Below are 57178 nucleotides of genomic sequence, written 5' to 3' on the forward strand. Positions count from 1 at the left end.
ACGCTGCCTAAAACCGGTTCAACGGTTGGGATTGACTTAGGCATCAAGCAGTTTGCGGTGCTGTCAGATGGCACGGTGTACGACAATCCCCGTTTTTTCCGGACACTCGAAGCGAAGCTAGCGAAAGAACAAAAAAAGTTAGCGGATCGTCGGCGTCTCGCTGTCGAACGCAATTGCCCTTTACACGAGGCGAAAAATTACCAAAAGCAAAAACAAAAAGTGGCGCGCATCCACGAAAAAATCACGAATGCGCGCATGGATTACTTGCACAACATCACGACTCATCTCATCAAAAACCACGATGTCATTGGGTTGGAGGATTTGCGCGTAGCCAATCTGTTAAAAAATCACCACCTAGCCAAAGCGATTGCCGAAGTCAGTTGGGCAACGTTTCGAACACTACTCGAATACAAAGCGAATTGGTACGGCAAACAAGTCATTGTCGTGGGGAAAACCTTTGCGAGTAGCCAGCTGTGTTCCAACTGTGGCTATCAGCACAAAGAAGTGAAACAACTGGCATTACGTGCGTGGACATGTCCAAATTGTCACGCACAGCACGACCGCGACTTGAACGCAAGTATCAATATTCAAAAGGAAGCAGCACGTCTAAGTGCTTCCTAAACCGTTGGGACAACGGGGTTAGCCTACTAAAGTAACTGGCGGATACGCTGGTGGTCGTAGGAATCCCCCACCTCTAAGCGCATGCGTAGGTGGGGGTAGTTCAATTATCAAATAAATGGCTTATATCAAGTTAAGGTCCTTTTGCATTACGGAACAACAGTCGCAACGGTCATACTTATATCAATTTGGCTTGATATTATTCCCCTTACGTGGTCACAACTTATAGAGTATGGTGTCACTGTATCGATTATTTTTGTAGTCGTTTGGTTTATTAACTACATGAATTTAAAAAAAGAAGCGGATGAATTAAACGCTTTACTTAAGCAACGTGGTGATTAACAGTTAAATTATGGTATAATTTAAAGAGACTGAAATTTTCAAATGTTTGGAGGGATTTAATGTTTAAAAAATATTCACCGCGCTTAGTGTTTGCGCTTGTGGCAATTACGTTTATTGTCATTTCACCGATATTTGCCATTTTTATGCCGATGACGGTTCCTGATTTATTTTTAACGGATCGCGGTTGGTTTTATATTTATTCATTTACCGGAAATGTGAAAGTAATTTTAATTGGCTTTGCGATTCTTGCGGCGGGTTTTGCGTTGCTGTCTTGGAAGCAGCATGTGGTAACGTATATTGGTTGTGTCGTACTTGTAGTGATTGGCGCGGCTACTGTCTATAGTTCAATTGAAAATTATACGGCCATTAACGAAACAGAAGTGCATAAAAATCAACTTATTGGTTCACAAACCCTACAGTGGTCTGAAATCGAAGTAGTTGAATTAGCGTTTGTGCCTGATTCGGTAGGGGAGTATATTTTCAAGGGCAAAAATGGCGAGGAAATAATTGTGGAAGAAGATAAAGTAACGGCAACGAGTTATATTTATCTGATGGCACAAAAGCTAGAAGTGCCGTATAACGAGTACGAGAAGAAATAATATGTATGCGTGTGGAAAAATAATTCCATACGTATTTTTTAATTTATTAAATTCTGAAAATTGTAATATTTAACTGAATTTCCTATACTTAAAGTGTAGTCCATTTTACGAGAAGGGTAGGAGAGTTCATGTTAGACAATGATTTTTACTCGCGCGAAAATATCGGACCTTATGAGTTTTTTGATGTTGGAGAATTTCAATTAGAAGAAGGTGGCGTTATTCCGTATTTGCAGCTTGCGTATGTAACGCATGGTGAATTAAATGCGGACAAATCGAATGCTATTTTGATTCCAACATGGTTTTCAGGGACAAGCCGTGATTGGGACAATTACATTGGACCAGGACGTGCACTAGATCCAGAAAAGTATTTTATTGTCGTTATTAATCAAATTGGTAATGGGGTTTCGACGTCTCCGCATAACAGCCCTGAACCAATTGCAATGGCGAATTTTCCACATGTGAGAATTGGTGATGATGTACGTGCGCAACATCAACTCATTACTGAAATGTTTGGCATTAAAGAGCTTGCGCTAGTTGTGGGCGGTTCAATGGGGGCACAGCAAACATATGAATGGGCTGTTCGTTATCCAGATATGGTGAAACGAGCTGCACCGATTGCAGGGACAGCAAAAAATACAGTACATGACTTCATTTTTACACAAACATTACTAGACGCCATTACATCAGACCCAGGTTGGAATGGGGGGAATTATTCTTCGCATACAGAAGTGGCAGATGGATTAAAACGCCATGCAGATATTTGGGCTGTGATGGGACTTAGTACAGAATTTTATCAACAAGAAAAGTGGAAGATGTTCGGGGTAGAAACAGCGGAACAATTTACTAATGGATTTTTACAGCCATTATTCCAATCGCTTGATCCAAATTCATTATTAACGATGGGATGGAAATGGCAACGGGGTGATGTGAGCCGTCATACTAATGGTGATTTGGCTGCCGCACTTGGGCGTATTACAGCCAAAGTAATTGTCATGCCAATTGATGAGGATATGTTCTTCCCAGTACGTGATTGTGCAGCAGAGCAAGCGTTAATTCCAAATAGCGAATTGAAAATTATATCAAGCATTTGTGGACATTTCGGGTTGTTTGGCGCAGATGGAGCAGAGTACTTCAATCAAATAGATCAGCATTTAAGTGAACTACTTGCTTCAGAAGTAACGGTATAATAAAAAGGCTAAAGGAAACGTACTAAATTCCTTTAGCCTTTCGCTTTAATCAAACGCCTCTTTCAAAGCACGTCCATCGGTTTCTCCAAGGGGTAAATCAAGCAAATAGGCGATCGTCGGGCCAATATCAACGACGCTCACTTCACCTAACGCAACACCCTGTTTAACAGTTGGCCCAGCCATTATGAGATTACTTGTATAACCAGGCTTACTAGGAAGATAGCCGTGCGTTGCATAGACGTCACCTTGTGCATGTAAATCCACAATGACCTCGCTTTTATAATCGTCGTCAAAACAAAAGCCAACACGTGCTTCAAGCATGACGTCAAAGCGCGGATCAACATGCAATGCCTCAAGAGCATGTTTGTCAAAAATCGCTTCAATCCCGTAGCGCTCCTCGCGTGCGGCATCGTGTAAAATCTGTATCGCTAATTCAAACGCTTCTGTATCACCAGGTCGGACATGTAAATACGCTGAACCACCTGCAGCCTGCACATAAGCACGCCAATGCGGCATACCATCGAGTTCAAATATTAACCCCTGATCGGCAAATAAACGATTCAAATACACCTTATAGCGCACATCTAATTGACTATGATCTCCAACGACGATGAAAGTTGTATCCTTATATGTGCCAGCCTCTTTTGTTGCGTGAATGATGTCGCCAATCCGACGATCCATCCGTGCAAGTACCTCATCAATATGCGCACCACGTGTACCTTTTAAATGTTTGCTGTCATCTAAATCAATTAAATGCAGTAGTAACAGTTCTGGCTTTTTGTTTTTAATCGTATCGACTGCACAAAGGGTTGTGAAATCATCTAAATACGGTTGCTCGATACCTTGCCGCACCTTGCCATATCTCAGCTCGAGTGCCAGTGTATAGAGCTTACTGCCGCTTTTTAAAATTTTCAGTGCCTGGTTTTCACCACGCACCGCACGAATTTCAGGGATGTTATACGTAATCGGTGCTTTGCCTGATACCGGCCACAAAAGCGCGGCGGTTTTTAATCCTTTTTTTCGAGCTGCCTCGAAAATGGTCGGGCTTTTGATATCGCGTAAAAACCAGTGCCAGTCCTGATCGTTTTCAGGGACAAATGGTTGGAATGGGTTGTTGTGAAAAACGTGGTGCTTATCCGGATAGTTGCCGGTTACGTACGATGAATGAATCACATACGTTAAGGTCGGATACACACTTTTCACCTGTGTTGTAGTCGTACCGCGCGTAATTAAGCTATTTAAATGGGGCAGCTTGCTTGCGGCTGCCCAGTTGTCCTGTGAAAAGGCATCGTAGGATATTACGATACAGTGTTTTTTTCCCATAACATTACCTCGCTGTCTGTTGGCGCGTCGTAGCGTCCTTTGGTAGCATTAAAAAGACGATTAACCCTAAAATGAATAATGGAATAATCGATAAAATACTGTATTTCGCAACGCCTGTTAATGTTGTTGTCAGCGCCATTAAAAATGGTCCGATAATGGCTGCAAACTTCCCAAATATATTATAAAAGCCAAAAAATTCATTGGAACGTTCTTTCGGAATAATTTTTCCGTAATACGAACGACTCAGCGCTTGAATTCCGCCTTGTGCTGAACCAATCATCACACCAAGCACGAAAATATGCCACATTTCTGAAATGAAAAACGCGGCAATACACGCGATGATATACGTACTTATGCCGACTATAATCATCGTGCGAGTTGAATATTTTTTCGCGAGTGAGCCGTACAGAAGCGCACACGGGAACGCGACAATTTGAATGACGAGTAAAATTCCTAGAAGCATAAACATATCAAGTGAATCCGCACCGAGCACACTTGTCGCATACGGCACGACCATTTTAATAATCGTATCAACACCGTCAATGTATAAGAAGTAAGCAATTAAAAATAGGAAGACGATTTTATAATCTTTAATTTGCATAAATGTACTGCCGAGACGTTTAAAGCTATTGCCAATTGGATTAGGCTCCGGCTCGATATAATGACGCTGCTTTACATCCTTAATCATCGGAATTGTCAGTAACCCCCACCAAAGCGCTGTAATGAAAAAGCCGATTTGATAGCCGATTGCTTTGTCCATACCCATTACGAAAATGACGACTAAGCTGATAGCGAATGGAATACAGCTGGCAATATAGCCAAATGCAAAGCCAGAAGTTGATACTTTATCCATCTTTTCATCGGTTGTAACGTCCACTAAAAACGAGTCATAGAAAATATTTGCCCCAGCGAAACCAACACACGATAAAATGTACATGACAATGAGGAGCTGCCACTGTCCGCTTTCTGGTGCGATAAACGCGAATGAAAGCGTAGATATAATGCCGACTAGCGCGAAAAACGTAAAGAACCGCTTTTTCTTGTCCTTGTAGTCTGCAAAGGCGCCAAGCATCGGACTAAGCACGGCAACTAAGATGCTGGCAAGTGAATTAAAATAGCCCAAGTCCATGTTGTTGACCCCGTTAAACATGCCGAAGACAATTGGAAACAGCGCGGTTGTAATCGCCATTGAATAGGCAGAGTTCCCACAATCGTAAAGGATCCATGATTTTTCCTCTTTTGTAAGCTTCAAACGTATCAACCTCCCATCATAATAATAGTTGCCGCATGCGCGACGCAAAAAATAATGAGTTCTTTGAAATAGTATACCATTTCGATGGAAAGTTATTGGAATTATAGTGGTTTATTTACAGAAAATAAATATAGGAGAAACAGACGTGACTTACTTGAAAGAAGGGGTAAGATGCAGCGTTTATTATTGGAAGTGAATGGATTATCTTGAGCGGTCACTTGATCAGATAGTAGCTTTTTGTAATTGCTATCCCCTAAAATATCTAGCGACCATATACAAAAGTGAAATTTTTTACTATTCTTAACTTATTAAGGGTATGGGGTGAGTAAATTGAAAGCGATCGAAATGAAAAACTTTGGACCATCAGAAAATTTACAGCTAGCAGATGTGACGTTACGACCGATTGAACCGACCGAAGTGAAAGTAAGAGTATATGCAGCAGGTGTCAATCCGAGTGATGTCTATACGTCAACAGGTACATATGCCATCAAACCAGCTTTACCATATACGCCGGGATTAGACGGTGCAGGCGTAGTAGAGGAAATTGGTGCGCTTGTGAAGGATGTACAAGTGGGCGACCGTGTATTTGTCGCAAGCCTTCCGGGTAAAACGACAGGAACGTTTGCACAGATGGTCATTTGTGATGCGCATTTTGTGATGCAGCTGCCAGAGCATATTAGCTTTGAACAAGGCGCGGCACTTGGTATCCCGGCATTAACGGCGTTTCGTGCCGTTGTGCAAAAGGGACATGTCGAGGCGTATCATACCGTGCTCATACACGGGGCAAGTGGCGCGGTTGGCTTACAGGCCGTGCAAATTGCGAAATCGATTGGTGCGCTTGTCATTGGAACAGCTAGTCGTGAGGAAGGGAAAGCTCTAGTGAAAGCGGCTGGTGCGGATTATGTCGTGGATCATTTAACCCCTGACAATGTGGAAGCGGTACTTGAATTAACGAATGGCAATAGACCTGACATCATCATTGAATTTTTAGCGAATGAAAATTTAGCAACGGATTTACAGCTCATTGCAGAGTTTGGCAAAATTATTATAGTTGGTAACCGCGGGGAAGTGACGATTAATCCGCGTGTCATTATGCAAAAGGAATGTGACGTGACGGGTATGGTGCTGTTTAATTTAACAGATGATATGCACCATGTGTTGATGACGAGCGTGACGATGCTACTGAATGCAAATAAACTAACACCAATTGTTGGCCACAGATACGCACTAGCTGATGTAGGGCAAGCATTTGATGCAGTCATGGCTGGCGAGCATAATGGGAAAGTAATACTAACAATCGAATAAAAAGTAGAGCCGTCCATTTGAATTGTAATCAAATAGGCGGTTTTTTTTGTTTAACACCATAACATAGGTTGCTTTTTCTAATAGAATTTTACTTGATTGATTTGCGGGCTACGGCATGAAAGCATTAGAGCCACGCCCCCAGAAAAGCCTGCCCCGGAACGCAGTACAACGGACTTGGGGCTAAAACCATCTCGAATCGTAAAGGAGCAGAACGAATTCAATTAGAAAAGTTTATTTTTTATCTTGTCATCCCCAACTGTCCAACTAAGGTGAAGAACAAAATAATTAACAATAACGGTAGCTTAGGAGTAATTTCCATTCGATTTCCTAGTAATATGACATTGCATCCGAAAGACTGGTATGATGGAAGAGTATTTGTTAAAAAGGGAGCGAATGGATTGGGATTAAAAGAAGAACTAAAACGCGAAATGCGTAACGCAACAAATGATGTAGCAAAGGAAGTTGAAAAACACATTGTGCTTGATTTTGACGGGCACAAAATTGAATTTATAAATAAAATGCTCGAAGAAACGATACTTGTTGACGGCGAAGTCATTGCACAAAATGTTCGTCAGTCAATTTGGTCACATATTATTCCGTATTCAAAATTAAAAGGAACGTTTACAGGGCGAGATGGCAAGGCACATAAAGTGTATGTTAAGGTTGGTGGCTTTATTAAGTTTCATGTTGTCATTAAGGTGGATGGCAAGAAGCTACTGGCCGAAACTCAAACGCTCCAGCTGAATCCAGTACCGTGGAACAATAAAGAAGCGATTGTGCCGTATTTAGAGAAGCAATTTGCGGAGCACGGGAAAATTATAAATAAAGAGCTACCGGATGATGGATTATTATTCGACGAAAACCATCCACGTTTAGCACCAGGTTTTGGCGATCAACTAACGGATGAGCTCGTACTTGCCTCGTACCCGAAAAAACTCGTAAAGCTATTTACTGAGCAAATGAAAAATCCAACAGAGGCAACGCGAAAAGCAACATATGAAAAAATTCTAGAAGAAAAAGTGATTAGCTATTTCCAAGAATTTTTAGGTCATTTTACGGAAGTTGAAAAGGATGACAAGCAGGTACAGCAAGAAGCGCTATGGCTACTTGACCATGCCGCGCACCGTGAAGTCGTGAAGTTTGCGTTGATGGTACTGGCGACTACGGATTGCGAGCCATTCAAAGAGCGCTTAAAGCTGATTGCCCTACATGAAGAATTCACGGGCGTGGCATTATTTGCTCTCTTTAATGCGACAGAGCGTGCAAATGCCACGATTTGGGACATCGCAAAACAGGTGACTGATTGGGGTAAGCTGGAGGCACTGAACTTTTTAGAGCCGGACCGTGAAGAAATCCGTCTTTGGTTTTTAACAGATGGCATTGACGAAACCGTACCAGGGAGCCAAGCCGCACTGCAATGCGCGGATAAAGGCAAGCTGGATATTGAACTACATGAAGATACCATTTCTGCTGAAGTATTCGAAGGCACGGGCAAGCTTATTTTAGCGTTGTTATATGAAGGTCAGTACCGTCAAATGGACGAATATGAGTATGCGGGCCAAGTGTTAATGCGCTTTACAAAGCACGCAAAAAGACATGGCTTAACGATGCTGCATTTTTATACGCTCACGCAAATTGCAGCTTATGTAAATGAACCGGAAGATATTTGGGAAGGGCGCTTTGATTACAACTGGAAGCCGCATGAAAAGCTAGCGGTAGAAACGGTGATTGAGGAAATTAGCCGTGATCCAAAGTGGTTAGAAGAAGCACAAGCCTATTTACAAGACAACCCGGATAATGTAAGTGCGCTGGCAATCGTGAATTATTATAAAAAGTAAATGTTCGAATTTTTTTGAAACAAAAAGCGTTGATGAGGAAGAGTAAATAGTTGAGCGTTTCATAGAGAGCTTTTGATAGTGGAAATAAAGCAAACAACGATTACTGAACAAGGCCTTTGAGCTAAAGTACCGAAAACTAGTAGGCTACTTACGAGAGATGTACTCGTTACAACAGCAGCAGTATGAACCTGTAATGACCGAGGCAAATCGTGTGAGCGATTTGTAAATTTAGGTGGTAACACGAATTTTTCGTCCTAATCGCATTTTGCGGTTAGGGCGTTTTTTGTTTTTTTGTATGTTTTGAGGGTACGTTGGGAAAACGGATGCATACAGCGGGGCGCTTTTGAAAGGGAGAATTTCACCAATTTGTAGGGAAAAAGATGTGAGGGTATGTCTTTTAAAATCTTCTAATTTCTGAAAGGAGACGATACATGCAAGTAACAAGATAAGTGAGGATGGGTGAGCACTGGTGATTGAATCACTAACAAGCATAAGAAAATAATATTGTAAATAAGAAACCATATGATAACATTACGAGTGTACATACTAAAAAATGGATTTTTTAATTTACGTAATTACATAATCACCCATATCGTTTAGTATTTACAGATAGACTCTATCGGAGGAATTCACATTATGAGCTATAACTTTATACTTTCATCCATTTTATTTCTTTTTATTTTTTGCTTCATGATATTGCTATATTATGCTTGGCAAAATAGAGAAAGCCCTATTTCTATTAGTTATGGCTTAGGTGTGATAGCTGCTTTCTTTTATACATTTGGATATGCTTTTCAACTTTTAAGTACGACAATTGATCAGATGATGTTTTGGATACATATTCAATATATAGGTATTCCTTTTGCACCGATTATTTGGGTAATCATGATATTACAATTCACAGGTAATGAAAGATTTTTGACGAAAAAAACGATAGCTTTATTATCAATCGGTCCACTCTATACGTTAAGTGCCCATTTTACAAATGAATGGCATCATTTATTTTATAAGAGCGCTGCTTTAGATTTTTCTCAAGGATTTCCACTTATTATTTTAGATAGAGGTCCATTATTTTATATACATATTGGCTATGTATATAGCTACCATTTAGTTGGTATAGCAATATTAGTCTACTTTTATTTTAAGTCAAATAAAGAAAGAAAAAAGCAAGCAGCCCTTATGTTGATCGGCTCTTTGTTTGTATTTGGTTTTCCATTCATCCATTCAATGGGTGCTATAAAAGTACCAATCGATATATCTCCTTTTGGACTTGTATTTTCTTCTTTATTTTACTTATGGGGAATTTACCAATTTAATCTGCTGAAATTATCCCCTCTAGCTATGAAAAAAGTTTTTGAATCCATAAATGATGCTGTAATTATTTTTGATATAGATAATAATTTAAAAATCTATAATAAATCTGCTAATAGATTGTTTGAACAATTACCTAATAAAAAGTTGATTGGTAACTCGGCAGCAAAAGTACTATCTCATTTCCCCCCTCTAGTACAATTTATTGAGCGTAAATCAGAAATAGATAGCTTAACAACACAATCAATGCAACTGAGAGAAAAGTATTATAATGTTCATTTTTCATTTGTAAATGGAAATAATAATAAGCCAATTGGCAAAATGTTTATATTGCATGACATTACAGAATCTATAAAATACGAGGAAAGTTTACGTGAGCAATCCAAACAATATGAATATTTAGCCCATCACGACATACTAACAGGACTATATAATCGTACTTATTTTGAAGAAGAAGTAAAACGAAAGTTGGCACAGTCCAGAAAAAAAGATGCTGCATTAATGCTATGTGATTTAAACTTTTTTAAAGAAATCAATGATGTATACGGCCATCTAACAGGAGATAATGTGTTAGTTTTCACAGCAAAGTGCTGGCGTGAAAATTTACCAAATCCCCATATATTAGCACGTTTAGGTGGCGATGAATTTATTATGTTTTTTGAGCAAATTGAATCAAAGGAAAAGTTTATAAAGCAAATAAATGAGGTACGTTATGTATTCCAGGAGAACTTGTATAAGCAAGACGACATCGAAATTGAAGTTGTGCCAAGTATTGGAGTTGCTTTTATTGAAGAAGATGGTATGGATTATGAGTTTCTTTATCATACTTGCGATACGCGTATGTATGAGGATAAAAAGAATATAAAAGAACAGTATTTAATGAAAAAAGTGTAGAGAACCCCATTAAAAAAATCAACATATAGAGCTGGTCGTAAAAGAAGTAGAGACATCCTTAGATTTGTATATATGTATAATATAGAAACCGCACATAGATATATTACGGTGAACCGTACCATAAGAAAGTACGGTTTTTGAATTGGCCACTTAGGATGCTGTTATGACAGTGTCCTGGGTGGTTTTATCTTTAAAATTGAGTTAAGATGTTAAGAGTAAATTTATATATAATCGTTTTATTATAATAACTTCGTTCTCACAGAGTAGAATAAACATTATAATGAAATGATTTTTAAGATCAAGGAAAGAGGCATATTTATGAATAAACCATCCATTTATGGATTAACATTAGAACAATTGAAGGAGTGGCTTTTAGCACATGGCCACAAACCGTCTAGAGCAATGCAAGTGTGGGATTTACTTTATAGAAAACGGGTAACGGATTTTTCTAACATGAAAGATGTGCATCCGGAGTGTGTTCAATTATTGGCAGATAACTTTGTAATTCAAACATTAACCCAACATATTAAGCAAGAAGCAGCAGATGGAACGGTTAAATTTTTGTTTAAATTACAGGATGGCAGCTTGATTGAAACGGTTATGATGCGACATAAATACGGGTTATCTGTTTGTGTTACGACGCAAGTAGGCTGTAATATTGGGTGTAGTTTCTGTGCGAGTGGATTATTAGCAAAAAGTCGCGACTTATCAGCTGGAGAAATCGTCGAACAGATTATGAATGTTCAACTTCATCTCGATCAACTAGAAAAAGATGAACTAGTAAGCCATATTGTCGTAATGGGCATTGGTGAGCCATTTGATAACTTCGATAATTTATTAGATTTCTTAAATGTAGTGATGGATCATAAAGGACTTGCGATTGCAGGTAGAAGAATTACTGTTTCGACAAGTGGCATCGTTAATAAAATTTATGAATTTACAGATGCAGCGATTCCAGTAAACTTAGCGATTTCATTACATGCACCGAATAATGATCTACGAACGCGTATTATGAAAATCAATCGTGCAATGCCAATTGAAAAGTTAATGGCATCACTAGAATATTATTTAAGTAAACAAAATCGTCGCATTACGATCGAATATATTTTATTAAAAGATGTCAATGATCATAAAAAAGAAGCAGAAGAGCTTGCGCAGCTTTTCACGGATATTAAAGACAAATTATATGTCAATTTGATTCCCTACAACCCAGTAGATGAGCATAGCCAATACCAACGAAGCGAGCAAGCATCTGTGTTAGCTTTCTATGATGTATTGAAAAAGAACGGCGTCAATTGTAAAATCCGACAAGAGCACGGGACCGATATCGATGCAGCTTGCGGACAGTTACGAAGCAAACAACTTAAAAAAGACGCACTGTAGTAATAATAAATTGAACCATCTATCAAGGAGCATTTTGACTGGTATGAGGGTAAAATTGTATTTAGCTACATTACGGAGAACCGGTAAGTGCGGTATTTAATAAACCATCAAGTCCAGTAGTTTTACTGGACTTGATGGTTATTTTTGTTGCACCAGTAACGCGAGATGCCGATTTTATGGCGCGAGTTTATTTATAGTCATAATAGTGAATTGCTCGGGGCTTTTGCGAACTTGTTCATCGGACGTTGAAGTTTATTGAAAAGTCGTTTGACAGTAAAATCCCCCAAACAGCAATAGATGGAGGAATGCATGCACAAATCGTCGAATTATATAAAGAAGTTGGTCATAAAATTGAGGAGGGTTCGAGTAAAGCGGCACTCGATGCAATTTTTGAATTTGTACGCACGGCCAATCGAGCTAGAAAAATTAGCGGCTAATGAAATGTAGGGGGATTTATGACAATCATTTATTTTGTTCGCCACGCACATTCTGTTTATACACCAGATGAATACAAACGTCCGATTTCACAATCAGGGCGACAAGAAGCGTTAAAATTAGTTTCGATTTTTGAAAATATTGATATACAGGCGATGTATGCAAGTAGCTACCTTCGTGCAGTGCAAACGATTGAGCCAATTGCAAGACTGAAAAAATTAAAAATCACGCAAATCGAAGCATTAAATGAACGTCTACTAAGTAATCCACCTGTTGAAAATTTTGAGGAAGCGATGTTGACAGTTTGGCAAAATCCCATGTTTTCATATCCTGGTGGGGAATCAAATATTATGGCACAAATGCGTGCAGTTCCTGTATTAAAAGAGCTACTGCAAAAACATGAGCATGAAACGATAGTCATCGGTACTCATGGCAATATTTTAACGTTGATGTTACAGGCATTTGATGAAAGTTATGGGTTAGCCTTTTGGAAGGACTTAACAATGCCGGATATTGTGAAGGTTGATTTTTTGCATGATCAACTTGTATCGTTAGAAAAAGTGTCGAGTGATCCTTTGTTATTATAAAGGGGGATGAGGATGTTTAAACAACAGGAAATAGAAAACATACAGCGGCATAAAAAGAAAGTTCTCTTATTGTATACACTAGGTATGTTATTTTTTAGTGGCATTCATTTTACGTTTGTCATTCCGGGATTAAAGGGTTTTGATTTCATATCGCTTGTGATGACATGCGTTGTTTACTTTACAATGGGAGGGTTCTTGTCAGCGCTATACACTAATAAAGCGAGGCTTGTATTTTTTGCGACACTCGTATTAAGTACGGCTGGAATGGGCTGGCGCATTTGGTTAGAGTGGGGCGAATTTAGTTTAGTGGAGCATATGCAAGTAGCGGTTTTAATTGGGTATCCCATTGTGACAACTTTGTTTATCGTTCTGAGCTATTGGTCCTGTGAAAAGATGAAGCAGCGTTCAAAGACAAGTGATCAACAAATTCATTGAATTTTCCCTTAGCACATGAAACGTAAATAATCGATTGAAATCATATCACATTGAACAACATGCCCGCTACCGTACAATCATAAAAAGGGGCTGATCTCATGAGAAAAAAACGGAAGCTTATCCCTGTAGAAATGTGGCAGCTTGAGAAAGTGGAAAGCTGGCTGACCGAACAAGGGCAAAATGGCTTGCAGTTGGAAAAATTCAATGGTTTATTTGCAACGTTTTTGCAAAGCGAACCACAGCAAGTCGAATATCGGATGATTGTCATGCCGAAAAAGGATACGCAGCCAACGAATACAGAGGAACTTGCGCTTGAAGGCTGGGAGTTTGTGGCAAGCCGTGAGTTTTATCATATATTTCGCTCGCAAAAAGCGGATGCTACCAGTGAAATTGAGCCGGATTTAACGAAGCAAGCACAGGCTTTAACAGGGATACTGAAACAAGCGCGCAATCAATTTTTCATTAATCTCGGCATGGTTGTTTTGGGCATTATCGTCAGTGCCCTATTGATGTTTAAGGCAGTGAATCCAATTGAACATTTCGTTGAGGGGCAGTCCATGGGGATTTTTGTGATGATTTTTTCATCAAGCTGCTTAACGGTAAATTATTTACGGGATTATTTAGGCATTACACGAATGAAAAGGCAGCTCTCGCAAGGCATCGCGCTGGATTACCGCGCGTATTGGCAGGTTGCCAGTTTGAAAAAACTGATGTGGCATGTCGGTTACGTTGCTGTTATTTTTATCGGTTTTGCTGTATTAGTTAAGCAAGTGTATGCTTACAACTTTTTGGACCTACCGCTTGATACGACTGATATACCTGTGCTGCGTTTACATATGATTGAGCCGCAAGAAAGGCTGGCTGAACTTGCCCAGAGTGAAGAAGAGGATTGGTATAATTGGCTCATTACGAACAGGACACTCGTTGCGCCGGTGCAATACGAAACACGAGAACAAGTGTCAATTCTTCAGGAAAATGAAGCCGCTTATACGCCAACGCTTACATTTAAAGTGACCGAGTGCATTGTACCGAGTTTAGCAAGCGCACTGTATGACGAATTAGCAGGCTCTTATTATGTAGAGGGCGAGGCGCGCTCAGTAGCAGCATTTGATCAAGTATTTGTTGAGCAATTGCACGACGATCACGTACGCCTGTTAACATTACAGGGTAAACAGGTGCAGTATGTTGATTACGAGGGTGAAGCCGATCTTGAAACGATTTTACAAGCATTAGAAAATTTATAACATGGGGGTACGTTAACAGTCATAGGGCTGATAACGTACCTTTTCTAGTGAGTGATTAGTCGCTAGCAAATTAAGTAAAGAGGTTTAATAAAATGCAAAAGTGAAGCGTTTTCTATTTTTATCCCTAAATGAAAGTCTTGTAATGTTTGAAAAAATAAATATTGGGAATATTTACTAATATTGTTTAATGAGTTATATTAATAGGTAATAGTATAGAATGAATACATTTATTCTTAATTTAACTTAAAAGGGGTTTTCTCCATGTTCTTTCATAAAAAAAATGAAGACTTTAAAATCGATAATTATTCAGTAAATGTATATTATTCGCCACCAAAACGATATGAAAAGCAACTAGCGATACTCGAGTTAACTGTCGAAGATTTGAAATATTTAACATTATTTAGAAGCGATGTGGACCAGCAAATTGATGTCATTACTGAAACATTTTATAAGGGCATTATGCAGGAGCAATCGCTCATTGATATGATTAGTCAAAACAGCTCTGTTAACCGCTTAAAGGAAACCCTAAAGGTGCATATTACCGAAATGTTTTCGGGACAGCTAGACGAAAATTATTTTGAAAAGCGTAAAAAAATTGCAAAAGTGCACGTCAAAATCGGTTTAAAAACAAAATGGTATATTGCTGCATTTCAACAGCTACTGCTGCATTTAATTCGTATGGTTAATAGCGAGCTCGTATATCGTGAGCAGCGCCATAAAACAATTGAGGCGATTACGAAGATTTTTAATTTGGAGCAGCAGGTGGTCTTGGAAGAATATGAGGCATTTATGGATGCGTTGAAGGCTGAAATTGAAGAAGGAAAGATGAAGGTAGGAAGCACTGTGATTCAGTCTTCAACGGATTTAGCATCGATATCAGAGCGAACAAATGCGTCGTATCATGAATTAATGTTGCAATCGGATGAAGTAAAAACGTACACAATTAAGGCGATGGATATTTCATTTAATGCGACGGACGAAGCGCAAATTGGCAAGGAAAAGATTTCGTTCCAGCTGAATAATATGAATACTATCCATCAGTCCGTAGAATTAATAACTGATGAAATTTGCAAGCTAGAGGAATTAACACAGCAAATGGAAAGTATCATGGGCATTGTCACAAATATCGCAAACAAAACGAACATGCTTGCACTCAATGCATCCATTGAAGCGAGTCGTGCCGGTGCTGCGGGCAATGGCTTTAGCGTTGTCGCCAATGAGGTTCGAAAACTCGCGGAGCAAACTAAAGACTCTACGATTACGGTGGAAGGCTTGCTAGTCAATACCAGGCAGCGTATGCAATATTTAATCGAGGCGTCAGGGGAAATTAAAGAAGCGGTTGAGCTGGGGACAACACGTATGAAGGAAACAACGCAGCAATTTGATGTCGTTGTGAATGCACTGCTTGAATGTAAGGATCAAAATGATTTGGTGAAGGAAAAAATGGATTGCATGACCGACGTCATTGCGCTACTTGGTAAATCATTTGAAGAGGTGACACACGCCGCGGATAGCTTAGTGTCGATTTCACATCATTTGAAACCGAGTTAATTTAGTAACCAAGGATGTAAATAAAACTCCGTGAAAAAGGATAATTTATCAAGACATCTCGCATACAGAAAAGCGCCATCTGTTCCATTACTGAATAAGATCATCCATAGTTACCTGGTCCCAATTTCAGAGGGCGGCAACACTATTCGGCATTGCTTGCGAAAGTTCAAGTACGTGAGCATATAAACGTTCAGGATATTGTGGTTCTGGATGCTCGTAAGCGCGGGGGCGGGTAAAACCGCCTCTTTTTATGCCAAAAAAAATGCACTCCGTAAATGAACAGAATGCAAGGGGCAAGAAAAATAGGCGTGTGTGCAATATGTGAACCCATCATGAGATGTTCATTAATTCACTCACTGAATTGGGCGAGCATTTAAAGACTAGGAAACAGTTCTTAAAATTTGTTTGGCAATGTAATTATAATTTCAAATTGAAAGTCTTCATGAGCAATTTGTAGCGTGCCATTTAACTTTTTCGTTAACAACGCAACAATGGATAAACCAAGACCTACGCTGTCTTTGCGGGATTGATCGCCTGTTTGAAAGCGCTCAAGTAGTCGCTCTGGAGGTGAGCAGCATGATTAATTTAATTCAATCGGACTTTTACCGCGCGCTTCATTCGAATACCATTAAGATTTTATTTGCCGTAACATCGATTTTTGCCACAGTGCTGATTGTATGCACACACCTCTGTATGTGCTTTTACGATGTCATCTTCAGCAAAAAAGGGCGTTTCCCAAACCGTTTCATAAAGTGTTGCTTTCGTAAAAAGCTGCATTGGCTGTTGGATGAGGCACAGCAACAACCCGTATTCGGTTGCGGTTAAGCTGAGTGGCTCACTATTTACTGTCACAGTTTTCGTGACGGCATCGAGGCGGATTTGCTCATACGCAAAAGTCGGGTTGGTCGTCATTTTTTTATAGCGTCGCAATAACGTTTCCACGCGGGCTGCAAGTTCACCAAGATCAAATGGCTTCGTTAAGTAATCGTCAGCACCAAGCTTGAGAAAATCAATTTTCGTACGCACTTCGTCTTTTGCGGACAACATTAGGATTGGGATGTCCTCTGTTTTAGCGCGCATTTCCTTTAAAATTTGGTCGCCTGTTATGTACGGCAGCATAATGTCTAGAATAACAAGATCTATTGGAAGCTCCTTGAACGCTTTTAAGCCGTCCATGCCGTTTAAGTAAGCATGCACGGTGTAGCCTTGCTGCTTGAAGAAGTGGCAGAGCATGTCGTTTACGTCCTCGATGTCTTCAATGATAAGTAGATGTGGCATTCGGATCACGTCATCACGTCCTTTTTTGTGATGAGCATAGCAAAGTTGAAAGATACGTGCAAGGTCATAAAGGGCGTTTACAATATTCATTTTTGATTTTACTAAATAATTCAGTGCAAAAATCATAATAAGGATTAAAATATCCTGTGAAATCTATTTGTGTTCAGGGGGTATATTGTCTACTGCAATACACAAGAATTATCTAGAAGGATTACAGTTAGATTTGTCGAATCTTATCTCTATAAAAGAAGGTTATAATTCAATTAACGCAGCAAGTTATTACATTAAGAAAACTAAATATTTATGAATGGGGTGTGAAAATGAGTAACGACACAAATAAATCTAATGTTGGGTATACGATTTTTAAATCAACGGGAGTGCATCATAAATATCCCCTTATCGATTTAGTAAAAAAACAAGTAACGTGTGTTGTTGTCTACAAAGAGAACACATATATGACAGTAATTGTAGATGTGAAAAATGATAGTGTAAGCGTTCAAGGTAACGTCGATGAATTAGGGGACTTAGAGATGAAGAAAGACGATTATATAGATAAGTTCAAGGAGATTGCAAAGTTTTTTATTGATAATAATATTTCTGATTTAGATAACTATAGAAGGGATCAAACTTCAAACTAGTGAATTTTTTAGTGAAAAGTGTTTCAAGTTCAACACCGCTTTGGGAATGTTATCAAATTAAGAAATACTTAATGAAATTACAGTAAGGAGATTACATAGATGATTTTAAAAAATGGCATAACAGGCTTTACTGGAGCCGATTTATCCCTAGAACGTGATTGGGTAACACTTCGGGCTGAATTTAAAAAAAATTGTGCTTTGTATGTTCAGCAGTTAAATGGCAAATTTCTAACGTGGTATGAGCCAGATTTTGACTCTCATTATGGCCATGCACATGTGGAAATTGAGGGGATAGAGTTTTATATTTTTTATAACACGATGTATGACTATATTGCCTTTTCAACGAATCGTGCTATCGGGGATTTAAAATTTATTGATCATCCTTTGATGAAAGCTCAATTTGAAAATCGCTATCAAGTACTAGCTGCTTCTGATTTAGACGAGCCTTTAGTACGTCAGGCGAAAGATAGCGGGCAGATTATATTACCTGAAGAGGCGTTTAAAAATGATGAATGTAGAGCAATTGATTACATCCTTTTGAATGAAAATGAACTGAATGAAAATGAAATTGGTTTTATGAATCATTTTTGGTCACGTACAGTAGGAGATTTAGTGTTTAATTATTGGGATTAATAACGTATACATAAATGAACTTAATAACGTCCCCAATGACACTTTGGGAAGGCTATAATTCAACTATCAGTGCAGGTTAGTTGAAGCGTGTTGTTTAACGTGTGTTCAACTATCGTGCCAGATTGTTAGAGGATAAAAAATTATAGTTACACGAATGGGAGAAACATTAGGAATGAAAAATAAAGGACTAATAAATAGTTTAATACCACTAGGGCTGATTTTTGGTTCTGCTGTTGGTGTAATTCTTGGCATATTTTTTGAACCAATTTCTCAAGGATTTTCAATTGCTATGGGAGCTGGAATTGGGTTATTACTTGGATCTATCGCATCTGGATTTTATAGTCATAAAGGGTAGATCTACACAGCAAGAAGCATTTGAACAGGACCCAAGCTTAAAGGCGCGCTGGCACCCAGAGTTTGGTGATAAGCAAAGTGAAATTGTGTGGATTGGCATTGATTTGGAGAAAGATGAAATCATCGAGAGCCTTGATGCGTGCTTATTAACGGATGAGGAAATGCATTTGGACTGGACAACATTCGTTGATCCATTGCCGAAGTTTGTTGTGAAGCAATAATAAAAGCGTGTTCTGAGTTTGAAGCTCGGAACACGCTTTATCTATTTTTTATGATGACGCCCAATTGGTAAAATAAGCGGCGTATGCGACACGGGGTCAGTAATAACGGCGCATTCTAACTGGAACGTTTCTTTAATGAGTTCACTCGTCACAATGTCCTGCGGTGTACCTTCTGCGATTAGCTGACCTTCTTTCATCGTAAACAAGTAGTCTGCATAACGGGCAGAAAGGTTAATATCATGTAGGACCATGACAATCGTTGTGCCGTATTTTTTATTCAGATCGGTTAGTAAATCTAAAATTTCAACCTGATACGTAATGTCTAAATACGTCGTCGGCTCATCTAAAAATAAAATGTCCGTTTGTTGCGCAAGCGCCATCGCAATCCATACACGCTGACGTTGGCCACCAGATAATTCATCGATATTACGGTCCGCAAACTCGGTAATATTCATCATCTCTAATGCTTCAGCAACCGCTTCATAGTCCTTTTTCGACCAGCTTCCAAACAAGGTTTGATGTGGGAAACGGCCACGCCCAACTAAATCCGCAACCGTAATGCCTTCAGGAACGACAGGGGATTGAGGTAAGAGCCCAAGCGTTTTGGCCAGCTGCTTTGGTGGCATTTGATGAATCGATTTGCCGTCTAATACAACCTCACCACTAGCAGGCTTAATGAGGCGGGCCATCGTTTTTAGGAGCGTCGATTTGCCACAACCATTTGCGCCGATAATAATGCTAATTTTATTTTGCGGAATCGATATATTCACGTCGTTTAAAATGAGTTTTTGCTCATAACCGGCATGTAAATTATTTGTTTGTAACGTATGCTGCGTCATTTAAATGTCTCCTTTACGATTGATGCGAATAAGTAAGTAAATCAAGTACGGTGCACCGATAATGCCGGTAACCACACCTACTGGATATCTTGCCGTAAAGGCAAATTGTCCAATTAAATCAGCGGCCAATACTAAGATGACACCGATTAACCCAGCTGGAATAAGCGCAGAAAAGTTACTGCCAACAAGGCGTTTTGCAATCGGACCAGCTAAGAAGGCGACGAATGCAATCGGGCCAGTTACTGCCGTTGCAAGTGCAATGAGTAACACCGCGCAAATAATTAACACAAGGCGCGTTTTATTTGTATCGACACCAAGTGAAGAAGACATTTCTTCACCAAGCTCCAACATCTCTAAGCGCTTTGAGAACATCATGAGCAGTGGGGTAAAGATTACGACGGCAATTATCAACGGATACATTGTTTCCATCTTTACCCCGTTCAAACTACCACTTAACCAACGAAGCGCTGTTGGGAGGTCGTGCGTTTTTCCGATTAGCATTAAATACGAAATAACTGCATTGAGCATCGCTTGAATTCCAATGCCGATTAAAATTAAACGACCAATGGAAAAGCTTGCCCCTTTTGCTAAAAAGTAAATACATAACGTTGTAACTAAACCACCAACAACCGAGGCGATCGAAACAACGGTATTACTCGCATGGAGGACGATAATACAAAATACCGCCGCCGCGCTCGAACCAGCTGTAACCCCAATCACATTTGGGTTGGCAAGCGGGTTACGTAACATTGTTTGGAATACATAGCCACCAACACCAAATGCAAAGCCAGTTAATAGCCCTGCAAGCATGCGTGGCAGACGAATCGTACCTACTGCAAAGGTCGCTCCCTTTACGTCGTTACCAAGTAAAACCGATAGCACATCTTTTACCGGGTAAATTGTATTGCCGAGCATGAGCATCGCTACACAAAGCGCGATCGTCATTACGATTAAAATCGAAGTCGTCAGTACAAAGCGTCGTTTGCGTACTTGTCTTGCTTTCATAATAGAAGTCATTGTTTCACTGTTCATAGGCTACGCACTTTCGCTTTCATTGTTATGTAAATTAAAATCGGCGCACCGACAAAGGCTGTTAAAATCCCCACCTGTAGCTCGCTCGGACTTCCTAGTAGGCGACCACATACATCAGAAATCAGCAGCACAATGCCTCCCGTTAGTGCGGATAATGGAATTATGGCGCGGACATCAGGACCTACAGTTAGTCGTACAAGATGCGTGGCTAAAAGGCCGATAAAGCCAATTGGACCAGCAAGCGCCGTCGCAGCACCACAAAGTAGTACACCCCCAAGTGAAGCAAAGAGACGAACCGTACCTGTACGCACACCAAGACCCGTTGCAACTTCATCACCTAAAGCTAGGGCATTTAGCGCAGGAGCAGTAAATAGGGCAACAAGTAAACCAATGGTTAAAAATGGAATAAATAACGAAATCGAGTCCCAATTTCCTGAGCCCACACTTCCGACCTGCCAAAATCGAAACTGATCCATCACATTTGTGCGCGGAATCATCACGGCGGTTACAAGGGAAGAAAGAATGGCACTTGTGGCGGCACCCGCAAGAACAAGCTTTAAGGGTGTAGCACCACTAGCTCCCATTGAGCCAATGCCAAATACAAAAATAGCAGTGAGGATGGCACCTGCTATTGCTAAAAAGATATATTCATTTGCCGAGCTAATATTGAAAAAAGCAATCCCACAAACAACAAATAGCGAAGCCCCGGTATTAACCCCTAAAATACTCGGATCGGCTATCGGATTGCGGGTAACCGATTGCATAAGCGCACCGGATACACCAAGTGCCGCACCTACTAGAAAGCAAAAAATCGTTCGTACAATTCGTTGTCGCACAACATTGGCCTCGTGTGACTGCACATCAGGATGGAATAAACCATCCTGTAGTCCAGCCAAGCCAATTGTACGAGAACCGAATACGAGCGATGCTATGATGCTTAGCGCAAGTAATAGGATAAGAACAAGGACTACTTTCATCAAGTTTTTTGGCAGTAGCTGTTGCTTATGTTCGGAAACTTGTAATTTGTTCATCATTACTGAATGTTTTTAGCAACATCCGAAACTAATGTTAAGTACTCATCGATTGTGTACTTAATTGACAGTGGGTTAGGGTTCCCAGCTGCTGCAAGTGGTGTGTTGTCTTCAATAATCACAACATTGCCTTTTTCGATAGCAGGCACTTTGCCTAAAATCGGATCAGCTTGTAATGCAGCAAGCGTATCTTTGTTGCCATAAGCGATAAAGATTTCAACGTCTGCTAATGCATCCGCATGCTCTGCAGATAACTCAATGTAGAAGCTGCCATCTGTGTTTAATGCTTTTAAGCTTTCTGGATAGACCATGCCTAAGTCTGTTAAGAACTCACCGCGTGGGTCACCAGGTGTATAGACATAAAATTTCGAAAGGTCTGTTACAGTGAACATACCGAATGCGGCTTTTTTACCTTTGATTGCTGCATATTCATCTGCTTTGTCGGCAATTAGTTGTTCAGTATCCGCGATTAATTGTGCGCCTTCAGCTTCCATGCCCATACCAGCTGCGTTTAATGTTACTTGATCACGCCATGAAGTTACCCACGGAACATCCTTGTACGCGATAACTGGTGCGATTTGACTTAATGTGTCGTACTCTTCTTGTGTAATGCCTGAGTAAGCCGCTAAAATGACATCTGGTGTTGAATCCGCGATTGCTTCAAAGTCTAAACCGTCTGTATCTTGATAGATGTTCGGGTTTTCTTCACCTAATTGTTTTAACGCTTCAGCTGTCCAAGGAAGCATGCCGCTATCATCTTGCATGCCGTAATTGGCTGCAGAAAAACCTACAGGTACAGTACCTAGAGCAATTGCTACGTCATGGTTTGCCCAGGCAATTGTTGCCACGCGTTCTGGTTTTTCAGTGATCACTGTTTCACCGAAAGCGTGCTTGATTGTAATTGGATATTGTTGATCAGATGATTCAGTTGATACTGTGTCATCTTTTTTTGTGTTGTCTGTTGCTTTGTCATCAGATGAATCTGAGCAAGCTGCTAATGCGATTGCCATAAAGCAAGCGACTACTAGCATGAATAATGATTTTTTCATATTGTTTTACCTCGCATAGTTTTATTAAGTGATAAAGATTCTCATTATCACCGCTAAACAAATAATACTCCTATTTTTTCCAAAGTCAATACTATTTTTATGTGTCAACGTAAAAATATGCAGGTGATTATTGACAACTTCTAGCAATAACGCTATCTTAATGATAAAGATTATCACTATCAACTAATGGTGGAGTTACATTGATAAAGTAATTTGTACGTAAAAAAATCGACTGTAATGGAGTGTTATTAATGAATTTATATGATGTAACGATTGTCGGCGGGGGTCCTGCCGGTTTATATAGTGCATTTTATGCGGGGATGCGTGATATGAAAACAAAAATACTTGAATTCCATCCGTATTTAGGTGGCAAGGTGAATATTTTCTTAGAGAAGATGCTCTGGGATGTTGGCGGCCAGCCACCAATTGTTGCTGAAAAATTTATCGGTCAATTAATCGAGCAGGCGATGACATTTGAGCCAACCGTTTGTTTGAATTCAAAAGTGCAGCACATTGAAAAGCAAGACGGTGTATTTGTGATCACGACTGACAACGGCGACAAGCATTACTCGAAATCGGTCATTATCGCTATTGGTGGCGGTATTTTTGAACCAATCAAGCTTGAAATTGAGGGCGCGGAAAAGTATGAAATGACGAATTTACATTACACGATTAATGGGATTGATCGATTTAAAGGCAAGGACGTACTCATTTCAGGTGGTGGGAATGGTGCGATTGACTGGGCAGTAGAGCTACTTCCAATTGCGAACAAGGTGACGGTTATTTATCGCAGTGAGGAATTAAAGGCCCATGAAGCGCAGGTGAAAAAGCTAAAAGAGTATAACGTTGATATTATGCTAAACACAGAAATTCAGTCGCTTATTTCAAACGATAGCAAAACAGCCATTGAACATGTAATTATTCGGGAAGGTGCGGTTGCAAAGAAGTTAGAGGTCGATGAGATTATTATTTGCCACGGCTACAACCGTGAAGTGTCACTGGATTTTGCAGAGGGGATTGTACCAAAGCGCAATGAGCATAAGCAGTTTGAAAGTGAAGGACAATGTAAAACGACAACACCCGGTGTATATGCGGTAGGAGATATTGTTGCTTATGCAGATAAGGTGTATTTACTTGTTGGGACGTTTAACGATGCTGTACTTGCGGTAAACAGTGCGAAAAAATATATTGAGCCGGATGCGAATAGTTATGCGATGGTATCGTCTCATAATGAGAAATTTACAGAACGTAATCAGCAACTAGTAATAGAAGGTAACTAAAAAAATAAGCTCCGCGCGGCATTTACTTGTGCTGCTCGGAGCTTTTGTTATTGTCTAGGCATTCGCGCCAGCTCCTCGGACATTTCGATCGATCCTGCAGAAGTGGTGAAGCGTTTACTTTTGCGTCGGGCTCTCCAATGTTTTTCGGGGCTTAAATGGCGCAAATACGCTTTTGTTATTCAATGATAGAAGTAATAATATAGCCACTTTCATTCTCCCCAGATACGTTGAAGTTCGTGGTATTTGGGATGTTTACCTTAGTACGACTATCCGTATATTGTACAAAATAAGTTGTACCATTAACTTTTGTTGTATAAGATGGGTCTTTTTTTAGAAAAGTAATATATTCCTCAAGTACAAGGTCCTTTTCGTGCATGATCACACTGTGTGGTAGCCCAACATAGCGGAAATGCCACGGCTCATAGTTGATGTCGGTAACCTCAACTTTGTTTTTCGGGTAGCGCAATATAAAGCCAAAATGGTGTGCGTTTTGCTCGAGCCATTTGCCCTCATCTACGTTTTCCATTTTTCCAGCCGTTGACCCGATATCGAGTGAAAGCCCGGTTTGGTGCTCGCTATAACCAGAAGGCAGGGCGTAGGCAGCGCCGTTTTCCTCGTATAACTGTTGCTGTAATTTTCCGCTGCGATATGCGCTGTTGATGATAAAATGCTCCATCCCATCATTTGCGGCTGCTTCAAATAGTGCTTTTAGTGGCTGGATAGCTTGCTTTTCTAATAAAAACTTTGAATCGACGATCACGTTAGCGCCAATGTCAGTTGGAATTTGCGCTAAATTCGTCGGATCTTGCTGTAGCTTAATATCGCGGTTAACTAAGATTAAGTCCCCGTTTGAAATCGTATGCTGCTCGAGCGAAATTTGCTGTGGTAAGTCAGGTGCTGCAGTTTCCTTATTGAATAAAAATTGATAGCCAATGATGGCTAGAATGATTGCTAGGATAAGTTTTTTCATATGTATGCTCCTTTGATTTAAGTTTAATAGGTAAACCTTAAGTTTCACTGAGTATAAATCTTAAGAATTTCTGAAGATGAAATGAGACGTACGTGCAAAATCACTAACCCTCCACTTATACACCAGCCAGATTTCATTTGTTACACTACTATTTTTAGGAGGTAACGACATGAACGAACAAAGCTATTTAACCCATACAATTACCAGTTTACGCGCGGTATATGAGCGTTTAACCGCTAATATTACCGAAAAAGACGCAAACTATAAGGATTTACAAGAATATATGATCGATTACAAGGCCGAGCTCGATAAATTTGAAGTTTACGATTACCAGCAAACGCTTAGCATGATTGATAAACAGGGCTTTCGTCAAGTGATGGAGCGCGAACAGGTGAAAAAGTTAATCGATTCACCGTACTTTGGAAATTTTGATTTTCAGTACGTAGGTGATGGCGAAGCAGAGCGCTTTTACGTTGGGCGTTTTGGGTTCCGTGAGCCAGACGGGACGACACTGATCTATGATTGGCGCGCACCGGTTTGTAATATGTATTACGAATTTGAGTTGGGCGAGGCTTATTATGAGGCGATGGACAAGCGTTTTGACGGAGAAATAACGGGCAAGCGCCAGATTAAAATTGAAAGCGGACAATTGCAGTACGCACTGGAAAGCTCACTGACGATTCAAGATGAAGTATTGCAGCAAACCTTAAACAAGCAGTCCACGGAAAAAATGAAAACCATTGTTACATCGATTCAGCGCGAGCAAAACCAAATTGTGCGTCATGAAGCAGCGCATACATTGGTTATTCAAGGGGTTGCTGGATCTGGTAAAACCGCGGTGGCGCTGCACAGAATCGCTTACTTTTTATACAAATTCCGCGATACGTTGCGTCCTGAACGTATTTTTATTTTGTCTCCGAATAAGGTGTTTGGTGACTATATTTCAAGACAAGATAAAAAGAGCCCATAACGACCTCGTGTAATGTTAGTTAACTACACCAAGTATCAGAGAAAAAAACAGCGGTAATATTAATTGAAAATACAAATAAATGCTAGTAAAACAATAATTCGTCTAGAATTTTAATATTTTCCTAGTACAGAAATATTTTTATGTTACACTGTTACGTAAATGAATATGAATTGCAGGATTAAGGTGCTCGAAATTGAGCTTAATAGGGAATTCGGTGCAATACCGAAGCTGTTTCCGCAACTGTAAGTGTGAAAGAATGTGCAAATGATGCCACTGTCGAACGAGGAAAAATGCCTCAATTAGATGGGAAGGCTTGCACAGGATACACGAGCCAGGAGACCTACCTTTGTCTGATCGTATTAACTCTCTTCGGAATAAGGAGAATGTACGGCAAATAGATGAACAGGTATGTGTATATCTTTTTTTCTGTTTTCCGCCATTTCTCAACTTCGAGAAATGGTTTTTTTGTTGTATGGGTTAATCGCAACTTATTCATAAAAATTTTTTAGGGGGATTTTCAAGTGGGATTTTGGAAAAAGTGGTTGAATATCGCTTTAACCGCAGTGCTAATGCTGACGTTGCTAACACCAGCAACAGCGACGATAGCAAATGCAGAAGAACTCAATACAACTGCTGAGCAAACAGAGAATTTACTGGCAGTACAAGTTGAAATTGACGGACTTGATAAAAAAATAGTCGAATCAACAACAACGAACATAGCAGAGGGTACTAAGGCAATCGATGCAGTGAAGCAAGTACTAGACAACGCTAAAATTGCTTATGAAGTACTTGATGGCGACTATGGTCCATACATTAAATCCATTGAGGGCTTAGCTGCAGGTAAGTTTAATGGCTGGGATGGCTGGATGTATACGGTGAATGGACAAGCACCATCTGTAGGCTTAGGCGCTTATCCATTAGCAGCAAATGATGTGCTAAAGGTGTATTACAGCAAATATCCTGTATTATCGGCTGTAACAACTGAGAGCAACGGACAGCAAGCAGTAACACTAAATTTAGTTGGTGATCATTTTTCAGCTAGAGAGCTGGTTACCGCTTTAGAAAACTGGGAAGTACCAGCAGAAGTAACCTTACAAAGTGTTATCAGATACAGCAATGAAAAAGTGACACTTAAAATTCAAGCAAACCCAGGTACGTACACAATTAAAGCGCTAGCGCCTACATTAACAAGTGCGCAACAAGCAGAAGTAACAATTGAAGTGAAAGATGCCGTAGCAGAAACTGTTCGATTAATCGAGGCATTACCTACAATTGAAGAACTGAGTGAAACAAACAAGCTGGCTTTAAAAGCAGCACGTGCAGCATTTGATGCACTAACAGCAGAGCAACAAGCACTTGTTACAAATAGTAATGAGCTAATTGAAAAAGAAAATACTTTTAAAACACTGAATGCTGTAACGGTAACAGTAAATGTTCGTGTTGAGGGTATTAAAGATACAACATTAAACGTAAAAAACTTTGTGGCTCATGGTGACGGAGAAGTTACGGCAGCAGGTGCGACCTTACAAGTATTAGAAGCAAATAAGATTCCAACAGATTACAGCACTTCTACAGGCTATTTCAAATCGATTAACAATGATGGCGAACGAGCGCTTGGTGATGGTAGTGGCTGGATGTACAAAGTAAATGGCGTCTATCCGGATGTCTATGGAAATGGTTATGTATTAAAAGACGGTGATGAAATTGTTTGGGAATTCATCAACTCATTTTCTGTAAGAGAAAATTATGATTATAATGGCGTCACATATATGTATTCTGGTGCAGACACAGTGGACGTCATTACGTTTAATCCGATTATCGAAATGTCACAAACGGTACAAGCTGGGCAAGATGTGACGATTAAAGTGACAGGTAACTATAATACAATCGATTACATGTTCGAAAAAAAATCGGGTCCTCATGCAGTTGCCTTAGAGGATGTATCGATTGAGTACAACGGCAAAGTGTACAAAACGGTCAAGCATGAAGAGACGATTGATGATGAAACAGTCGTTTACGGAAAAGCAGTTATTCCAGCTGAAGACGTCGTTCCAGGTACATTTGAACTTCGCTTTACAAAAGATTTACCAGGTACGATTAAAGATGCAAGTGGAAAAGACAAAGTATTAGAATCCTTCCCACGTATCTTACGCACATACAAAACTTTAGAGGTTTTAGAAGTAAGTCAGGACAATCGTAAATTAGCACAAGATGCATTAGCATTAGGAAATCAATATTTAACAACAAACAACGAATTAGTATCAAAACGTGTGAACGAATCAAGTAGCGGCTTTTGGATGTTAGCAGCATTAAAAGCAGCAGGTGTGAATGTAACGAATTATCCATGGACAACGGCACCAACAGCTGAAGGAACGTTTTGGAAAACGAATTTAGAAGAGCCATTAAAAACAGCTGACCAAAAATTAGGCTCTATTATTGCAGCAACTGCATTAGGTTTAGACCCAACTAACTTAAAGGGCCGTAACCAAGTTGCCGATTTACTAGCAGGTCAAAACGAAGCAACGCATTTAATGGCAACAATTTATAGTGAACCATTAGCATTGATTGCACTTGATTTAGTAAAAGCGGACTATGATCGCCAACAGCATATAAAAGCGATTTTAAATTTACAAAATAGCACGACAGGCTTTTGGTCTGGTGGTATTGACATCACAGGCTGGGCACTATTCGCCTTAGCACCATATAAAGACCAGCCTGAAGTAAAAGCAGCTATCGACAAAGCAGTTGCCGCTTTACACAAAAACTATCAAGAAAAAGGCTTTACGAATAATGCCAACACAATGGCCGCAATGATTTCAGGACTTGCATCAGCTGGCGAAGATGTATTTTCTGAAAAATGGACTTATGTAAAAGATGGGAAACACATTAATATCGTCGGACATTTAGTAGAAAATTATATTTTTGAAGATGGTGGCGTACGATTCTTATCTAGCCAAAATAAATCTAGCTTAATGGCAGTTGAACAAGTGTATGTTGCTTTATTCGATGCATTGAACAATAAATCAACATTCTCAACATTAAATGAAGGTACACAAGCACCAACGCCAACAGAGCCAGGAGAAAATACAGGCGGGGGCACAACTTCACCTGAGCAGCCAGCACCAACACCGACTACAGATAAAGTAACGATGTCAATTGCTATTTCATCATCAGAAGTAGTACTGCCAAGTGAACAATTTGACATCAATGCCGATGAAACCGCGTTTGATTTATTAAAACGTGTGACACAAGCAAAAAACATTGCACTAAATGCCCGAGAAACATCGATGGGTATGTATGTAGTGGGCATTGCAGGTATCAATGAATTTGACCGCGGTAAATTAAGTGGTTGGATGTATAGTGTAAACGGCGCGTATCCTTCTGTTTCAGCTAATCAATATGTGTTGGAAAAGGATGATGTCGTAAATTGGGTTTACACAACGGATTTAGGGGAAGACGTTGGTTCACCATCAGTTGGTGGTGGTGTAGCAACAGAAACGCCGAAAGAGCCTGAAAAAGTGGAAGAAAAGCCAACTGAAGCAACCTTAAATGAAGTGACAGCAGAGCAATTAAAAGATAAAGAACAAATTGTTGTAAAAGACAAATCAGGTATTGAAGTGAGTGTTCCAACAGCTGGCTTACAACTAAAAGACGATGAAAAGTTAGTTGTAGCTGTACAAAATACTACTGAAAAGATTGAAGTAAACTTGAATATTGTTGCAGAAGATGGAACAACAACTGCAGTAAATACAGGTAAAAATTATGTAAAAGTAACACTAACACTAGAAACAAAAGATTCGAATCTTGTCGTTCTACAATTAGTAGATGGTCAATATCGTGCAGTACCACATACAGTTGTTGATGGTGTTGTAACGATTTTAACAAAAACAAGTGGAACATTCATCGTTAGCAATGAGCAAGTATCATTTAGCGATATCGACAATTTATTTAGTAAAGAAGAAATCGAATTCTTAGCAAACCGTCATGTTGTTTTAGGAGCGGACGGGGCATTTATGCCAAATAGCGCGCTTACACGTGGACAATTTGCGATGATGATTGCACGTGCGTTAGGCTTACAAACATCTGAAAACAATCCATTTACTGATACGGTTGGTAAGGAATATGAGAAAGATGTGCAAGCTTTATTTGAAGCAGGCATTACAACCGGTACATCTGACACAACATTCGATCCGACAGCAAAAATTACTCGTGAGCAGTCAGCGGCATTTATGGCACGTGTGTTTGAGTACATGGGTATGAAAGCAAATACCTCTTCAACTGTAAGTTACTCAGACGATGAAGCGATTAGTAGCGTTTATGCAGCAGCTATTGCATTACTTGCGGAGTACGATATTATGACAGGAAAATCAGATGGAACATTCGATCCAAAAGGTCACTTGTCACGTGCAGAGATGGCGAAAATCTTTAAACGTACACTAAATAAAGCTGGGTTAATGTAAGGATGAAAATCCACCATAATTTATGGTGGATTTTTGCCATATTCTTTGGAGGGAAACAACGATGAAAAATATCATAAAAATAGTCGGTTCATTTGTACTTGCTATTGTATTAATTTTACCTTTATCGATACAAGCATATGCAGAAACAACCGCACAAGAGGCTTACAACACATCAAGTCACTATATGCTAGAGCGCGTACCGAACCCAACATATGGTGATGAATGGGTGATAATTGCTTTGGCAAGAGGCGAGGCCAATGTACCTGCCACGTATTTCGATACGTACTATCAAAACTTGCAGCAGCAAATACAGGAAAAGCAAGGAAATTTACACAAATATAAATATACAGAATACGCGCGTGTCATTTTGGCATTATCTGCAATCGGCAAGGATGCCACAAATGTCGGCGGATATAATTTAGTCGAAAAGCTACAAAATTTTGATCAAGTCGTTTGGCAAGGAATGAATGGTCCGATTTTTGCATTAATTGCATTGGATTCATGGGGGTATGAGGCAACCGTACGTGATAAGTACATCCAAGCAATTGTAGAAAGTCAGCTAGAAAACGGAGGATTTGCATTGTCTGGCGATGCTGCAGATTTAGATATTACCGCGATGGCCATTCAAGCATTAGCTCCGTATAAAGAGCGAGAACATGTGGCTTTAACGATTCAACATGCACAAAGCTTCATGAAACAGCAATCAAAAATTGGCTACAACAGTTCAGAAACAGTAGCACAAATCGTCACTGCGCTATCGAGTATCGGCATTAACTCTCAGAACGACAAACAGATCGAGCGCTTACTTGATTTTTATAACGAAGCTGATGGTGGATTTAAGCATGTACATGAAGAAACCGCTTCAAACGGAATGGCAACCGAGCAAGCGAGTTATGCATTAGCTGCTTATCATCGATTTTTAAATGGTCAATCCTCACTTTATGACATGCAGGACACACGCAGTAGCTTTCGAGATACCGCAACAAGTTGGGCAAAGGACTATATCGAACAATCGTATCGTTTAGGGCTCATTAATGGCTTTGAAGATGGCACATTCCGCCCAAATAATCATTTAACGCGTTCCCAGTCAGCCGTCATTTTAGTGCGCGCGATGAAATTTAATTCTCACCAAGCAGCGCCATATCTAGATTTAGGAAACATGCCGCTTACCATGAAAAATGAAATCGCCGCAGCGTATGAAGCAGGCATTATTAAATACAATAATGGGGTTTTTAATCCAAATGATAAAGTGACACGCATTCAGCTAGCGCTGATGTTACTACGTACGTATAACCAACAACAGGCACCATTTAGCCCGGAAAAGTACGTCTTTTATAAAGATACAGTCAATTTAGGTGAAGAGCAGCAAGTAGCATTAACATTTTTGGCACAACATGAAATCGCGCAAGGATCAAATGGCAACTTCAACCCGAATCAACCAACGACACGTGCAGAAGCTACAAAAATGCTCATTAATTTTTTAAAAGTAATGGAGTGAGCAAATGATGAAAAAAACAACAGCCATGCTCATACTGCTTTTGACACTGATTTTATCCGCTTGTAATTTTCAAACGGTTGAACAATATGAGCAAATGGAAGAAGAGCAGCGAAGTATAGAAAATGAACAGCTTGAAAAACAGCTAGTGACAGTTGAAGAACCGGAAATTGTTGAACAAAAAAAAGTAGAAAAGCAAACCCAAGAAATTAACGAACAATTAGCTCCAGTTGAAGAGAAAGAAAAAGAAAAAGTAGAAAATACGGAAATTCCGCAACAGCCTGAACAAAAGCAAGAGCAAGAGCAAGAGCAAAAACAACCAGCGCAACAAACGGAATCAAAGCCAGCAGAAACGAAGCCCGTTGAAAAACAACAATCTACAACAGCTGTTGCTCCAAATAAAAAGCCTGATTCTACACAAGTCGAACAAAAGCAACCCGTTGTGGAACAGCCAAAAAGCTACGTTACGATTTCCATTCATGCGAATACGCTATTAAAAAATTTGGACAAGCTCGACCCTGCTTTACAAAGTGAACAATACGTTCCAGCAAATGGGACGATTTTATCTTCAAAAAAATATGAATTATTGTCAGACAAAGACACGGTTTGGACTGTGTTACAACGTGCAGTGAAGGAGCATAAAATCCATCTCGAGTATGAAGGGGCAAATGAAAATGTCTACAATAATGTTTACATCGAGGGCATCAATCATATTTACGAATTTAGTGCAGGCCCGTTAAGCGGCTGGATGTACAGAGTGAATGGTGTCTACCCAAGCTACGGCTGCAGTCAGTATGTGCTAAAAGACGGGGATCAAATTGAGTGGCATTACACCGTTGACCTTGGACGTGATTTAGGAGCTGATGGTAGATGATCAATAGTTTCGAAACGTATCATCCCATCGTCCTTTTTACATTTTTCGTTGCCGCAATCGGGATGGGTATGTTTTTAATGCATCCGGTATTTTTAGCCATTACAATTTTCTCGGCGATGAGTTTGAATTTTGCGCTTCGCCGAGGACGATTTTTAAAAGATTGGAAACTTTATGTGCCTTTATTTTTGATTATGGCTATCATCAATCCACTCATTAGTCATAACGGAAAAATAGTACTGTTTTATATGAATGGCAATGCAATTACAGTCGAAGCCATTTGTTATGGGCTAGCGATGGCAACGATGTTAACAGCTGTTATGCTTTGGTTTAGTAGTTATAACGAAGTCATAACGTCGGATAAGTTTTTATATTTGTTCGGAAAAATTTCTCCCGTTTTAGCACTTACATTATCCATTACTATGCGTTTAGTGCCACATTTTACTGAGCAGCTGAGTCGAATTGCGAAGGCTCAAAAAACGATGGGCATGGATTATTCAACCGGGAGTATTGTTCAGCGCTCGAAAAGTGTAATGCGCATCATTTCGATTTTAATAACGTGGGCACTCGAAAATGCGATAGAAACGGCGGATTCAATGAAAGCTAGAGGCTATGGTGTTGGGAAGCGTTCCACATTTTCATTGTTCGTATTTGAACGCCGCGATAGCTGGGTACTCGCGATTATTTGTGTATTACTTAGCGTAACGCTAGTCGGTAGTGTATTAGGGTACGCTACCTTTTATTATTATCCAACGTTTTCAGTCATCAGTGGGGAGTGGCAATCGTTCGTCATGTATGGCATGTATTTTATGCTCCTGATGCTACCACTTGCAATTGAATTGAAGGAGGCATTAAAATGGCAATCATTAAAATCGAAAATGTAAGTTTTACCTATCCACATGAATCAAAATCCGTTTTAAAAAACATTCAGCTTGATATCGAGCAAGGTGAATTCATTACTTTAATTGGGCAATCGGGTTGTGGGAAAAGTACATTATTAAAGCATTTAAAAAAAGAGCTACAGCCTCATGGTGAAAAGCAAGGGGCTATTTATTATAATGGGACAAATTTAAGGGAATTAGATGACTATACAGCCGCAACCGACATAGGCTTCGTCATGCAAAACCCAGAAAATCAAATTGTGACGGATAAAGTATGGCATGAATTGGCTTTTGGTTTAGAAAATATAGGCGTTGATCAAGTTACAATTCGTCGTAGAGTAGCAGAAATGGCAAACTTTTTTGGCATTCATAAATGGTTTCGAGAAAAAACAACGGTGCTATCTGGTGGTCAAAAACAGCTGTTAAATTTAGCCTCCATTTTAGTGATGCAGCCCAAAGTATTATTACTAGATGAACCCACTTCCCAGCTTGATCCCATTGCTGCGATGGAGTTTATTCATACACTTCATCGCTTGAATGAAGAGCTGGGCATAACAATTATTTGTATCGAGCACCGCTTAGAAGAAGTGTTGCCCATTTCAGACCGTGTCGTTGTCATGGACCGAGGTGAAATTTTATATGATGGTGAACCAAAGCAAGTTTTAAATGGCTTACATAAACAACATCCGATGATTCAAGCGCTTCCGACAGCAACGAAGATTTTTGCTGCACTTCATAGTGATGGGGTCGTCCCTATTACGATTCGAGAAGGCCAAAAATGGTTAGCGAAACAGTCCATACAAGAGGCACCTCATCTACAGCAACCTGTCCAATCTGAGCAATCAATTGTCCTGCAGGCGAAGGAGATAACATTCCGCTATGACAAAAATGATGCCGATATATTACGCAATTTTAATATTAACGTTCGCACAAATGATTTTTTCACCATTATCGGAGGAAATGGCTCAGGAAAGTCAACAGCATTAAACGTGCTGGCAGGTCTCGAAAAACCGTATCGTGGGGAAGTTTTTATCAATGGGAAGAAACTAAAAAGCTATCGTAATGATGAGTTGTACCGAAATATACTGGCCTATTTACCGCAAGATCCGAAAATTTTATTTACAGAAAAAACGGCTCAAAAAGAATTAGAAGTCGTGCAAGGTAAGCAGGAAAAACTCACGGAACTTGTGCAACTATTTCACTTAGAAGATAAGCTACAGCGTCATCCGTATGATTTAAGTGGGGGAGAACAGCAAAAACTTGCATTGGCAAAAATTTTACTGCTAGAGCCGCAAATCTTACTGCTTGATGAACCAACAAAAGGCATTGATGCCCATGCGAAAGAAGAGCTTGCACAAAATTTAAAAATGCTTCAAAAGGGTGGATTGACAATCGTCATGGTAACACATGATATTGAATTTTCAGCGCAGCATAGTACACGTTGTGCATTATTCTTCGATGGGAATCTTGTGTCAGAAGACGAACCGAATGCTTTTTATAGTGGCAATAGCTTTTATACGACAGCAGCGCATCGAATTTCACGTAATGTGATGAAGCATGCCATTACGTGTGAGGATGTGGTGAAACAATGCAAAAAAGCACAATTCGTTTAATCACGTCCATTCTTGTATTTTTTGTTCTCATACCGGTTACTTTATATTTAGGGATTACGGTTTTTGAAGATCGAAAATATTATATGATTTCTTTGTGCATCATCGCGCTTGCATGTATCCCATTTTTTGTTTCCTTTGAACGACGTAAGCCGCAGCCGCGTGAAATGTTAACGATTGCCGTCATGGCAGCCATTTCTGTTGCGGGACGTTGTTTATTTGTTGCGACACCAGGATTTAAGCCAGTGTCAGCAATTACGGCAATTACAGGCTTTACACTTGGCGCAGAAGCAGGTTTCCTAACGGGTGCATTATCTGCGTTGGTTTCCAATATGTTTTTCGGACAGGGACCGTGGACACCGTTTCAAATGTTCACCTGGGGCATGATTGGTTTTATTGCTGGATTGCTTGGTAAAACGGGGTGGATGCATAAAAAAATTCCGCTCATCTTATTCGGAATCTTTGCAGGCATCTTCTTTTCGTTCGGTATGGATATATGGGGAGCGATTTCGACATACGGTGTTTTTGAATGGGAAGCTTACATATTAGCGATGACATCTGCTGTACCATTTACGATTATATATTGCGTTTCGAATGTCATTTTTTTATTAGTCCTAGCAAAACCGATTACTGAAAAATTACAGCGAATTAAAACGAAATATGGACTGATGCAGTAACAGTCGTTGGCAAATTTTCTTTAAAGATGCTGGAATAAGCAAAAACACAAATCGCAACTAGACGGCGCGATTTGTGTTTTTTTATGAATTCAAAATAATGTTCATTTGCTAAAACCTTCACTATAGTAAAATGAAGGAAGAACGAAGCTATTTAAAAAATTTGCCAAATAGTCCCTTTGCTTGGGTATTCGAAGAGTCTTCCTTTGGGGCAGGTGGTGGTGCGTCTAGCTGCGAAACATTTAGCTTATTTAATACGCTCATAATAGCACTGTTTTGTTGTTCTACACGGTCGAGCTGACGCATTTGCGCGGCGTTTGGCTCGTTTGCCTGGTCTAAAATATGCTGCATCATACCGCTCAGCTGTTGTTTTAACGTATGGTTTTGGTCAATTAAGAGCTCATTTTGCGTACGCTGCTCTTCGATTAATGTCAGGAGCTGCATATTTTGCTGCTCAATACCGTAAACGTGCGTCGCAAGGAGCTGCATTGAATTTGATAAATCCTCGAATTGTGATATTTGAGGTGTTGCCGGAACGATGGCATACTGCGCCATTTCCGACGGTTTAAATGTTGGATCGGTTACGGTTTGTGCCGCTTCTTTAAGCTTTAAGCCCTGCTGTTTATAAAGCGTTAAAAAGGCACGTAATAGATCAAGATCTTGCTCTGTAAATTGTCGGTGCATGCGGCTGTTGCGGCGAACCTCGTAGCCATGTTCTTCTAAAAGGGTAATATAATTTTGTAGTGATGCTTTACTAATGCCGAGTTGTTCGGCAAATGCACTCGTCGCATAAATTGCGGCCATGATTCAAACTCCTTAGATGTCAAAAAATTAGTATGTAGTAACTTCAATTATACGTCTAAAGTAACGTAGGTGTGAAGCGTTATTTCATGTATTTTTAAATAAGTAGGTATTATTGAAAGGAGTCCACAATATGTTTTTAAAATCAGCCCGCATTAAAAAAGAAATGATTCATGATTTTCGTGCGTATCCGTTTTCGATTCCATTTGTTCGTTATTTAGATGAGCTTGATTTAGATACACCGATCACATTTTTTGTTGGTGAGAATGGCACGGGCAAATCGACGCTACTAGAAGCCATTGCGGATCAAATAGGCTTTAATCCAGCAGGGGGTAGCACGCAAAACTACAAAGCGTATGACGTCCATAAATCCGAGGCAGCACTCGGTGACTATGTGAAGCTTGCCTGGTGGCCGAAAGTTACGAATGGATTTTTCCTGCGTGCGGAAACGTTTTATCAATTTGCGTCACATGTTGATGAAACCGATCTGAGTGGCTATAGAGCATACGGCGGAAAGTCGCTGCATCATCAATCGCACGGTGAATCGTTTTTCTCATTGTTTCAACACCGCTTTAACGGCAATGCGATTTATTTACTCGACGAGCCTGAAGCAGCCCTTTCCCCGACAAGACAGCTGGCGTTTTTGACGTTGTTACATGATTTACTAAGTGAGGGCAATGTACAATTTATCATCGCCACACACTCGCCGATTTTACTTGGCTACCCGGATGCAAGAATTTATCAGTTTGATGAAACGGGCGTTGAAGAAATCAAATACGAAGAAACCGAGCATGTACAGGTAACCTCGTATTTTTTACAGCATCGTGAGAAAATGCTGGCAGATTTATTTGCGGAGGAAGAGGAGTAAGGTGAATCTTTCGAGAAGTTTATACGTAACTATGTAAAGGGAGCGTGATTGACTTGAGCAAATATTCAATTTCACAATTTATTCAAAAGACAAAACAGGACGAACAGGAAAATGACTTTTTTGAGTTGGAAACTGAGCGTGTATTAGAGGTCAATTTAAACGGTGAAGTATGGGCGAAAATGGGTTCGATGATTGCGTATACAGGTTCGATTAAATTCGAGCGTGAGCGTGTGCTAGAGCACGGTATTGGCAAAATGTTTAAAAAGGCATTAACGGGTGAGGGTACATCACTCATGCGCGCAAAGGGCAAGGGGCGTTTGTATTTAGCGGACCAAGGAAAGAAGATTACGATCTTTGAGCTTGGTGGGGATAGCCTGTGCGTGAATGGCAATGACCTACTTGCATTTGAAAAAAACATTAAATGGGATATTAAATTAATGCGCAAAATGGCGGGGATTATGTCAGGCGGTCTGTTTAATGTGAAGCTACAGGGGAGTGGTATGGTGGCAATTACAACGCATTTTGAGCCACTGACATTAATTGTGAAGCCAGGCGAGACGGTTTATACTGACCCTAATGCCACAGTTGCTTGGAGCGGTAATTTAACGCCTGAATTTAAAACCGATATTACGATGCGTACACTCATTGGGCGCGGCAGTAATGAATCGATTCAAATGGCGTTTTCAGGGGAAGGTTTTGTCATTATTCAGCCGTTTGAGGAAGTGTATTTGTCTTCAGAACAATAAGCTTAGACAGTTCCCATTTTTCGGTATAAACTAGAAGAATGAGGAGGCGTTGGAATGCAATGGCAACAATTACAACAAGCGACAGAAAACTATAAACTACAATTACTTGAAGCCGAAAAGCTACATAAAAAACAAATAACCGTCGAGCGTTTAATACAGCATGCGGAGCGTGAAATTGAGCGCTTCGAATTGGACATGCAGCAGGTGCGTAAAGACTTAAATAAACTAGAACAGTCATCGTTCATCAACTTATTCCGTAACTGGTCAGGCAAGCGTGACGAATTAATTGAGCAAAATTTAGACCAAGTAGCCGTAACGGAGCTCAAGCTAATTGAAGCACAGCTTACATTAGAAGATTTACAAGATGATCAGATTGATATTGTGCATAAATTAAATGCCATTAACGAGCCTTATATTGAACAGCAGCTACAAAAGCTAAATGATGAAAAGCAACTATGGTTAGCCAAGAATGCGCCGCAGCTTGCAGAAAAATTAACCGAGCTTGCCGAGCAAGAAACGCTGTGTAAGCAGCTCGTTAAAGAAATCCAAGAAGCCATCGAGGCCGGGAATGCTGCACTAAGTGCATTAACTGATGCTGGCTATGCCTTACATGAAGCACAATCGTATTCAACATGGGATACGTTTTTAGGCGGTGGCTTCGTTGCAACTGCGATGAAGCACGAAAAGCTTGAAACGACAAATAGCTATATTCACACAGCACAAATAGCATTGCAGCGCTTTACGAATGAGCTGTTAGATGTGAAAGACCTACGTCAGGATACGATTGAAATCGATACAGACGGCTTTGTGAAGTTTACCGATTTCTTCTTCGATAATATTTTCACAGATTGGTCAATCCATTCAAAAATTACAACGGCGATGAACCAAATCTCGCGCGTGCAAGATGATGTATCGAACACATTACGTGAATTACAGCAAAAATTAACCGTTACGCTAAAAACCGAAGCCGAATTGCTAGCAAAGCGCGCAGCCATTCTTAATTCCGACGAAACAGCATTGTTTTTTGAAAAATAGAGGGGTAAAATAGAGCGTATATTTATATGAGTTCTAGTAGAACCAAATCAAAGGAGTCTTTTAAATGAGCCGCTTAGTAGAAGAATTTTTAGAATTAGTACAAATTGATTCTGAAACAAAACATGAAGAAGTCATTGCACCGATTTTAGTGCAAAAATTAGAGGATATGGGTTTTGACGTATTCCAAGATGATGCACATACACGTAATGGTCACGGCGCAGGGAACATCATCGCAACATTAAAAGGTGACGAAACAATCGAGCCAATTTACTTCACTGTGCACATGGATACAGTCGTACCAGGTATCGGAATCAAACCAGAAATTCGTGAAGATGGCTATATTTATTCAGACGGCACAACGATTTTAGGTGCGGATGATAAAGCAGGGATGGCGGCAATTTTCGAAATGGCACGCCGTATTAAAGAAAAAAATATTAACCACGGGACAATCCAGTTCATCATTACAGCTGGTGAAGAAAGTGGCCTAGTCGGTGCGAAGGAATTAAATCCTGAACACATTATCGCAAAATACGGTTTTGCGGTAGATAGTGATGGTAAAGTAGGCGGTATCGTCGTAGCAGCACCATTCCAAGCAAAAGTAAACGTCAAAGTATTCGGTAAAACTGCTCATGCTGGGGTTGCGCCTGAAAAAGGTATTTCAGCAATTACAGTGGCAGCGAAAGCCGTAGCACAGTTAAAGCTTGGCCGTTTAGATGAAGAAACAACAGCTAATATCGGTCGTTTTGAAGGTGGGAAAGCAACAAATATCGTATGCGATGAAGTAACAATTTTCGCAGAAGCGCGTTCAATCGACGAAGCAAAATTAAATGCACAAACAGCGCATATGAAAGAAACATTCGAGCGTGTGGCAAAAGAACACGGTGCACGTGCAGAAGTGGATGTAGCCTTATCGTACCCAGGCTTCCGTGTAACTGAAGACGATCAAGTCGTTCGAATCGCACAAGCAGCAGCACAAGCAGTTGGCCGTACACCACAGCTAGGTATTTCAGGCGGGGGTAGTGATGCAAACGTCATCGCAGGCTTTGGTATTCCAACAGTTAACCTATCAGTTGGTTACGAGGAAATCCATACAACAAACGAAAGAATCCCAGTAGAAGAGCTTGAAAAATTAGCAGATTTATTAGAGCAAATTATCGTAGAAACAACTAAATAAGAGGTGAAATTATGGGCTTTGAAAAAGCAGTTGTCTTTTTATGTGGGACAGAGGAATACGCAGTACCGGTAGAACAGGTCGTATCAATCGAAAAATTAGAGCGTGTAACACCAATTCCACATTTACCTAACTACTTATTAGGCTTTACTCGCATTCGTGGCGAGTTAACACCAGTGATTGATTTTGGTCAAGTTTTATATAATCGTCCAACGCATACGGAGACGTCAAAAGTTATTGTATTATCAACAGACATCGTCAACTACGGATTACTTGTAGCCGATGCGCGCGAAATCCTGGATTTTGAAGAGGGCGTGTTAAAGCAAATGGGTCTTGTGAATTACGAGAAAACGAAGTACTTCACAGCCGTTGCCAATTTAGAGGACCGCATGATTTCATGTGTGGATCCGCATATTTTAGTCAATTCATTAGATGGCATCCGTGAGATTATTAATTACTTACACAAGATGCTGGAAAACGAAGAAGCGAAGGCTTAAATGAAGAGAGCGCACAAGATTAATTTCTTGTACGCTCTTTTTTTACCGTATTTTAGTTGGCCTTTTTTATTTGCCTCAGGTAGGCAAGGGCAGAGAGTAGCATAACGAGCGCGGTAATGATTGTAAGTGTTAATACAAGATTTTCCTCTACCCATGGCACGTTACCTAAGATGAAGCCAGACCCAAGCCAAACGGTTGTCCATAGCACAGCACCGATGAAATTATAGCGTAGAAAGCGGCTATATGAAAAATTAGTATAGCCAGAAATGAATGGTGTCATCGTTCGCATAATCGGCACGAAGCGTGAGAATGTAATGGCAACGTTATCATATTGCTGTAAAAAGTGCTGCGCTTTTTGTACTTGCTCCTCAGAAACAACGCGCATTATAAGGTTGCGCTTTGGTGGGATTTTACGTACCGAGCGCCCGATGAGATAATTGTTACTGTCGGCTAACGTTGTCGCAACAATAAAGAGCACAAATAAGACGACTAAATCAATTTTACCAAGTGCAGCCAGTGTACCGCTTGTAAAGACGGTGCTATCTCCTGGTAAAAATGTTAAAATAACAAAGGCGGTCTTAGTAAAAACTACGGCAAATAATAGCAAGTATATATAAAGTCCGAGCTCTTCTATGTAATAGAAAATCACTTGATCGATTCCACGTAGAAACTGAATGATGTCGAGTAGCATAGGCGATTCCTTTCTTCTTACGATTACGTCTTAGTATAGCGGAACCGTCATCATAATGTTGGTTTTAGGTCTTAGAACAGTTAATGGAGGTGATGCAGATGTTAAATGAAACAGCGAAACCAAAATTACGTATTCCAAAAACAAAATCCGAATGGGTATTTGATGTCATTGGTTATTTGGCACTCGCCACAATGCTTGCTGTGATTGTGTTTAACTGGAGTGTCTTACCAGAGCAAGTCCCTGCGCACTTTGGAGCAAATGGCGAAGTAGACCGCTGGGGTTCGAAATGGGAGCTACTTATTATTCCCGGTATTGCAATTGGCATGCATTTTTTCATGCTAGTCATTGGAAATTTTCCAAAAATGCATAACTACCCAGAGCGCTTTAATGAACAGAACGCGGCGGCGTTTTACACGAATAGCCGGCAAACGCTGAATTATATGCGTAATATTATTAATGTATTATTTAGCTATTGCGTGTATGTGGTGATTGCCATTGCACTCGGTCACGAAAGCTCACTCGGCTGGCCATTTTTCACGATTTTAGCACTGCTATTTGTTGTGTTAGGTTACAAAATTTATAAAACGTTTAAGATTAAATGATGAGGTGTTTGTAGATGAAAGCTTATTTAGCAAATGGATTATTTTCAATTGGGGACCGTTATGTCAATGAACTACTGGCACGCGAATTACGTGCGACGATTCCTGAAATCGAACTATACGTCCCACAGGAAAACGATGCGATTAACGATAAAAATGCCTATGCAAATAGTTTAGCGATTGCAGCGGCAGACTTAGCTAGCTTAAAAGAAAGTGACGTCCTGATTGCAGTGATCGACGGAGTGGAAATTGACTCGGGCGTGGCCGCTGAAATCGGCTCGTTTTCAATGCTAAACCGTCCGATCGTGGCGCTATTTAGCGATGTGCGTCAGCAAGGCCGAACAAACGCGAAGAAAATTGATGCGCTTGTCGCAGATGGTACGGAAAATCAGTTTATTTACCGCAATTTATTTGTCGTTGGGTTAATTAAGCAAAATGGTGTGATTGCTTCGACGGTTGAGGAAGTTGTGGAAGCAGTATTAAAGATAAGTAAATAGTAAGGTGAGCTGCGTTTCTTAGGGGATGCAGCTTTTTTTGTGCGGTACGTGGGGGAATTGGACCAAATATTCGTCAAGTTAAAGGGCAGAAGTAAATAATTTTTAAATAAACTTACATATTTTTCACACTCGTTCGTCTAATAGGGTAAGAGAGGTGGCACACATGGATTTTGACAAGCTGTATAGCGAGCAGTTTCAGCCGACATATGTATTTATTCGATACATGGTCGGGCATGCGGAACTAGCAGAGGATTTAACGCAGGAAACATTTTACCGCATTTATAAAGCGAAAAATTTAGAGCGTGTTACAAATAGCACGGTATACGTAAGGCAAGTGGCACGCAATCTTGTGTATGATTATTATCGCAAAAAAGCACTGATCAAGTGGCTACCGTTTACCGCATCACATGAACAGCATGAGGTGACGTATGTACCAGAGGATTGGTTGCTACAGCAAGAACAAAGAAAAGTACTATTTGAAGCACTGCAGCAGCTAAAGCCGTTGCAACGGGAAATCATCATTTACCGTAAAATTGAGGAACGTTCCATTGAAGAAACATGTACGATTTTAGGGCTAACTGCGTTGAAAGTGGTCAACACACAGCGCAGTGCCATGAAAAAGCTGGAGCAACTATTAGGGGGTGTGTATGATGAAGCTTGATAATCAGTTCAAACAGCTACAAAACCATCCAGAAAATGAACGCTTACAACAAGAAATTCGGGCAAAATTAGATGGAAAGAACGTGAAGAAACCGTGGAATCTGTTAGGAAGCCCTTTAGGTGAATGGAGCTTCGTCCTGGTATTTGTTGTCCTTGCGAGCTTTTTACTTGTTACTTCGTTAAATGACACGAATCAGGCGACATCAGATTCGATCAAGGCGATTTATTCTTATAAAAGTAGCGGATCAAGTGACGATTTCCGTGCAAAGCCGTCGACCAATTATATCGGCATGGAAAATGTGACGACAGACAGCTTATTATTTTTATTTGAAAACATTGATGAGCTACCGAGCGTTGATCCACAAACGAAGCAATATACGGATTATCAACTGATTGTTGTCTATGAAAACGGGGAGCAGCGCCGGTTTGAGTTAGATGACTATTACTTATATGATGTAGATCAAGACCTGTTTTACCCAGGCTTCAACCAATTGCCACAGGCCGTCTATTATGATTTACGTAATGTGCATTTTGTTAAACTACCAATTATTTTGTTGCCGGTGTTGATTTTAGTCGTTACCGGTGCTGTGTCTTTATTTTATAGTCGAAGAAAAATTGAATTACCGCGCCATAATCAATCGTTGTATGTGGCAACGGCTATTTATGTGCTCGTAATGATTGCGGTATTTTACTATGCGCTTAATATCGGCTTATTGTATCGACCGTTTATTTTCGTTTTGATTTTACTGCTCGGCTATATCATGTGGTGGCCAATTAAGCGCGGAACGACTAATCCGACGATACTTCGTGTTGAAAAACTAAAAATTATTGTAATCGTGCTGAGTGTAATCGCGTTTCTTTTTTGGGGATAGGTGAAAGTAAGTTAAACAGTAACTGTCGATAAGTACTAAGAACATAACAAGAGTAGCACCTAGTAGAATGGACTAGGTGCTATTGTTTGATAAATAATCAATGGGAGCTTCATTTCCAAATAATTTCATTTATGGTGTATAATTTTACAAAGTTGAAATAGAAATTTACTTGCTTAACTGAATGAATAAAATTATGGATGCGTGCAGGGAACGTAATAGAAAGAGGCTAAAGAGATGTCAATTGGACGAAATGATGCTTGTACATGTGGGTCAGGGAAAAAATTTAAGAAGTGTTGTTTGGGAAAGGTTACGAATGAATGGGGGACGGCTGGTGAAAATCCAGCGATTGAAGTTTTGCCTAAACCACTAAAGCAGCAGCAATTCTTTATCGATCGAGGTGTGCGTGAATTTGTATTGGCATCAATCGAATGGGGCCAACGCGTTTTAAAATCTGAGCCTGTCGATCAAGAACAGCTTGGGCAGATTTTTCAGGATTTAAGATTGTTTGCTACAACATCAAATCAACGAGAGGCTTATATGGATATTTTAAAGTCGACATTTAAAGCGCGAAATGAGTCGTTACGTGCATCGCAAGCTATGGAGCTAAAAAAACTTACTGTAAGTCAACCTGTGTTGCTACAAAATGAACAGGCATTATTAAATGACATAGCAACTAGCTGTCTTTTGGATTTAAAACCAGAATTTGCTGAACCAGATTACGGGATGATTTCTATTCAGCTCGAGTTCGCCTTTATTGTAATAAAAGATGTACTACTTGAACAGCAGCAATTTGTTGATCACGTTCAATTAATTGTTGATGAAGAGAATGGACAAGAATTTTTAACAAATTGGTCGATTCAATATCAGCAACTAGAGCAAGGAGATTTACCACAGCCGGTAATGGTTGAAATTTCTCATTTAAATGAGGGCTATAACACGTTGCAAAAGGTGAAAAATGACTATCCTCTTCTTGAAGAAAAGACGAAGAAGAACCTTGCAAGTGCACTCTATTATACGGAGCATTTAGATAATAAAATTCAACAATATTTGTTTTATGATGAGATTATTTTAGCGTTAATTACATCGATGGAAAAAGAATTTAGAACAATCATTGAATCACATAACCCTAAAAATGTGAATAAGCTACAATTTGTTGAGTTAATAAATGAATTTTATGATCATTATGAAGCAAGCTTTACGGAACTTTCAAAAGATGAAGCACATGAATTACGCAAAATTCGTAATCAATTGGCGCATGGGGAACGTTCGGCAAAACATGAAGATTTTATAGCGATTAAAGCACAACTAATTGATCAACAGTTCTTCATGGCAATCCAACATATCAAGCAGGAATTACGCGTAGTAACAAATGAAAATTAAAAGGATGGGCATTTAGAATACATATACCCAAGCCAATAATTTTGTAGTATAATATTCTCAACGTTAAGTTATTCTTTAACAATATAGAGACTACTTAGAAGATTTTCTAGGTATTTCATTTACGTAAAGTAGCCGTTTCCTTAATAGGTAAGTGTTACGCTACCATTTTTCCAGGTTGCAATTAAGCTTTCGCCTTCGTTGCACGAAGAAAAACAGGGGCCATGCCGACATAGTCGGAGCTTTATGGCAGATTTGCATTCGCAAAACAGGGCTACTTTACAAACGATGCTGCGTAAATTCTTACGCAGCTTTTCTTTTTGCAAAAATTGAAGATAGGTGAGCAGACCATGACAAAATTAAAACCGATTATGCATGAAAAGCAAATTGCCGAGTTATTAGATGTACCGTTTCGTGAATTTTATGAAACGCTTCAAGACGAAGAACGTTATCATGCATTCGCGATTGGTAAAAAGCGTGCCGGAAAACGAATTATTTATGCACCAAATGACCAATTGAAGCACATTCAGCAGCAATTCCTACATGTATTAGATCAATACCCTGTACATCGCCAAGCGCATGGCTTCAGTAAGGGCAAGGACTTTATTACGAACGCGTCGTTGCATGTTGGAAAGAACTTTATTTTTACATTTGATGTTGAAAACTTTTTCCCATCGATTAAGCAAAGAACGGTCAAAAGTTATTTTCGATCAACATTGAATTTAACGAATCATACATCAAATGTGTTAACAGATCTTGTATGCCATCCAGACGGTTTTTTACCACAGGGTGCACCAACATCACCTGTTATGACGAATCTCATTTTGTATCGTTTTGATCAGCACATGGAGGCGTTAGCGAAAAAGTACAAGTGTACGTATAGTCGCTATGCGGACGATATTACGTTTTCAACAAATGAAAATGTGTTTCCAAGCGCCATTGCGAAGCAGGATGTGGACGAGAATTGGCAAGTGAATGACAACATTGTCAAGGAATTAAAGGCTTACGGTTTGAAAATTCATCCACAAAAAGTGCATATGCAAATGCCTTCTAGTAAAAAGTTTGTTACTGGGGTTGTTGTCAATGAAAAATTGAATGTCAATCGCAGTTATATTAAACAGGTGCGCGCGGCTATTTATAATTTACAAACGAAAAAGCATTATAAGCAGGAAGTGTGTAAGGTGATTGGTCAGCAGGAGCGTCATTGGCATTTTGTTGAACGAACGCAGGTGCTACAGGCGATTCGCGTGTTACGTGGACAAATTGAGCATATTGGTAATGTGCGCGGAAAGCAGGATACGTATTATACACAGCTTTTAAAAGCGCACCGGGCATTAATTGGTATATATCGTTATCGTAGAATTTTATAGGTAGTTGTTTAGGAGGCGTCTAGATGACAGATAAACAATGCCCAATTTGCGGCGAGAACAATGCATGTAACGTAGCAGATGCAAAAAACTGCTGGTGCATGACTGTCAAAATCCCACAGGCATTATTAGACGAAGTACCAAAAGACCAGCAAAGTTGTATTTGCACAGACTGTGTACAAAACTATATGAAAAAAATGAAGACACTTTAGGCGTCTTCATTTTTTTGTAGTTTTTGCGGCATAAGGCTGCTCGTGAAAATCAGTAAGCTAATTAGAAGGATAACACCGATTCCAATAATACTTACCGTTTGGTTGTTGCCTGTAAAAACAGAATAATACATCAGTCCAAAAATGAGAAAAACCATCAAGGTAAGGATTAAAAAGTATAGTTTATATAAAGCTTTTAGTAATAAGTACTTTTGTCCATCGTCATAGTATTCTAACGTATCCGCAATCGGCGTTTTAGATTGGGGATCAGGTGCTTTAAAGTTCGGGAATGTAAGAGAATCTACTTTACTATTTGATATAAAGAAAAATAATGAAAACATAGTAATAATGAATGAGAACAACACAATTTCAGGTTGATCATTTCTAAAATACATAAAGCCCGTAGCGACTGAAATAAAGCCAATGATTAATGCAGTTAATACGAAGTACGAGGCATGATACATTTTACGCTCTAATGTGTTTAAAACATAATCCTCATCATCCATTTCCTTGTTCTTTTTTAGTCCGCGCGTGATGTAGACATAGTAAATCCCCGCAATGACAAGAAAAACACTACTGACTAGATTACCGCAAAGAAACACAATTTCTTGTGATGAAGCAAAATCATATGAAGTCCACAGTTGTCGCGTGCAAAAAAACGCGAGTATGATAGCAATCGTTAATAAAATCATTCTAATTCCTCCTGATCAAATATAAAAATTTGTTCAATCGTCTCGTTAAAGACATACGCAATTTTCGTTGCAATTAATAGTGACGGCATATATTCGTTGCGCTCGATCAAGCTAATTGTCTGGCGCGAAATTTTGGCTTTCTTCGCCAATTCGGTTTGGTTCATTCCCTCTCTGGCACGTAGCTCCTTTAATCGGTTTTTCATATTTCTCACCTCCACCTTATTGTAAATGATTTATGTCAAAATGACAAAGATAATAGTCAAAAAAACTAACATTGTTGTCATTTTGTAAGTGTATAGATGGGAAATGCATCTTTGTCTAAGTTTTAGGAACAAATTCCATGAGGAGGAGTCTTAGTTAACAAAGGGGTGTGTGTGGATGACTGCAAAATTATCGGGAAATAGAAAAAGGTTGTTGAAAATTGTATTGATTGTTGGTTTTTTTATATTGAGCGCAATTGGCTACGGTTTATACTGGGCATTTTATGATATGAATCGTCTACCAACAGGGGTATATCTCACGGAATCAACGTCACCAGATGGAAAGTATACGGTAAAGGCCTATGTATCGAGTCCAAGTTTAAGCGCGGATGCTGTTCGAGGGGAATTGATGTTTAATGAAAGTAAGCGCAAGCCGAAAAATATTTACTGGAATTACCGTGAATCAACAGCTGAAATCGTATGGCAAGATGAGCGGACGGTTGTGATCAACGGGCTATCCCTTCAAGTACCAAACGAAAAGTTTGATTGGCGACATGACTAAGTTTCGTATCTGTATTCCTCATACTTTGATGTTATACTAAGAAAATGAAATCAATGTAAGGGGTATATTATGCAAGTAAAGTTATTCGAAACGCGCTACGCACAAAAAGTAGCGACATTATTAAACAACTATTTACCGTTTGAAGAGGAAAATGAAATCACCGTGCTACAAGCAGGTGGCATTCAATATATCTGTGTGGACGGCGAGGAGGTCGTTGGTTATATTGCGGGTTACCTAATCAAAGATGCGCGTAACGAGTTCCCGTATTTTGAACAGGAGCTTACGGAGTTACGCTCGGTAACTACGAAAAAAGCGACATTTTACACAAGTCATTTAGTCGTCAATCCGAATTACCGCGGGCAGGGTATTGGCCGAGCACTTGTGGAGGCGTATGACAAGGCAGTGAAGGAACAAGCAGGTGCGGTAATCTCCGTTGGCTGGGTGAAGTCTGATACGAATTCATGGGATGCGGAGAAGTTATTCGCCACTATGGGTTTATCCCGTTTTATGTATATCGGTGAATATTTTAAGCCGTACGACGTGTATTGCCCGAGCTGTGATGGGCGCTGCGTTTGCGATGCGGATATTTATTATAAGGTGTATGACAAGTAGAAGCTGTGTAACTGTAGCTTCTTTTTTTCATGCAACTATTGTTCGGAAAATTTCGTTAGTTATTAAAATGATAGTAGGGGAGGAAATGATATGAATCGTATAAGTTCATTGATATTGAAAGGGCTTTTATTCGTATTAGGTGGCATCGTGCTACTACTTTGTGTATCTGCGTTACCGTATCTTGCGAAAGAGGCGGCAAGTGAATTTCCTGAAGTCGCGTATTTGCACTATCCGATTTTGCTGGGGCTTTATGCGACGGCGATTCCGTTCTTTTATGCGATTTATGAGACCGTTGCAATGCTTGGGATTATTGAAAAAGAATCGATTGCATCGAAACAGCTCGTGCCAGGTTTTAAGCGGATTCAATATTGTGGCATACTAATTGTGCTGCTGTATTGCGCGGGGATTGTACTATTATCAGTTGCGAAAGCATTAATACCAATGCTCCTATTAATCGGGATAGGGGTATTGCTCATAACGGCAATTGTCATTTCGACGTCGGCCTTTATGAAGCAGGCAATTGGGAAGAGTAGTTTAGCATAGAACTGAAGCCATGACTGATTAGGTGTCATGGCTTCAGTTTATTTTATAACGGATTTTGTTGTTTACTATTACAAGCCTCACAAATAAATATCCCTTCATTTCTTAAATAGGCTTTAATTTCCGTCATGCCTTTACGTTTTGGATAGCGCATTTTGACATAGACGACCTCATCGCCCTCGATTTCTTTTTTGCAAATGGAACATGTCGCTTTTTCGAAAAACATCGTTGGATCCTCCTAAGAACATTTATTAGTCTATACGTTTCGGGTGTAAATTAAGATTCGGAAATTTAAATATATCCACGATTTTCTCGTCAGGCTCATGAATGGATTCTACCAATGTCCATCCGCGTTTGGTGTAATAGTCTGAGGCATTTTCAGTCTTTAAATAGATTTCAGAGATGCCCAATACTTTTACATAGGCTAGTAAATACGTCATCAACTGTGCACCGATTTTTTGCTCGCGATATTCGGGTTTTACATAAAGTGAAGCAAGCCAAGGTGTATAGTGTGGGCGTTCTTTATAATCGTTTTGAAAAACAGATACTGTCCCTACGCAAGTTTCATTGACAATTGCGATAAAAGTTATCGGGAAAGAATCGAACTGTGTGTGCTGAAAGAATGTCTCTACATCAGCGAATGTCATTTTACTCGTTGTCCCAACTACAAATTCCTCGTAAATCATGTGAGCTACGTCTTTACTATAAGACGGCTTTTTTACTAGCGTTGTAATCTCCATCAAAATCACCCCTAACAATTGTGAATTATACGCGCTGCATATGCGTTTCCGTAAAGCCTTGTTTATATTTTAAGCCGTAGCCTAAGCAGCGGTCCATAAATATATGCGCCAGCCAAATGCATGAAATCATGAACAATAGATTAAGTGCAAACACAATCGCAGCGCCAAGTAAAATGATTGGAATGACAAGACTATGGCCAATATTGTAAATGCTTGCGCCAATGGAGTGATTGATTGCGTAACCAATCATCGTTAAATCAGGGGCGAACAGTAGCACTATAAATAACCACCATGAAAAATCAAATTGCCAGTAAATGAGCAGTGTTACTAAAAAAGCGAGGCCATATTCAATATGAAGTATGGTTTTATTCATCACGCGCACCTGCCTTCAATTGCTCAAATAATTGATTGATCGCGTGTTCGATTTTTGGTTGATTCTTTTCGTATTGTTGATTGTCCATTAATTGTGTAATCATTTGTAGTGTATCGACGGCATTTTTGTAAAAAGTTATGTAGTTTGTAAGTTGTTGTGATTTTTCGTTAAACAAGGCAACCGTTGTTTCGTTGCATTCTTCTGTGATTTCTTGTGCTTGTAATTGTGTTAATTGAGCGATTTCCTTTATAGAAAAACCAAGTTTTTTTAACACAATTACCATCTTTAGCTGAGCCTCGCATGATTCATCATAATGACGATAACCATTGTCGAGTCTTATTGGTTGTAATAATCCCTGTTTTTCGTAGAAACGAATGGTATCGATTGAAACCTGTAATTTTTCCGAGAACGCTTTAATTTGCATATTCCTCACCTCAACTAAACGATAACATTGGAGTATACTCTATGGTCAAGGAGAATTCCTTATTTAAAATTATAGCTTGGTACATTCAAAAAAGAGCAAACAAAAATAATCTCACAAATTTACGCTTGTGAGATTTTGAAAAGGGGGTTATGGAAATGGAATTAGCCAACTAAGTTATGCTTTACAACTTCATAAGCTTGGCAAATATTTACATAAGACTCTTTGTCCTCAGTAATCATGTCTAAAGCAATTTCGTATAAGTCAGATGCGTCTGTTGTTACTAAATCGTTTAGTACAGCAGCTTCCATTTTTTCTACAAATGATAAAATTTCTACGTTCATATTTGTCATCTCCCAATGAGTTAATTGTTAATGCTACTATACACCGAGTAGACGTCTGACTTCAATGAATATGAAGCCAAAAAAGCATGAAAACGTTCACAATATGACAACAAAATGAACTCGACTTGTTTTCGCTTACTGAAAGCGTTTTTCTAATAATTGTCATAATCTTTGGAATGAACAGACCTCTTGTGAATCATAGATCGTGTGCGCAAACAACGCTCACATTTACATATATTCTAGGGGAGATGGCTCGGTTTGGGTGATAAATGTGTATGAATTATGAAAATTCCAAACTATAGGAACTAAATAGAATGGAGAACGTTACTAAAATATGTGAAAGGGAAAAATTGGTTAAATTAAATTACGTGAGGTGATCGTGTTGGATGCGCAGCAATTATTAGATGTTAGTAGTAATTTGTTAATGACTGGCTTTATCTTAATGCTAATTGCGATTGTGCCGCTTGGGTTATCGGTTAAATCAAACAAAAAGCTATTCGGTAAGCTCGGTATTGTTTTAACGTATGTATCGTTTATTTTACAGCTTGGTTATTTTATTACGAGGTGGATGGCAGTAAAGCATGCACCAGTAAGTAATATGTTTGAGTTTATGACGTTTTTCGGAATCATGCTCGTAGGCGGATTTTTATTAATTTATCACATGTATAAGCAGGTGAGCGTGGGGTTATTTGTTATTCCCGTTTCACTCATTGTCATTGGTTATGGTAGCGTATTTACTAGTGATGCATCCCCGTTAGTACCGTCATTAAAAAGTAACTGGTTGGCGATTCACGTCATTACAGTTGCGATGTCGAGTGCGATTTTATCGATTTCGTTTGCGACTGGGATGATGTATTTGCTAAAGGTGTTGGATGTGACGAAAAAAACAATCAGTTCCCGTTCTTTAGAATTCGTGCTGTATTGTTTAATTGTCGTTGTGGGATTTATCGGTGCATCAACGGTATTCGGCTTTACAACGGAGCAGGTAACACTTAACTATGTTGATATACAAGGAAATGAAAGTACAGTGATTTATGAAATGTACCCGCTAATTGTCAATGAAAATAAGCAACAAGTTGGGATTTTGACAATATCAAATAAAATTGATGCAGCCAAACTAAATTCGATTACCTGGGCGTTTCTTGTTGGGACATTGCTATACATAGTGATTCGTATCATCACAAGAAAAAGTATTAGCCAATTATTAAAGCCATTAACAAAACGCGTTAATGCAAATTTAATGGATGAAATTTCATATCGTGCAGTGGTTATTGGCTTCCCATTATTTGCACTAGGTGGTTTACTATTTGCGATGATTTGGGCGCAAATTGCATGGGGCCGCTTCTGGGGCTGGGATCCTAAAGAAGTATGGGCACTGATTACATTCCTATTCTACGCGGCGATGCTTCACCTACGATTATCGAAGTCGTGGGAAGGCGAGAAGACGGCGTGGATGGCGATTATCGGATTTGGCATTATTATCTTCAATCAGATTTTTGTAAACCTTGTTATAGCAGGGTTGCATTCGTATGCATGACGTTTCTTTTTGAAATCGCTTATAACAATAACTAGTTATAAAGGAAACACCATTTTGACATCTTTTCAAAATGGTGTTTCTTTCATTTGTGATTAATTAATGATAAAAAAACTTATAATCAATCTTTATTTTTACTGAAAAAATCCATACTCCGTTCCACGAATTCTAATACTTCATTTGAAATAGGGAATAATCCAGTTTCTTCAGACGGTAGCTTTCGAATTTCCCAAAATTTATTTTCTAATTGGGCATCGCCTTGGAATGTTTCTTTTGAAAGAGCTGTGAGATTCATAGCAATTTGGTAACCTTCAACGGATTCAGGTGGAATCGTTAATGTAATACAGGACTCAATCTTTTTTATGAGGTTAATGTATTGTGCGGTTAGATAATCATTCTCGCTTAAATTCGGTAAATTATTTTCTAAATGGACTTTTTCATCGTCATTAAAAAAGTCCATCCATTTCTTTTCGGATTGTTTAGATTGGTCGATTAATTCAACTAGCTTTTCCCACGATAATGTTTCTTCTAATGATACGAGATTAATTAAAGTACTCGTATTTGAAATACTGGTTTCTAGCTCAGTTAGCTGACGTTGTAAATGATTATAATGACTAATTAAAATTTGCTTGTACGACAGTTGATCTAATAAATGCTGAATGTCTTCCAGTGGCATGGAAAGTGATTTTAGTATAAGGATTTTTTCGAGTTTAAATAAATCCTCCTCAGAATAATAGCGTTTCCCATAGTCATCTTTATAACTCGGCGTTAGAAGTTTAATTTGATCATAATAGCGTAGGGTACGATTAGATATATTACGTTGTTTACTGACTTCTCCAGTACTCCAATACTTCATTTTTTTCCTCCTAAAGGACTTGCGGGTTACGCTACGTCATCTGTTAAAGTTAAATTATACCATATAGAGAAGGGGACTTTATTAGAGATGGAACAACAAGAATGGAATAAAATCGATCAATGGGACTGGAAAGAATTTACTTTACTACTATTTGTTGAGTTTGTTATTGTAATTGGCGTAATCAAGTTTGTATTGAAACCTCTTTTTAATAATTGGTTTAGCAATGAGCTTTATTCAGGGACTTTGTTGGGACTAATGATGGCTATTGTGTTACTAGTAGCCGTTTATCTAATCGCACTGCGTCCTCAAAAGCTTTCTTGGGCAGAAGTTGGAGTGACCCGATTTTCAATAAAGGATTGGAAATTGATCTTTGCTTATTCGTTTATTTTATTAGTTGGTGCAGTGATAATTATGTTTATAACGACTTTGATAGGTAATACATGGGACAATAGTAAAACGGAATCATTGCAGCAAAATGTTACTTTGTTGAGCGTGTTAGTAGCATTTATATCAGCGGCAGTCATTTCACCGATTTATGAGGAAATCTTTTATCGGGGATTTCTGTATCGCTGGTTACGCATACGGCTTGGATTAACAGGAGGGCTTATTATTAGTGCATTTATATTTACGATTGTTCATGTACCTACATATAATGTAATGCCTGTAAACTTTTTTAGTGGTCTTATTTTTGCACTAGCATATGAACGAACAAACTCTATTTGGCCAGCTGTTTTTATTCACGGCATCACTAATGGCATCATGGTTTTATTGACAAGCTTTTTATAAAAAATGGAAAGCGTATTTAGATAAATAGTATAAGAGAAATCAATAGCGACGAGCGTTGATTTCTCTTGTTTTTTTGAGCGATTTTGATTGGTTGGAGTCGATTCCAACAAGGAAATACTTTACTGTTTCCAATAAAAATAATTCCCATGTCCATCTGTATGCTGCAAGGTTTTCTTCTCTGTTGTTACGCCATGCTCGATCAAATCAACATGTAAATCCGGGTCATACAGATTGTTATAAATATGATAGATACCATGCTCGTTACTTAAACGCTCAAGCAGTTCGAGTAAATCTGTTTTGAGTTGTGCTGGAAACTGATTTGCTACATGCGTATGGAAAATGATGATTTGCGTTTCTTTATATGCTTCATTTGCGAAAAGCGTTGGGAGTAGAGCAGTAAAATCACCTGTTAGTAATTGTTTTTCACATTTTGCGTGAATATAACGGGCCTGGTTTAAATTCATTTTACGTTCTTTAAGCTCTGGCCAAATTAAGCTTTGTATCCACTCATATTGCTCCTCATTATTTACGTCAATTATGTTTAAATCAATGCCAATTCGATTGAGGATGACTGGCTTTTCTAAAAAAGGAATTGGGTCACCAAAATTTTCAGCTACTAATGTTAATGGGCTTGTTTCATCGCCGAACGAAATCAACTCCTGTTGTTTAATTTGGTAGTGATAATGATCTACATTTAATAACAAACCTGCACTCGTCCCAATTTCGATTAAGGTTAACGGCTTTTTAGTCTCAACTGCGATTTCAGAAAATAGGGGATATAAATAGCTTGCTCGCTGGACTTCATTTGTTTGGACGAGCTTCGTTTGAAATAGTTGAATGAGTTCGTGTTGAAACTCCGTACAAAATGCAATTAGTAATGGAAAGCTTTGTTCTAAATTCGCCTCTTGTGGATGTTCAAATACCTGTTTTAGTGGTGTTTCCTTTTGTAGAGCTAGGTATTGAACTGACGCAAAAAACAAATTCGGTTTTGGCTGTGTTTGTGGGATATGCGTGATCAAGTTTAATAACGGCTCATGATTGATAATACGCTGACACCAATACTCATATAACGGACTTCTACCATGCGCCTCCATTTCAGCAAAGCGTTGAAATGTTGCGATTAATTTCTCCATAAGTACACCTCATTTCGTTGATGATGTTATTGTATAATGATTGTTATATTAAGGGAATTAATGAAAATTAATGAGTGTGATTAATAATTTTAATCAAAGGGGTGGAAGTTTTGGATCTAAAATGGTTAAAAACGTTTATTACGGTTTATGAAGAAGGGAGCTTTCGTGCTGCGGCAGAAAAGTTATTTATATCGCAGCCAAGTATTACCGTACATATAAAAGCATTGGAAGAGGAGTTGCAGGTAGCGTTATTTCAACGTGAGCACACGAAAGTAAGTGTTACTACTGTTGGCGAACAGTATTATAAGATGGCTAAAAAATTATTAGCGCATGTTGAGGAAAGTAAAAACGAAATACGTAATGTGTCTGGTAATCAGAAAACACGTCTTGTGATTGCACTTTCTT

At 39.3% G+C, this 57178-nt stretch carries 62 protein-coding genes, 1 riboswitch and 1 other annotated feature (2 of these 64 running past the window's edge); of the genes, 43 read left to right on the forward strand and 19 right to left on the reverse strand.

The window, feature by feature from the left end; genetic code table 11:
- The 4 genes from tnpB to NSQ62_RS06890 form a co-directional block, all read left to right on the forward strand.
- Positions 1-621, forward strand: partial view of an IS200/IS605 family element RNA-guided endonuclease TnpB gene (gene tnpB / locus NSQ62_RS06875; protein ID WP_341323187.1) — the 3' portion only. Its footprint begins 564 nt before the window's first position; 621 of the gene's 1185 nt are visible here — the last part of the coding sequence; its start codon lies beyond the left edge, outside the window; the stop codon is at positions 619-621.
- A 111-nt stretch (positions 622-732) separates the two neighbouring features.
- Entirely contained in the window at positions 733-960 is a 228-nt protein-coding gene (locus tag NSQ62_RS06880) for a DUF3021 family protein (protein ID WP_341323900.1), read from the forward strand.
- A gap of 59 nt (positions 961-1019) precedes the next feature.
- Positions 1020-1559 carry an ATP-dependent exonuclease gene (locus NSQ62_RS06885; protein ID WP_341323188.1) on the forward strand — a complete coding sequence of 180 codons (540 nt, stop codon included), beginning with the start codon at positions 1020-1022 and terminating at the stop codon, positions 1557-1559.
- A gap of 128 nt (positions 1560-1687) precedes the next feature.
- Positions 1688-2746: an alpha/beta fold hydrolase gene (locus NSQ62_RS06890; protein WP_341323189.1), complete on the forward strand. Its 1059-nt coding sequence runs from the start codon at positions 1688-1690 to the stop codon at positions 2744-2746.
- A gap of 45 nt (positions 2747-2791) precedes the next feature.
- Here the strand turns inward: NSQ62_RS06890 and NSQ62_RS06895 are convergent, their stop codons facing one another.
- Together NSQ62_RS06895 and NSQ62_RS06900 are read right to left on the reverse strand one after the other, a co-directional pair.
- The gene (locus NSQ62_RS06895) at positions 2792-4069 is read right to left on the reverse strand and encodes an alkaline phosphatase family protein (protein ID WP_341323190.1); all 1278 of its coding nucleotides are present in this window, start codon (positions 4067-4069) and stop codon (positions 2792-2794) included.
- Between the two features lie 4 nt (positions 4070-4073).
- A complete protein-coding gene (locus NSQ62_RS06900; protein WP_341323901.1) occupies positions 4074-5258 on the reverse strand; it encodes an MFS transporter in 1185 nt (394 codons plus the stop codon).
- Between the two features lie 384 nt (positions 5259-5642).
- On the opposite strand from NSQ62_RS06900, the gene NSQ62_RS06905 reads away from it, so the two are divergent.
- The 9 genes from NSQ62_RS06905 to NSQ62_RS06945 all read left to right on the forward strand — a co-directional run bounded on the left by NSQ62_RS06905 (position 5643) and on the right by NSQ62_RS06945 (position 16304).
- Positions 5643-6626 (forward strand): NADPH:quinone reductase, encoded by a 984-nt coding sequence (locus NSQ62_RS06905; RefSeq protein ID WP_341323191.1) that lies wholly within the window; start codon positions 5643-5645, stop codon positions 6624-6626.
- A 398-nt stretch (positions 6627-7024) separates the two neighbouring features.
- A complete protein-coding gene (locus NSQ62_RS06910; RefSeq protein WP_341323192.1) occupies positions 7025-8464 on the forward strand; it encodes a hypothetical protein in 1440 nt (479 codons plus the stop codon).
- A 20-nt stretch (positions 8465-8484) separates the two neighbouring features.
- Positions 8485-8724: a binding site (T-box leader), on the forward strand.
- A 376-nt stretch (positions 8725-9100) separates the two neighbouring features.
- Positions 9101-10669, forward strand: coding sequence for a histidine kinase N-terminal 7TM domain-containing protein (locus NSQ62_RS06915; RefSeq protein WP_341323193.1), 1569 nt, complete (start codon positions 9101-9103; stop codon positions 10667-10669).
- A gap of 318 nt (positions 10670-10987) precedes the next feature.
- Positions 10988-12052 (forward strand): 23S rRNA (adenine(2503)-C(2))-methyltransferase RlmN, encoded by a 1065-nt coding sequence (gene rlmN, locus NSQ62_RS06920; protein ID WP_341323194.1) that lies wholly within the window; start codon positions 10988-10990, stop codon positions 12050-12052.
- A gap of 305 nt (positions 12053-12357) precedes the next feature.
- Positions 12358-12489: a hypothetical protein gene (locus NSQ62_RS06925; protein WP_341323195.1), complete on the forward strand. Its 132-nt coding sequence runs from the start codon at positions 12358-12360 to the stop codon at positions 12487-12489.
- Positions 12490-12507: 18 nt separating this feature from the next.
- Entirely contained in the window at positions 12508-13074 is a 567-nt protein-coding gene (locus NSQ62_RS06930; protein ID WP_341323196.1) for a histidine phosphatase family protein, read from the forward strand.
- A 12-nt stretch (positions 13075-13086) separates the two neighbouring features.
- Positions 13087-13509, forward strand: coding sequence for an ABC transporter permease (locus tag NSQ62_RS06935; protein ID WP_341323197.1), 423 nt, complete (start codon positions 13087-13089; stop codon positions 13507-13509).
- Between the two features lie 98 nt (positions 13510-13607).
- Entirely contained in the window at positions 13608-14753 is a 1146-nt protein-coding gene (locus NSQ62_RS06940; protein WP_341323198.1) for a DUF2812 domain-containing protein, read from the forward strand.
- 261 nt (positions 14754-15014) lie between these two features.
- Entirely contained in the window at positions 15015-16304 is a 1290-nt protein-coding gene (locus NSQ62_RS06945; protein WP_341323199.1) for a globin-coupled sensor protein, read from the forward strand.
- A gap of 636 nt (positions 16305-16940) precedes the next feature.
- Here NSQ62_RS06945 and NSQ62_RS06950 read toward each other — a convergent pair.
- On the reverse strand, positions 16941-17582 hold the full coding sequence (locus NSQ62_RS06950; protein WP_341323902.1) for a response regulator transcription factor: 642 nt from the start codon (positions 17580-17582) through the stop codon (positions 16941-16943).
- A 320-nt stretch (positions 17583-17902) separates the two neighbouring features.
- Here NSQ62_RS06950 and NSQ62_RS06955 point away from each other — a divergent pair, with 320 nt between their 5' ends.
- The 4 genes from NSQ62_RS06955 (at position 17903) to NSQ62_RS06970 (ending at position 19428) form a co-directional block, all read left to right on the forward strand.
- The gene (locus NSQ62_RS06955) at positions 17903-18220 is read left to right on the forward strand and encodes a hypothetical protein (protein ID WP_341323200.1); all 318 of its coding nucleotides are present in this window, start codon (positions 17903-17905) and stop codon (positions 18218-18220) included.
- Between the two features lie 99 nt (positions 18221-18319).
- Entirely contained in the window at positions 18320-18853 is a 534-nt protein-coding gene (locus NSQ62_RS06960; RefSeq protein WP_341323201.1) for a hypothetical protein, read from the forward strand.
- 172 nt (positions 18854-19025) lie between these two features.
- Positions 19026-19208, forward strand: coding sequence for a hypothetical protein (locus tag NSQ62_RS06965; protein ID WP_341323202.1), 183 nt, complete (start codon positions 19026-19028; stop codon positions 19206-19208).
- Complete coding sequence (locus NSQ62_RS06970; RefSeq protein WP_341323203.1) at positions 19156-19428, forward strand: GTP-binding protein; 273 nt, start codon at positions 19156-19158, stop codon at positions 19426-19428. Before NSQ62_RS06965 ends, NSQ62_RS06970 begins: the two co-directional genes overlap by 53 nt.
- A gap of 41 nt (positions 19429-19469) precedes the next feature.
- On the opposite strand, the gene NSQ62_RS06975 is transcribed toward NSQ62_RS06970, so the two are convergent.
- Genes NSQ62_RS06975 through NSQ62_RS06990 form a run of 4 tightly spaced genes read right to left on the reverse strand, consistent with a single transcriptional unit; the run spans position 19470 to position 23379 of the window.
- On the reverse strand, positions 19470-20267 hold the full coding sequence (locus NSQ62_RS06975) for an ABC transporter ATP-binding protein (RefSeq protein ID WP_341323204.1): 798 nt from the start codon (positions 20265-20267) through the stop codon (positions 19470-19472).
- Positions 20268-21299 (reverse strand): iron chelate uptake ABC transporter family permease subunit, encoded by a 1032-nt coding sequence (locus tag NSQ62_RS06980; RefSeq protein WP_341323205.1) that lies wholly within the window; start codon positions 21297-21299, stop codon positions 20268-20270. It lies immediately after the preceding gene.
- Complete coding sequence (locus NSQ62_RS06985) at positions 21296-22330, reverse strand: iron ABC transporter permease (RefSeq protein ID WP_341323903.1); 1035 nt, start codon at positions 22328-22330, stop codon at positions 21296-21298. Before NSQ62_RS06985 ends, NSQ62_RS06980 begins: the two co-directional genes overlap by 4 nt.
- Before the next feature lie 2 nt (positions 22331-22332).
- Complete coding sequence (locus tag NSQ62_RS06990; RefSeq protein ID WP_341323206.1) at positions 22333-23379, reverse strand: iron-siderophore ABC transporter substrate-binding protein; 1047 nt, start codon at positions 23377-23379, stop codon at positions 22333-22335.
- A 251-nt stretch (positions 23380-23630) separates the two neighbouring features.
- Here NSQ62_RS06990 and NSQ62_RS06995 point away from each other — a divergent pair, with 251 nt between their 5' ends.
- Entirely contained in the window at positions 23631-24659 is a 1029-nt protein-coding gene (locus NSQ62_RS06995; RefSeq protein WP_341323207.1) for an NAD(P)/FAD-dependent oxidoreductase, read from the forward strand.
- 175 nt (positions 24660-24834) lie between these two features.
- Here NSQ62_RS06995 and NSQ62_RS07000 read toward each other — a convergent pair whose 3' ends face one another.
- Positions 24835-25629 carry a M15 family metallopeptidase gene (locus NSQ62_RS07000; RefSeq protein WP_341323208.1) on the reverse strand — a complete coding sequence of 265 codons (795 nt, stop codon included), beginning with the start codon at positions 25627-25629 and terminating at the stop codon, positions 24835-24837.
- Positions 25630-25798: 169 nt separating this feature from the next.
- Between NSQ62_RS07000 and NSQ62_RS07005 the strand changes: the two genes are divergently transcribed.
- From NSQ62_RS07005 to NSQ62_RS07035, 7 genes are all read left to right on the forward strand, one after another.
- Positions 25799-26599, forward strand: coding sequence for a UvrD-helicase domain-containing protein (locus NSQ62_RS07005; RefSeq protein ID WP_341323209.1), 801 nt, complete (start codon positions 25799-25801; stop codon positions 26597-26599).
- Positions 26600-26763: 164 nt separating this feature from the next.
- Positions 26764-26962: riboswitch (cobalamin riboswitch) on the forward strand.
- A 158-nt stretch (positions 26963-27120) separates the two neighbouring features.
- Entirely contained in the window at positions 27121-31059 is a 3939-nt protein-coding gene (locus tag NSQ62_RS07010) for a DUF4430 domain-containing protein (RefSeq protein WP_341323210.1), read from the forward strand.
- A gap of 61 nt (positions 31060-31120) precedes the next feature.
- Entirely contained in the window at positions 31121-32557 is a 1437-nt protein-coding gene (locus tag NSQ62_RS07015; RefSeq protein WP_341323211.1) for an S-layer homology domain-containing protein, read from the forward strand.
- Between the two features lie 4 nt (positions 32558-32561).
- On the forward strand, positions 32562-33428 hold the full coding sequence (locus NSQ62_RS07020) for a DUF4430 domain-containing protein (RefSeq protein ID WP_341323212.1): 867 nt from the start codon (positions 32562-32564) through the stop codon (positions 33426-33428).
- Positions 33425-34309, forward strand: coding sequence for an energy-coupling factor transporter transmembrane component T (locus NSQ62_RS07025; RefSeq protein WP_341323213.1), 885 nt, complete (start codon positions 33425-33427; stop codon positions 34307-34309). Before NSQ62_RS07020 ends, NSQ62_RS07025 begins: the two co-directional genes overlap by 4 nt.
- The gene (locus NSQ62_RS07030) at positions 34282-35919 is read left to right on the forward strand and encodes an energy-coupling factor transporter ATPase (protein ID WP_341323214.1); all 1638 of its coding nucleotides are present in this window, start codon (positions 34282-34284) and stop codon (positions 35917-35919) included. The genes NSQ62_RS07025 and NSQ62_RS07030 overlap by 28 nt, the downstream gene beginning before the upstream one ends.
- A complete protein-coding gene (locus NSQ62_RS07035; protein ID WP_341323215.1) occupies positions 35895-36593 on the forward strand; it encodes an ECF transporter S component in 699 nt (232 codons plus the stop codon). Before NSQ62_RS07030 ends, NSQ62_RS07035 begins: the two co-directional genes overlap by 25 nt.
- A gap of 147 nt (positions 36594-36740) precedes the next feature.
- Here the strand turns inward: NSQ62_RS07035 and NSQ62_RS07040 are convergent, their stop codons facing one another.
- Complete coding sequence (locus tag NSQ62_RS07040) at positions 36741-37394, reverse strand: MerR family transcriptional regulator (protein WP_341323216.1); 654 nt, start codon at positions 37392-37394, stop codon at positions 36741-36743.
- Positions 37395-37524: 130 nt separating this feature from the next.
- On the opposite strand from NSQ62_RS07040, the gene NSQ62_RS07045 reads away from it, so the two are divergent.
- From NSQ62_RS07045 to NSQ62_RS07065, 5 genes are all read left to right on the forward strand, one after another.
- A complete protein-coding gene (locus NSQ62_RS07045; protein WP_341323217.1) occupies positions 37525-38259 on the forward strand; it encodes an AAA family ATPase in 735 nt (244 codons plus the stop codon).
- Positions 38260-38312: 53 nt separating this feature from the next.
- Positions 38313-39005 carry an AIM24 family protein gene (locus NSQ62_RS07050; protein WP_341323218.1) on the forward strand — a complete coding sequence of 231 codons (693 nt, stop codon included), beginning with the start codon at positions 38313-38315 and terminating at the stop codon, positions 39003-39005.
- 54 nt (positions 39006-39059) lie between these two features.
- Positions 39060-40040 (forward strand): hypothetical protein, encoded by a 981-nt coding sequence (locus NSQ62_RS07055; protein ID WP_341323219.1) that lies wholly within the window; start codon positions 39060-39062, stop codon positions 40038-40040.
- A gap of 64 nt (positions 40041-40104) precedes the next feature.
- Positions 40105-41214: a M20/M25/M40 family metallo-hydrolase gene (locus NSQ62_RS07060; protein WP_341323220.1), complete on the forward strand. Its 1110-nt coding sequence runs from the start codon at positions 40105-40107 to the stop codon at positions 41212-41214.
- Between the two features lie 11 nt (positions 41215-41225).
- A complete protein-coding gene (locus tag NSQ62_RS07065; protein WP_341323221.1) occupies positions 41226-41708 on the forward strand; it encodes a chemotaxis protein CheW in 483 nt (160 codons plus the stop codon).
- A gap of 52 nt (positions 41709-41760) precedes the next feature.
- Here NSQ62_RS07065 and NSQ62_RS07070 read toward each other — a convergent pair whose 3' ends face one another.
- Positions 41761-42399 carry a VTT domain-containing protein gene (locus tag NSQ62_RS07070; RefSeq protein WP_341323222.1) on the reverse strand — a complete coding sequence of 213 codons (639 nt, stop codon included), beginning with the start codon at positions 42397-42399 and terminating at the stop codon, positions 41761-41763.
- 98 nt (positions 42400-42497) lie between these two features.
- On the opposite strand from NSQ62_RS07070, the gene NSQ62_RS07075 reads away from it, so the two are divergent.
- The 7 genes from NSQ62_RS07075 to NSQ62_RS07105 all read left to right on the forward strand — a co-directional run bounded on the left by NSQ62_RS07075 (position 42498) and on the right by NSQ62_RS07105 (position 47983).
- Positions 42498-43001 (forward strand): DUF1648 domain-containing protein, encoded by a 504-nt coding sequence (locus tag NSQ62_RS07075; RefSeq protein WP_341323223.1) that lies wholly within the window; start codon positions 42498-42500, stop codon positions 42999-43001.
- Positions 43002-43015: 14 nt separating this feature from the next.
- A complete protein-coding gene (locus NSQ62_RS07080) occupies positions 43016-43495 on the forward strand; it encodes a nucleoside 2-deoxyribosyltransferase (RefSeq protein ID WP_341323224.1) in 480 nt (159 codons plus the stop codon).
- Positions 43496-43658: 163 nt separating this feature from the next.
- Positions 43659-44156, forward strand: coding sequence for an RNA polymerase sigma factor (locus NSQ62_RS07085; RefSeq protein ID WP_341323225.1), 498 nt, complete (start codon positions 43659-43661; stop codon positions 44154-44156).
- Positions 44143-45027 carry a dehydrogenase gene (locus tag NSQ62_RS07090; protein WP_341323226.1) on the forward strand — a complete coding sequence of 295 codons (885 nt, stop codon included), beginning with the start codon at positions 44143-44145 and terminating at the stop codon, positions 45025-45027. Before NSQ62_RS07085 ends, NSQ62_RS07090 begins: the two co-directional genes overlap by 14 nt.
- 234 nt (positions 45028-45261) lie before the next feature.
- Entirely contained in the window at positions 45262-46407 is a 1146-nt protein-coding gene (locus tag NSQ62_RS07095; protein ID WP_341323227.1) for an SEC-C metal-binding domain-containing protein, read from the forward strand.
- A gap of 347 nt (positions 46408-46754) precedes the next feature.
- Entirely contained in the window at positions 46755-47774 is a 1020-nt protein-coding gene (locus NSQ62_RS07100) for a reverse transcriptase domain-containing protein (protein WP_341323228.1), read from the forward strand.
- 23 nt (positions 47775-47797) lie between these two features.
- Positions 47798-47983, forward strand: a complete 186-nt coding sequence (locus tag NSQ62_RS07105) for a cysteine-rich CWC family protein (RefSeq protein WP_341323229.1) — start codon at positions 47798-47800, stop codon at positions 47981-47983.
- On the opposite strand, the gene NSQ62_RS07110 is transcribed toward NSQ62_RS07105, so the two are convergent.
- Both NSQ62_RS07110 and NSQ62_RS07115 read right to left on the reverse strand, forming a co-directional pair.
- A complete protein-coding gene (locus NSQ62_RS07110; protein WP_341323230.1) occupies positions 47980-48672 on the reverse strand; it encodes a DUF3169 family protein in 693 nt (230 codons plus the stop codon). The genes NSQ62_RS07105 and NSQ62_RS07110 overlap by 4 nt on opposite strands.
- Positions 48669-48875 carry a helix-turn-helix transcriptional regulator gene (locus NSQ62_RS07115; protein WP_341323231.1) on the reverse strand — a complete coding sequence of 69 codons (207 nt, stop codon included), beginning with the start codon at positions 48873-48875 and terminating at the stop codon, positions 48669-48671. The genes NSQ62_RS07110 and NSQ62_RS07115 overlap by 4 nt, the downstream gene beginning before the upstream one ends.
- Positions 48876-49050: 175 nt before the next feature.
- Here NSQ62_RS07115 and NSQ62_RS07120 point away from each other — a divergent pair, with 175 nt between their 5' ends.
- The 3 genes from NSQ62_RS07120 to NSQ62_RS07130 all read left to right on the forward strand — a co-directional run bounded on the left by NSQ62_RS07120 (position 49051) and on the right by NSQ62_RS07130 (position 50589).
- Entirely contained in the window at positions 49051-49434 is a 384-nt protein-coding gene (locus NSQ62_RS07120; RefSeq protein ID WP_341323232.1) for a DUF5412 domain-containing protein, read from the forward strand.
- Positions 49435-49503: 69 nt separating this feature from the next.
- Positions 49504-50046 (forward strand): GNAT family N-acetyltransferase, encoded by a 543-nt coding sequence (locus NSQ62_RS07125; RefSeq protein ID WP_341323233.1) that lies wholly within the window; start codon positions 49504-49506, stop codon positions 50044-50046.
- Positions 50047-50136: 90 nt separating this feature from the next.
- Positions 50137-50589: a DUF2975 domain-containing protein gene (locus NSQ62_RS07130; RefSeq protein WP_341323234.1), complete on the forward strand. Its 453-nt coding sequence runs from the start codon at positions 50137-50139 to the stop codon at positions 50587-50589.
- 43 nt (positions 50590-50632) lie between these two features.
- On the opposite strand, the gene NSQ62_RS07135 is transcribed toward NSQ62_RS07130, so the two are convergent.
- From NSQ62_RS07135 to NSQ62_RS07155, 5 genes are all read right to left on the reverse strand, one after another.
- Positions 50633-50812, reverse strand: coding sequence for a Fe3+ hydroxamate ABC transporter substrate-binding protein (locus NSQ62_RS07135; protein WP_341323235.1), 180 nt, complete (start codon positions 50810-50812; stop codon positions 50633-50635).
- Positions 50813-50837: 25 nt separating this feature from the next.
- On the reverse strand, positions 50838-51326 hold the full coding sequence (locus NSQ62_RS07140) for a GNAT family N-acetyltransferase (RefSeq protein ID WP_341323236.1): 489 nt from the start codon (positions 51324-51326) through the stop codon (positions 50838-50840).
- Between the two features lie 25 nt (positions 51327-51351).
- Positions 51352-51699, reverse strand: a complete 348-nt coding sequence (locus tag NSQ62_RS07145) for a DUF4260 domain-containing protein (RefSeq protein WP_341323237.1) — start codon at positions 51697-51699, stop codon at positions 51352-51354.
- Entirely contained in the window at positions 51692-52123 is a 432-nt protein-coding gene (locus NSQ62_RS07150; protein ID WP_341323238.1) for a MerR family transcriptional regulator, read from the reverse strand. The genes NSQ62_RS07145 and NSQ62_RS07150 overlap by 8 nt, the downstream gene beginning before the upstream one ends.
- A gap of 161 nt (positions 52124-52284) precedes the next feature.
- Complete coding sequence (locus tag NSQ62_RS07155; protein WP_341323239.1) at positions 52285-52464, reverse strand: hypothetical protein; 180 nt, start codon at positions 52462-52464, stop codon at positions 52285-52287.
- A 382-nt stretch (positions 52465-52846) separates the two neighbouring features.
- Between NSQ62_RS07155 and ccsB the strand changes: the two genes are divergently transcribed.
- Entirely contained in the window at positions 52847-54001 is a 1155-nt protein-coding gene (gene ccsB / locus NSQ62_RS07160; RefSeq protein ID WP_341323240.1) for a c-type cytochrome biogenesis protein CcsB, read from the forward strand.
- Positions 54002-54119: 118 nt separating this feature from the next.
- Here ccsB and NSQ62_RS07165 read toward each other — a convergent pair whose 3' ends face one another.
- Entirely contained in the window at positions 54120-54854 is a 735-nt protein-coding gene (locus NSQ62_RS07165; RefSeq protein ID WP_341323241.1) for a MerR family transcriptional regulator, read from the reverse strand.
- Positions 54855-54941: 87 nt separating this feature from the next.
- On the opposite strand from NSQ62_RS07165, the gene NSQ62_RS07170 reads away from it, so the two are divergent.
- The gene (locus NSQ62_RS07170) at positions 54942-55640 is read left to right on the forward strand and encodes a type II CAAX endopeptidase family protein (protein WP_341323242.1); all 699 of its coding nucleotides are present in this window, start codon (positions 54942-54944) and stop codon (positions 55638-55640) included.
- 119 nt (positions 55641-55759) lie between these two features.
- Here NSQ62_RS07170 and NSQ62_RS07175 read toward each other — a convergent pair whose 3' ends face one another.
- Complete coding sequence (locus NSQ62_RS07175) at positions 55760-56773, reverse strand: DUF2332 domain-containing protein (RefSeq protein WP_341323243.1); 1014 nt, start codon at positions 56771-56773, stop codon at positions 55760-55762.
- 110 nt (positions 56774-56883) lie between these two features.
- Between NSQ62_RS07175 and NSQ62_RS07180 the strand changes: the two genes are divergently transcribed.
- Positions 56884-57178: the 5' end (the start) of a LysR family transcriptional regulator gene (locus NSQ62_RS07180; protein WP_341323244.1), read on the forward strand. Its footprint extends 584 nt past the window's final position; only the first 295 of its 879 coding nucleotides appear in the window; its start codon is at positions 56884-56886; its stop codon lies off the right edge, out of view.

The organism is Solibacillus sp. FSL H8-0523, assembly GCF_038051985.1.
Classification (GTDB): Bacteria; Bacillota; Bacilli; order Bacillales_A; family Planococcaceae; genus Solibacillus.

Excerpts from the sequence above, each read along its gene's own strand:
- NSQ62_RS06885 (WP_341323188.1), top strand. The coding sequence starts at position 1,020 with ATGTTTAAAAAATATTCACCGCGCTTAGTGTTTGCGCTTGTGGCAATT.
- NSQ62_RS06890 (WP_341323189.1), top strand. The coding sequence starts at position 1,688 with ATGTTAGACAATGATTTTTACTCGCGCGAAAATATCGGACCTTATGAG.
- NSQ62_RS06895 (WP_341323190.1), bottom strand. The coding sequence starts at position 4,069 with ATGGGAAAAAAACACTGTATCGTAATATCCTACGATGCCTTTTCACAG.
- NSQ62_RS06900 (WP_341323901.1), bottom strand. The coding sequence starts at position 5,258 with ATGGCGATTACAACCGCGCTGTTTCCAATTGTCTTCGGCATGTTTAAC.
- NSQ62_RS06915 (WP_341323193.1), top strand. The coding sequence starts at position 9,101 with ATGAGCTATAACTTTATACTTTCATCCATTTTATTTCTTTTTATTTTT.
- rlmN (WP_341323194.1), top strand. The coding sequence starts at position 10,988 with ATGAATAAACCATCCATTTATGGATTAACATTAGAACAATTGAAGGAG.
- NSQ62_RS06925 (WP_341323195.1), top strand. The coding sequence starts at position 12,358 with ATGCATGCACAAATCGTCGAATTATATAAAGAAGTTGGTCATAAAATT.
- NSQ62_RS06930 (WP_341323196.1), top strand. The coding sequence starts at position 12,508 with ATGACAATCATTTATTTTGTTCGCCACGCACATTCTGTTTATACACCA.
- NSQ62_RS06935 (WP_341323197.1), top strand. The coding sequence starts at position 13,087 with ATGTTTAAACAACAGGAAATAGAAAACATACAGCGGCATAAAAAGAAA.
- NSQ62_RS06940 (WP_341323198.1), top strand. The coding sequence starts at position 13,608 with ATGAGAAAAAAACGGAAGCTTATCCCTGTAGAAATGTGGCAGCTTGAG.
- NSQ62_RS06945 (WP_341323199.1), top strand. The coding sequence starts at position 15,015 with ATGTTCTTTCATAAAAAAAATGAAGACTTTAAAATCGATAATTATTCA.
- NSQ62_RS06950 (WP_341323902.1), bottom strand. The coding sequence starts at position 17,582 with ATGCCACATCTACTTATCATTGAAGACATCGAGGACGTAAACGACATG.
- NSQ62_RS06955 (WP_341323200.1), top strand. The coding sequence starts at position 17,903 with ATGAGTAACGACACAAATAAATCTAATGTTGGGTATACGATTTTTAAA.
- NSQ62_RS06960 (WP_341323201.1), top strand. The coding sequence starts at position 18,320 with ATGATTTTAAAAAATGGCATAACAGGCTTTACTGGAGCCGATTTATCC.
- NSQ62_RS06965 (WP_341323202.1), top strand. The coding sequence starts at position 19,026 with ATGAAAAATAAAGGACTAATAAATAGTTTAATACCACTAGGGCTGATT.
- NSQ62_RS06975 (WP_341323204.1), bottom strand. The coding sequence starts at position 20,267 with ATGACGCAGCATACGTTACAAACAAATAATTTACATGCCGGTTATGAG.
- NSQ62_RS06980 (WP_341323205.1), bottom strand. The coding sequence starts at position 21,299 with ATGAACAGTGAAACAATGACTTCTATTATGAAAGCAAGACAAGTACGC.
- NSQ62_RS06985 (WP_341323903.1), bottom strand. The coding sequence starts at position 22,330 with ATGAACAAATTACAAGTTTCCGAACATAAGCAACAGCTACTGCCAAAA.
- NSQ62_RS06990 (WP_341323206.1), bottom strand. The coding sequence starts at position 23,379 with ATGAAAAAATCATTATTCATGCTAGTAGTCGCTTGCTTTATGGCAATC.
- NSQ62_RS06995 (WP_341323207.1), top strand. The coding sequence starts at position 23,631 with ATGAATTTATATGATGTAACGATTGTCGGCGGGGGTCCTGCCGGTTTA.
- NSQ62_RS07000 (WP_341323208.1), bottom strand. The coding sequence starts at position 25,629 with ATGAAAAAACTTATCCTAGCAATCATTCTAGCCATCATTGGCTATCAA.
- NSQ62_RS07005 (WP_341323209.1), top strand. The coding sequence starts at position 25,799 with ATGAACGAACAAAGCTATTTAACCCATACAATTACCAGTTTACGCGCG.
- NSQ62_RS07015 (WP_341323211.1), top strand. The coding sequence starts at position 31,121 with ATGAAAAATATCATAAAAATAGTCGGTTCATTTGTACTTGCTATTGTA.
- NSQ62_RS07020 (WP_341323212.1), top strand. The coding sequence starts at position 32,562 with ATGATGAAAAAAACAACAGCCATGCTCATACTGCTTTTGACACTGATT.
- NSQ62_RS07025 (WP_341323213.1), top strand. The coding sequence starts at position 33,425 with ATGATCAATAGTTTCGAAACGTATCATCCCATCGTCCTTTTTACATTT.
- NSQ62_RS07030 (WP_341323214.1), top strand. The coding sequence starts at position 34,282 with ATGGCAATCATTAAAATCGAAAATGTAAGTTTTACCTATCCACATGAA.
- NSQ62_RS07035 (WP_341323215.1), top strand. The coding sequence starts at position 35,895 with ATGCAAAAAAGCACAATTCGTTTAATCACGTCCATTCTTGTATTTTTT.
- NSQ62_RS07040 (WP_341323216.1), bottom strand. The coding sequence starts at position 37,394 with ATGGCCGCAATTTATGCGACGAGTGCATTTGCCGAACAACTCGGCATT.
- NSQ62_RS07045 (WP_341323217.1), top strand. The coding sequence starts at position 37,525 with ATGTTTTTAAAATCAGCCCGCATTAAAAAAGAAATGATTCATGATTTT.
- NSQ62_RS07055 (WP_341323219.1), top strand. The coding sequence starts at position 39,060 with ATGCAATGGCAACAATTACAACAAGCGACAGAAAACTATAAACTACAA.
- NSQ62_RS07060 (WP_341323220.1), top strand. The coding sequence starts at position 40,105 with ATGAGCCGCTTAGTAGAAGAATTTTTAGAATTAGTACAAATTGATTCT.
- NSQ62_RS07065 (WP_341323221.1), top strand. The coding sequence starts at position 41,226 with ATGGGCTTTGAAAAAGCAGTTGTCTTTTTATGTGGGACAGAGGAATAC.
- NSQ62_RS07070 (WP_341323222.1), bottom strand. The coding sequence starts at position 42,399 with ATGCTACTCGACATCATTCAGTTTCTACGTGGAATCGATCAAGTGATT.
- NSQ62_RS07075 (WP_341323223.1), top strand. The coding sequence starts at position 42,498 with ATGTTAAATGAAACAGCGAAACCAAAATTACGTATTCCAAAAACAAAA.
- NSQ62_RS07080 (WP_341323224.1), top strand. The coding sequence starts at position 43,016 with ATGAAAGCTTATTTAGCAAATGGATTATTTTCAATTGGGGACCGTTAT.
- NSQ62_RS07085 (WP_341323225.1), top strand. The coding sequence starts at position 43,659 with ATGGATTTTGACAAGCTGTATAGCGAGCAGTTTCAGCCGACATATGTA.
- NSQ62_RS07090 (WP_341323226.1), top strand. The coding sequence starts at position 44,143 with ATGATGAAGCTTGATAATCAGTTCAAACAGCTACAAAACCATCCAGAA.
- NSQ62_RS07095 (WP_341323227.1), top strand. The coding sequence starts at position 45,262 with ATGTCAATTGGACGAAATGATGCTTGTACATGTGGGTCAGGGAAAAAA.
- NSQ62_RS07100 (WP_341323228.1), top strand. The coding sequence starts at position 46,755 with ATGACAAAATTAAAACCGATTATGCATGAAAAGCAAATTGCCGAGTTA.
- NSQ62_RS07105 (WP_341323229.1), top strand. The coding sequence starts at position 47,798 with ATGACAGATAAACAATGCCCAATTTGCGGCGAGAACAATGCATGTAAC.
- NSQ62_RS07110 (WP_341323230.1), bottom strand. The coding sequence starts at position 48,672 with ATGATTTTATTAACGATTGCTATCATACTCGCGTTTTTTTGCACGCGA.
- NSQ62_RS07115 (WP_341323231.1), bottom strand. The coding sequence starts at position 48,875 with ATGAAAAACCGATTAAAGGAGCTACGTGCCAGAGAGGGAATGAACCAA.
- NSQ62_RS07120 (WP_341323232.1), top strand. The coding sequence starts at position 49,051 with ATGACTGCAAAATTATCGGGAAATAGAAAAAGGTTGTTGAAAATTGTA.
- NSQ62_RS07125 (WP_341323233.1), top strand. The coding sequence starts at position 49,504 with ATGCAAGTAAAGTTATTCGAAACGCGCTACGCACAAAAAGTAGCGACA.
- NSQ62_RS07130 (WP_341323234.1), top strand. The coding sequence starts at position 50,137 with ATGAATCGTATAAGTTCATTGATATTGAAAGGGCTTTTATTCGTATTA.
- NSQ62_RS07135 (WP_341323235.1), bottom strand. The coding sequence starts at position 50,812 with ATGTTTTTCGAAAAAGCGACATGTTCCATTTGCAAAAAAGAAATCGAG.
- NSQ62_RS07140 (WP_341323236.1), bottom strand. The coding sequence starts at position 51,326 with ATGGAGATTACAACGCTAGTAAAAAAGCCGTCTTATAGTAAAGACGTA.
- NSQ62_RS07145 (WP_341323237.1), bottom strand. The coding sequence starts at position 51,699 with ATGAATAAAACCATACTTCATATTGAATATGGCCTCGCTTTTTTAGTA.
- NSQ62_RS07150 (WP_341323238.1), bottom strand. The coding sequence starts at position 52,123 with ATGCAAATTAAAGCGTTCTCGGAAAAATTACAGGTTTCAATCGATACC.
- NSQ62_RS07155 (WP_341323239.1), bottom strand. The coding sequence starts at position 52,464 with ATGAACGTAGAAATTTTATCATTTGTAGAAAAAATGGAAGCTGCTGTA.
- NSQ62_RS07165 (WP_341323241.1), bottom strand. The coding sequence starts at position 54,854 with ATGAAGTATTGGAGTACTGGAGAAGTCAGTAAACAACGTAATATATCT.
- NSQ62_RS07170 (WP_341323242.1), top strand. The coding sequence starts at position 54,942 with ATGGAACAACAAGAATGGAATAAAATCGATCAATGGGACTGGAAAGAA.
- NSQ62_RS07175 (WP_341323243.1), bottom strand. The coding sequence starts at position 56,773 with ATGGAGAAATTAATCGCAACATTTCAACGCTTTGCTGAAATGGAGGCG.